The organism is Deltaproteobacteria bacterium, from assembly GCA_026129095.1.
In the GTDB taxonomy this organism is placed as follows: domain Bacteria; phylum JAGRBM01; class JAGRBM01; order JAGRBM01; family JAHCIT01; genus JAHCIT01.
On record JAHCIT010000007.1, the window covers coordinates 173,015 to 219,939 of the forward strand.

A 46,925-nucleotide genomic window follows, 5' to 3' on the forward strand; every position below is an offset into this window, starting at 1 on the left:
TATGCACTCCCGAACCAAACCAAATCAAGGGGGAATTGAGATACCCCTTTACAAGGCAAGCAGGCCGGAGAAAGGCCGTTCACCAGCAAACCGGCTACTCCTCGTCGCCCACATCCTGACCCGCACCTTCCCGCCTGATGCCAAGCAGAAAGGCGGTGATAAACTCGTCCAGATCCCCATCAAGGACTGCCTGCGGGTTTCCGGCCGTGACGCCAGTACGCAGGTCCTTCACCATCCGGTAGGGCTGAAGAACATAACTCCGGATCTGCGACCCCCAGGCATTTTCCTTCTTCTGCGCTGCCGCCTTGTCCCTTTCGGCATTACGTTTCTGCATCTCAAGGTCATACAGCTTCGCCTTCAGGATCTTCAGGCCGACAGCCCGGTTCTGGATCTGGGACCGCTCACTGCGGCAGACGACGCTGGTCCCCGTCGGAATATGTGTGTACCGGACAGCAGAATCGGTCTTGTTCTGGTGCTGGCCGCCTGCCCCGCCCGCCCGGAATGTATCCACACGCAAATCCTTGTCCTGAATCTCGATCTCGATGGAGTCGTCGAGTTCGGGGATCACGTTTACGGCGGCAAACGACGTGTGCCGCCGCTTGTTGGCATCAAACGGCGATATCCGGACGAGCCGATGGACTCCAGCCTCGGCCTTCAAATAGCCGTATGCGTATTCACCGATCACATTGACCGTGGCGCTCTTGATGCCTGCCTCTTCACCAGGGGTTTCCTCGACCAGTTCCACTTTCCAGCCCCGTCGCTCGCAATACCGGAGGTACATCCGGTACAGCATCTCCGCCCAGTCCTGCGCCTCGGTCCCGCCCGATCCGGCATTGATCGACAGGATCGCATTGTTCGGGTCGGCCTCACCTGACAGCATGCGCCGGAACTCCAGCGCGCCGAGCGTTTTCTCCATTGCATCGAGCTTGCTGCGAAGTTCAGCGGCCAGATCCGGATCGGACTCGGACTTCAGAAGCTCCAGGAAGTCGCCGATCTCGGCCATGTCTCTCTCGGCTGCCTGGAACGGTTCAATAACCTCGAGCGCCCGCGTCCGGACTTTCATTACCGACTGGGCGGCCTTGGCGTCATCCCAGAATCCGGCTTCGAGGGATTTCCGGTCAACGTCCGCGACTTCCTTCAACCGGAGAGCGATGTCAAAGCCCCCTCCGGAGCTTCTCGAGGCGATCACGGGCCTCCTCCGCCCGGGTACGGCTCTGGCTAATGATTTCCCTGGTTTCGGCAGCGTCCATATCGTGTTTCTTTCCGGGTGCCTTTCGATCAGGGCCGCGCATCAAACTTGACGTGATGCTCCGGCTCGTAGCCGATCTCTTCCTTGGCGCGGACGCCCGAGAGCAGCATGTGGTGGGTGAGCGGGCGGGCGGCCCGGAACGGGAATGGATGACGGTTAAACCGGAGACGGCGCACCGCCTGCCATGCCGGCTCGATCACACGCTCAGGGACCGAAAGCGTCGGCAGCTTGGTCAACGCGATGAAATCCTTGAGGTGCAGGGTCTCCCGCCCCACGATGTTGAGCACCCCGCTGGTCTCCGACGCAACCGACATGCGGATCGCGCGTATCACATCGCCCGAGTGGACGAGATTGACCATGGGATTGTGGTTCATCACCCGCAACAGGAGCGGTGAATCGAAATAGTAGCTGAAGAAGCTATGCACATTCCGTCCGATGACATACGACGGCCTGAGGATCAGCATCTGGAGCTTGCGACGCGAGATTTCATGCTGACAGAGGATATCCGCCTCGATCAGATCCTTTACATACGGCTCGTCGCGGATGCTGAGATCCAGTTCACTCGATTCGGTCAGTACGACCGGCTCGTTCTCATGCAGGCGGAACACCTTGGCCGATGACAGGAAAATGAACTTCCGGATGCTCGGCTGCTCAAGTGCCAGATTGAGAAGGTTCTGCGTTCCCTTGATATTGTAGTCACGCACGGTGTCGAGATCGCCCGAATAGCCGACCTGGAAGCCCAGATGGACGATCGTGTCAATGTTGGCTGCCTGGAACTCCGGTGATGTGCATATTTCCTGCAAACGCCTGACGTTGAGCGGAGCAACCCGGTGAAACGTAAACCGGTCAGACGGCAGATCGCTGAAATAGTACGGCCGCTCTCGGCGCGAAAAGGCCCAAACCTTATCCACGTTAGGGTCATGGATGAGTTTGACGACAAGCTGGCGGCCGATCGTCGAGGTTGCGCCGGTTACCAGGACATTGTGCTTGAGGGTCTTGCGGCTGCCTTTGGACACCAATCTGGTTTTCCCCTTGGTGGTGGAACCTGAAGGAGCCGATGCTTTTGGGTCGGGCATGGACGGATTTCCCCTGCGGGCACCGGCTCCAATCGCACAATTCAGGGTGTCGGGCCGGCCCCGGCATCCGCTGTTCTAGTGACGGGAAGAGTGCCGGGCAAGCCCGGCAGTTCAGTTGGGGGATGAGGCGACCTGCGACAGGCCGGAAGGCATGTGATCGTAGCGATAGGTATATTCGACCCGTTCAATGCGGCGAACCCGTATGACTTCACCCTCATCAACCGACAGCGGAAAAAGAATCGTCTTTTTGTGCAGTTCGCCATAGATCATCAGCGTACGGGGGTCGATAGTCCGCTCCATGTATCCTTCGATCTGGCCGCCAACCACATCGCCATGCTTCAGGAACTCCATCGCGTGCCGGATGGATGCCTTGCGGGCCTTTTCGACCAGTTCCGGCTCCGTTCCGAGGTCATAGCGGATACGAATGCAACTCTGTTCCGAGTCTCCGCCATGACAGCTCACGCCGGGCACGACCTTGGCCGCAATTCCGTACCGGATAAACAGGCCCGGCTCCAGTGTGTAGGTTCCGATCTGGTAATAGACCTTGCCCGGCACGAAATACTGGTTGTGCCAGGAACCATAACGGGCATTCCAGTCAGTCATCTCCCGTTTTTCCATTATCTCGCTCTGAAGCGCTTCCTCTTCCACCGGAGGCGGCTTCCCCTTGGGGAGCCCCGCCCGAAGGTTTTCCGCCACCTTATCGATACCACTGATACCGTGCGCCATGACATGCCCGCCCGGTGCATCACCAATCCGGTAAACGAGCTTCACGCCCTTCATTGCTTCCAGAAAGGGATTCTGGAGCGGCTTGCCATTGAGGCTTGCCCCGAGCCGCTGGATTGTCATCAGCACCTCATAGGCCCCATCCATCTTACGGACTTTCTGGTGATTAACGGCTGAAAAGGTGTCGATCCGCATGCCCCGCTCACCGTAATCGCTGCCAACGACACGGTTCACGCGTTCTTCAAACTGGAGTCCGTCGGGAGGATTGTAGCGGATCTCGATCAGCCCACCGGCGTCTCGGGCACTGCTTTCATTCTCGCCACGAACGATTGGAAGGCTTTCGCTCTCGTCGAATGAGAATTCGTCCGCCCAGGCAGCCGGGGTGAAGAGGAGCAGGCAAACCGCCTGCAATGTCCAGGTGAGTCTTGGTTTCATGCGTTCCGGAGCAAGGCGCATTTTAGGGGACAATCCCTTCAGGCCGCAACCATACCGCTGTTCTCGTTAAAATAGGTTTACAGCCCGGGTGAAAATTTATTAACCGTGGGTCATCTGGGATCATGTCTCTGCAGCCACTCAGTAACGATGGGAAGGACTTCCTCAAGGGCCCTTTTCCCCATCACCAGGTCCACATGCCCATAGTCGGCACTGTAACCTTCACGGCGGCCCAGGTTCACATATCGCTTGTCTGCGGAAGCCGAACGGTCATAGGCGGCGTAAACGTCCCGGGGCGGTGCGAGCACATCATGAGCGGCAGCGACGACAAGCAGTGGACGGCGCACACGGTCGAAACTCGCGGCGTAGTTCAGTTTCAGGCTGGGTGACCTGAAACCCTTGCGACGGATAAAGGTCGCCCCAACACGAAACTCCTCGTTCGACACGTCATCGAGGACGTTCTGAAACAGGCGGGCTGCATCACGAGCACGCATGTTTCCGCTCGTATAGAACGGATTTGGAATAAACGGGTGCAGGGCCAGAATAAACGGCGCTGCCGCCCAGGCAATGAACCGTACCGGGTAATTCGGAATAAACCGTGTAAACGGCTGAATGGCGGCGGCAACCTGCCAGAACCAGAACCGGTTGTCGATGAAAGTCGGCGAACCCAGCGCCACAACCGTGCCTACATCCTCGCCAGGATGGGTCATGAGATAAGCGTACATCACCATCCCGCCCATCGAGTGGCCGATCCAGTCCACACGGTCTGCGCCAGTCCGCTCCTGCACGGTACGGATCGCCGCCGGCAGATCGCCCATTACGTAATCATCAAATTGCCATTGATGGCGAAGAATGGTTTCCACGCGGCTTGCGCGTCGGGAGTGGCCATGACCGCGCATTTCAAGAATCCAGACGTCCCGCCCTTCCCTCGCCAATGACCGGGCAAAAGAGCGCTCCGGGTGGTGATCGAAGAAATAGCGGTTGCAGGCGATCCCGTGGCAGAGAATGACCGGCCGGCCTTTTGTTTCACCTTCGGGCCGGATCCTGTGCAATGCAACCGGATGACCATCATCGGCCAGGGCGATAACGCGCTCATCGGCCCGGTGCCTTGCCCCTACAAGCCGCTCGCTCAGGGCGTGGCCCACGACGGGGATACTGGCCGCGGCATGGGTGAGGCGCCTCTGAAGGGTCATAGATGGAGGGCATATAGCACAGAACGCAGGATGTGACATGAGAGTCAGTGCTTAACTGACCGCTTCCCTCAATGCCGAGGAGACGTCGGGAAACCGGAAGGTATAGCCGGCAGAAAGCGCAGCCTTCGGTTCCGCCCGGGTGCTGGAGAGCACGATGGTGGACTGCTCGCCCAGCGCTGTCTTGAGGACAAAACCAGGAACCGGAAACCAGGAAGGCCGGTTCATGACGCGGCCCAGTTCCCGGCAGAAGGTCTTGAGCTGTACTGGCTCTGGCGCACAGACATTCATCACAGAAGGTGCACCTGCGTTGTTCAAGGCAAACATGACGAGACCGGCCACGTCCTCCACATGAACCCACGGAACCCACTGGTTCCCGGACCCGATGTGTCCACCTGCAAACATCCTGAACGGGAGCGCCATCTTCTCCAGCGCTCCGCCGCCACGACCCACCGCCATGCCAATCCTCAAGCTAACGACTCGGACGCCCAGTTTTTCTGCTTGCCGGGCGGCCGCCTCCCAGGCGATACAGAGGTCCGTCAGGAACCCCGCACCCGGCGCGCTGGACTCATCCAGGAGTTCATCACCACGGTCGCCATAAAAACCGACCGCTGAGGCCGCTACAAAAGTCCTGGGTTTTTCGTTCATCCTCGATATCGCCTGGACCAGTGTCTGCGTGCCAATAGTGCGGCTTTCAACCAGCGCCCGTTTGCGGCTTTCGGTCCAGCGGCCCGCACCTACGTTTTCACCGGCAAGATGAACGATGGCGGCGCAGCCTTCTATAGCCTCGGCCAGTTCTTCCGGGCTCATGGACGCTGACCACGGCGCACACCGGACGCGGCGGTCCATCTGGAATGCGGCTTTCACTGGATCACGGGAAAGGACCACCGTTTCAAGTCCCGCATCGAGGAGCCGTTTGACCACCACTTTCCCGATAAACCCGGTCCCGCCGGTTACAGCTATACGCATGGTGGATATTCCTACCTTTCCTCCCTGGCACGGGCAACGCCGGACGTCCTGAGCAACGTCATACCCATTGGCCGTGTGCCCGGCTAATAAAGCCGGTCAGAAGGAGTCCCGCATGAGCAAGGGCATACCACCCGTACACAAATACATGACCACCAGTCCCATCACGATCGGCCATGACCAGAAGATCGTCAAAGCCGAGGAGATCATGCACGCCAACCGCATCCGGCACCTGCCAGTGCTGAAGGGCGGGAAATTTACCGGGATCCTCACCGACCGTGATATCAAGTTTGTTCAGGGTCTGCGGGATCTGGATGCAAGTACACTCGTTGTGGATGACGTAGTACGCGAGCAGGCGTTCACCGTCGATGCAGAGTCGCCGCTGGATCAGGTGGCATCGGAGATGGCCGAACTGAAGGTGGGATCCGCCATCGTTACGCAGAATGGCAAGCTGGTCGGCATATTCACAACGGTAGATGCCATGCAGGCGCTCGCCGAATTGCTCCGTACGCGGCTTGGACACTGATACCGGCCTTTGCGGTAGACACCATCCGCGCAGTCCGGCACAATACACACACGGCCCCGGAATGAAGGCCGTACGTGTATTATGGGCAAAAGCGGCGCAGCTTCCTTTCAGGACCAGAATATCATTGTCACAGGCGGTGCAAGCGGCATCGGACTGGCCGCCGCTGTGGCACTGGAAGCCCGCGGTGCACGGATGGCACTGCTGGATGTGAATGCTGCCGCACTGGAACAGTCCCGGGAACGGTTCCGGCAACCTGAACGCGTTGTGACGCGCACTTTGGATGTGGCCCAGGCAGAATCAGTCGAGGCTGCGGTAAAAAGCGTAGACGGCGAAATGGGGCCCGTGGATATCCTGCTTGCGTCAGCCGGTGTTATGGAGGCCGGTCCGTTTTTGGAGTTGACGCCGGACGAGATCGACCGCCTCGTATCGATCAATGTAACCGGTACGGCAAACGCGATCCGGGCCGTGCTCCCCTCCATGCGCGAACGGCGGCAGGGACGCATTATTACGGTGGCAAGCGTGCTCGGCCTGCATGCTTTCCGCGAGTTCGCCGTCTATGCAGCGACGAAGTTCGCCGTAATCAATCTTACCGAGTCGCTCGCCAGCGAAAACCTTGATTACGGCATCAAGTTCCAGGTTCTCTGTCCGCCTGGCACCGACACCACACTCGTCGCCGGCTTGAAGCACAGGCCAAAATCAATGGAAAAATTTGGTCTCGCTCCCGTAGACGCCGTGGTCACTGGGCTTTTGGAGGGCATCGGCAAGGAAGAGTTCCTTATCTTGGTCACCCCGGAAACCCGTGCCCTTCATCAGCTTCAGCGTTTTGCTCCGCCCCTTTTCGACCAGTTCGTGAAGTGGGTTTCCTGAAGCCGCTTCTCCACACGATTGCCACCTTATCCCCAATAATTCCCCTACAGATGTGGATAAACTGTGTTTGGGATGCCCTGATTTAGGCATTTTAACATACTGAAATCCCTAGTGGTTTCAAGTGTGCGTGAAACTTTACAATCCCCAATCCAAAAAAACCGTTGACTTACTGATTGGTCAAACAGTTAACTGCGGGCCTTGTGCTGATTATCAGCCAATCAGGGCTGGTTTTTTTGAGGAGACAACGACAGTAACACCATGAGTGCTGCCACAAGTACCGACGAACGCTACGAACTGCTCGACGCCATCAACTCGCCGACCGATCTGCGCCGGTTGCCGGAATCCGAGCTTCCCAAACTGGCCGAAGAGTGCCGCCGGTTCCTCATTCATGCGGTCGCCAAGACGGGCGGACACCTCGCCTCGTCGCTAGGCGCCTGCGAACTCACCATCGCCCTCCACTACGTCTATGAGACTCCCGAAGACCGGCTCGTCTGGGACGTGGGTCACCAGGCCTATGTCCACAAGCTGCTTACCGGACGCCGGGAGATGTTCCCCACACTCCGTCAGAAGGGCGGCATGTCCGGTTTCCCCTCCCGGTTCGAAAGCTCCTACGACACGTTCGGTGTCGGTCATGGCGGAACCTCGATTTCGGCCGCTGCCGGCATGAACGAAGGGCTGCATCACCAGAAGAAGCGGCGCCACACGGTCGCAGTGATCGGCGATGGTTCGATCACCTCCGGCATGGCATTCGAGGCGCTCAATCATGCCGGTGAAGTGGGGCGCCCATTCACCGTTGTCCTGAACGACAACGAGTGGGCGATCTCGCGCAACGTGGGGGCGCTCTCCCGTACCCTGAGCCGACGAATCGTGACCGAGGATTTTATCCAGACAAAGGATCTGGTTCGCCGCTGGGTTCACGAGAAGCTCGGCGCGAAGATGGAAGACCGAATCCGCCATATCGAGGATGCCGTCAAAAGCGTCGTGCTCCCGGTCTCGCCGCTGTTCGAGGCGTTCGGCTTCGAATATCTGGGCCCCGTGGATGGGCATAACGTTCATGCCCTGGTGAAGGCGCTGCGGGCCGCCAAGGAAAACCACAAGCCTGTGCTGCTCCATATCCTCACCCGCAAGGGCAAGGGGTGGGAGGTTTCCGAAGCCGATCCGCTCGTTTACCACGGCCTAGGCAAGTACGACCCCAAGTCGGGAGAGCGTGCCCCGGCTGCTCCGGCCCCCGACCCGTGGCAAAAGCACTTCGCCCGTGCGGCGATTGATCTGGCGAAGCAGGATTCCCGTATCGTCGCCATCACCGGTGCGATGGCGACGGGAACCAGTTGTGACGTATTCCAGAAGGAGTTTCCCGACCGCTGCTACGACGTCGGCATGTGCGAGCAGCATGCCGTGACGCTGGCGGCGGGGCTCGCCTGCGAAGGCATGCGCCCCATTGCAGCGATCTACTCGACGTTCCTCCAGCGCGCCTATGACCAGGTGGTTCACGACGTCTGTATCCAGAACCTGCCCGTACTGTTCTGCATGGACCGCGCTGGCCTGGCTGGTGATGACGGCGTGACGCACCAGGGGATGTTCGACATCGCCTACCTGCGCTGCCTGCCGAACATGGTCTGCATGGCCCCCAAGGACGAGAACGAACTCAGGAACATGATGTACACGGCGACCAAGCTCGACTGCCCCTCGTCCGTCCGGTATCCGCGTGGACCCGCCATGGGGATCCCCTACGACAAGGAGTTCTCCCAGATCCCGGTTGGCAAGGCCGAAATCCTTCGCGAGGGTAAGGATGTGACGCTTCTGGCACTGGGCCACCAGGTGCCGGAAGCAGTGAAGGCCGCTGAACTTCTCGCTGCCGAAGGGGTCCAGACAACCGTGGTGAATGCCCGGTTTATCAAGCCGCTGGACCGCGAGACGATAATCGAAACCGCTACCGCTACCGGGCGGCTTGTGACTATCGAGGAGGCGGCCCTGATGGGTGGCTTCGGATCGGCAGTTTGTGAACTTTTGATGGACGAAGGCGTCCACAGGGATATCGACATCAGACGGCTCGGGGTCTCTGACCGGTTTGTCGAGCATGGCACCCAGGCCGCCTGGCGTGAGGAGTTCAAGCTCACGGCCCCAAGGATTGCCGAAACAGTCCGGCAGATGATCCGCAAGACACGGCTCCGGAGCGTCAAGGACGCGGGCTAAGCCCCCCGGACTTTACCAGTCCAGCCCAGCCGCCAAAGAGGATGCGGCTGATGGATTCAAGCCCGGGCAGGTAACTGGCGCGGCCATCGAGCAGCCGTTCCCGCGGTATCCGCTCGGCCTGAAGTTCATCGTCGAAGGCGCGGGTCATCCCTGCTATCAGGTCACTATCCACCTCCAGATGAAACTGGATTCCCCATACATTCCTTCCGTACCGGAACGCCTGGTTGGGCGTCATCTCTGACGAAGCGAGATGGACCGCTCCATCTGGCAGTTCCAGCCGGTCACCGTGCCAGTGGAAGGCTACGAAATTCCGTTCGGGTACACGGCTCCAGAGAGGATCATCTGAAGCGTCACCAGTAAGCTTCACCGGGTACCACCCGATCTCCTTGGCCGGCCCGGGAGCGACATTGCCGCCAAAGGCTGCGGCTATGAGCTGAGCCCCCAAGCATACACCCAGAACAGGCAGGTTTTCCTTTTCCATCTGGCGGATCAGGTTCATCTCGTCCGCAAGAAACGGATACTTGTCCGTTTCATAGACTCCCATCGGACCGCCCATAACGATCAGCCCCGCAGCGCCGCCGCCCAGGTCCGGCACGGGCTCTCCCGCCCAGGTCCGCACATAGCGGATTCCGACGCCCTTCCGTTCCAGTTCCAGTGCGATCAGTCCCGGGTTTTCACACCTCGCGTGAAGCAGGCACCAGACAAAAGGGCGGCTGGAAGAAGGACTCATGGGACAAAGTCTAGCCGTAGCCGCCAAGCGCCACAAAAGGCCATATTCGCCATAATAGATACGATAGGTATACTCATCATATTTATAATAAATGTAATAAATACAGCTAGTTACAATTTTTATATTGACTGATATCTATAATGTAATACAACATAAACAGACCGATGCCGCAACCCGTCAAGGTCGCGGAGAAGCAAGTCCAGAAGGAAAACAAATCATGACTACCGCCACCACCGAAATCATCGAAACTCCTGCTACCCACCCGCCGGTGCCCATTCCCCGCTCGGCCAAACGAAATGCCGCCACGCAGGCTGCCAAGCCTCCAGTCCGTTCGGAAGAACCGGCCGCCCGGCTCACGGACGAGGAACGGTTTCGCCGGTTCGGCGAGGCGGTGGACAAAATCCGGCGCCGCGTCGAGGAACAGATCGGCAAGGATGACGTCGACTATATCACCAAGGTGGACAACTTCTCCCGTGCCATGACAATCACCGGACGCGCCCTGCTCCACTTCAGCGTTGGGCCCGTTTCATGGACGGCGGGAGTCATTGCACTGTGGATCGGTCGACAGCTTCAGGCGACCGAAATCGGCCACACCGCCTTGCACGGAGCATTCGACGGCCTGCCCGGCGCAGACAAGTTCCAGTCGGAAACCTTCGACTGGGACGTTCCGATCGACGAAGAGTCCTGGCGCTATGGGCACAACATCCGACACCACCAGTTCACCAATATCGCTGGCAAGGATCCGGACATCCATTTCGGACCGGTTCGTCTCAATGCCCAGACGCCTCACCGCACGGTGAATTACTTTCAGGTGCCGATCGCGCTGGCCGTGGCGAGCAACTTCGGTTTTGCCATGAACCCGCATTTCACCGGACTGCTGGATGTATACAGCAGCAACGGGCGGGGTGGCATGGACACGCTGAAGGACAGGTCATGGAAGACCATCGCGCTCGCCCACTGGAAGACTTTCCGCAAGTGGGGCCCCTACTACTTCAGAAACTATGTGTTTTTCCCGGCACTGGCTGGCCCAGGATTCCTGAAAGTGCTCGCCGGCAACGTGGCTGCTGAAATCCTCCGCGATCTCTACACGGCGGCGACCATCTGGTGCGGACATGTGGGCGAGGACGTCAAGGACTACCCAGAAGGTACCAAGGCGCGAAACCGCGGCGAGTGGTATGCCATGCAGGTGGAAGGTGCCAACAATTTTGAGGTTCCGCTTCCCCTCTCCATGCTGTGCGGCGCCCTGGACCGGCAGATCGAACACCATCTGTTCCCGAAATTCCCCACGAACCGGCTTCGGGAAGTCGCCCCGGAAATCCGCCAGATCTGCGAAGAATACGGCATCAGCTACAGGACCGGCACATGGCCAAACACGCTTGGCAAGGTCTTCCAGCGCGTCTGGCAGCTCAGCTTCCCTGACAAGCCGGAAACGGTAGAAGCCGAAGCGGTGCGGGTCTGAGGAAAATCTTGCCCTATTCCGGAACCTTTTTCAGGCAATCCGGATGAATCCAGACTGCCAGGGCTGAAGCGTTGTCGCTTTGGCCCCGGAGTCCTTCGGTCCCGCGCTCCATCTCCCCCCCGCAGACAGCACAAGTTTCGGTGCGATTCATGATCAGCTTCTGCCAGCCATAAACGCCGGCAAGCAGCGAAGCTGCTGCCGGAGCAGGCGCCGGAGGCGGCCGGAGGACATCCTGGCCGGAGGCGCTGGCGGCCACCCGCTGGGCGTCCCGGGCCACATTCCGCGCAAGCAACTGCGACTGGTTGACGATATGATCGACATTCGCCACGACGTTATCGACCAGCTCAAAACTGTCATGCAGGACATTCCGGATGAGCTGCGAGACCGTCACCCGGCGGCGACGGGCCTCTTCCTTGAGCACGTTGTCGAGCCCTTCGGGCACACGGGTCTGGATTAGGAAATCCTTGCGCTCGTCCACAGGTTTCCGCCCGCGTTTTCGTGAGGCTGTTCTGGGCCGTCTCGGTGTCACGTAAATACCCGCCTTTTCGAGGACGGACTTAACCCGTCATACATATGATGACAATCAAAATGGCGTTTGAAAAGCACCTCGTGCTATTCCCTGCTGCAGGATGCGGAAGCGGGCACTGACATTCGTACTGGCCGCCATCACCCTCGCTGGCTGCGGGGAGTGGTTTGATACTTGGATAATGGGACGGCCTGCTCCCCTTACCGGTGTATGGACCGGTTTTGTGCAGGTAAGCGGCGATACCGGCGATGCCATTGCCGACCTGGTGATGTCACCGGACGGTGAACTGAGCGGTACACTCGAAACCGTACCCACCGATGGTTACCGGCACCGGATTACAGGCAAGGTGAGCCGCCACAGCATCGGGGCGGAAATCCACGTCCGCAACGACCTTTGTGAGGGAGTGTTCCGTGTTAATGGCGGCATCCGTGACGGCGTGATGGAACTTTCCGGTGATGGTGCTCCCTGCTGGCCGGAAGAAGGCGTTTCGTTCCGGGCGAAATTCGGGAGAATGACGGCAAACGCTGCCACGGGGAGCGGCCCCACTCGCCTGCACCGGTGGTCCGGCCCGCTCATCGAGCACCCCCGGCTGGAGCAACCAGTCGAACAGTTCCCAAACAGATGGGACGGGAGCCCTATCGTCGAAGCGCAGATAGATAATGCTACCGGGAATCCCGCCAGTTTCAGTTTCCGTATTCCGCCCATAAATACAGCAGCAGATACAAACGATAGTTCCCGCTGGCCAACCGGCACCCCCGCCTACTTAGACTGGATCGTGCTCGACCTGGATCACCTGGCTGCTACCGGACCGTACGGCGAGCGTCTTTTTACCCGTCGGGACGGCTGGCTGTTCCGGGGCGACGGCCACTGGAGCCTGCATCGCCTGATCAGCCATCCGAACGAACCCATCATGGAACTGGATGCGGAGGTATTCGATCCCGGTGAGAACGAACTGCTAGCCGGGCTCACCCTCTCGGGCCGGTGGTATCCCGGCCATGTGCAGGCCGACTTCAGGCCCCGCCCCTTCAGCTACCGGATTCATCTTTCCAGGACACCGGTGGCGGCCAGCGGCAGCGTGGAGCTCAAGGGTTTTGATCCAGGCAAGAGACAGTCCGGCTCGGTGGACCTGAAAGCCCACAGTCGCGCACTCGACACCAGCATCCGTCCGCACCAGCTTCTCGCCCTCCGGCTCCGGACGGATGGGGCATTTTCATCGGTGGGACTTCTTCCACTGACGCGTGGCGATCTCCGGGTGGACTATCCCCGGGTCACGGTCCGCGAACTGGCTGATGGTACCGGCCTCAAGATGACCGTACGGACCGACCTCGCCCTGATCGTCAACGAGCGGCAGATCATCGCCCCGCTCTTCCCGGCCGAAGGCATCGGCACCGTCCAGATCATTGGTGGAACGTGCGCTGGGGCCGACCCTGAAGCTCCCGATACAGTCCGGAATCAGTGTCCTGGTACTCTTATCCATCTGCTCCCGTTCACGCTAACGGTTCCTCCGCCGGTCATTGCTGCCCAGTTTCCACACCCTCCCCGCGAGGGGTCCGTCATACTGCCGCCGCCGGACGGGAGGTATAGTGATGAAGACTGGCTGAGTATTCACCTTTCATTCGAGGGCCTTACCGATGAACGGGCAGAGCAGTGGCTTCTGCTCCCGCTGAAAGATACCAGACCCGGTCCGCTGAATATGGAACGGTTTGTGGTCACACCTACGCAAATGAACCTGAAGGCCGGTGAACTGGCCAGTTTCACCTTCGACGGCATTCTCAACACCGGCGACCGGATGCCGCTACTTCACGATCCCGACACCCGGATCAGCGTATCAGAAATCTCGCATCCAATGCCGGGCATCAGTGTCTCGCCCGGTACGGTCCGGGCTGCCCGGCCCGGAGAAGGGTCTGTACATATCCGGAACCGCAAATTTCCCCTGTGGCCGGTGAGCATTACGATTCTCGTTGAGTGAAGGCTTGCCGAAAGAAACTATTTAGTCTCTTAAAAATTGGCGCTATACAGGAAAGTCGCCGCTCCGAATGTGGAGAGCGATGGAGGACACCCAATCATGCGTTCCTGGCTGCAACTTCAGAAGGGACAGACGCCCCGGCAGGCCCATGTGGGCCTGGATGGTCTTAAGGATGACGAACTCGGCCGCCAGGGGTTTTCCGGGAAGGTGGCAGAACTCTACCGCCGTAACGATCCGACAGCCTGGAGCCGGATAGAGGGTCCGCATCGTCCCCGCGATTTCAGCCTGAACCGGCTGGTTCCACCTGACCAGAATGACCCGAACGGCCGTCCGCTCAAGCTGATGTTCAATGCCGACCTGTCAATACATCTGAGCCGCCGGGCAGCACCGATGCCCTATTTTTTCCGGAATGCCGATGGCGATGAGCTTCATTTCGTCCACCGCGGCGAAGGAACAGTTGAAACCGAATTCGGCCCCCTCACCTACGGACCGGGGGACTATGTGCTGATTCCAAAAGGCGTCACCTACCGGGTAGTTCCGGCAAATGCGGACAACTACTTCGTCATTCTGGAAACCGTGGGCGAGATCGACTTCCCCGACTTTGGGGCCCTTGGCCGCCACGCTCCGTTCGATCCCACAGTAATCCGCATTCCGGAACCACAGGCATTCGACCAGCCGGGCGAGCACGAGGTACGCATCAAGCTTGATGGCCGGTATACATCTTGCACCTACCCGTTCCATCCGTTCGACGTCGTGGGATGGAAGGGCGATCTTTTCCCTTTCGCCATGAACATCCGTGACTTCTGCCCGATCCTGAGCGACCGGGTGCATCTGCCGCCATCGGTCCACTGCAATTTCCAGGCGGCAGGTGTCTACGTCATCAACTTCCTGCCCCGGCCTGCCGAAGGCATTCGTGACGCCGAGAGGGTTCCCTGGTATCACCGGAACGTCGACTTCGACGAGGTGATTTTCAACCACGGCGGAGAATTCATGGGAGTTCCGATTCCCAAGGGACGCATGTCCCTCTCGCCCCAGGGAGTCCACCACGGCATTCCCGAAATGGTACGGGAGTTCACCCGCAAGAACTGGAAAAAAGACCAGATGCTCAACTGGGAAATCATTAGTTTCGACTGCTCCCGCCCTCTACACGTAACTCCAGAGGCTGACGCCGCTGTCCGGCTTCCCAAGGCATCGCTCGGGACCTGACCCAGAGCCACACACTCCGGAAGGAACCATCATCATGAAGTTCAAGCCGTTTCACGTTCACGCCCACTACGTTGACATCGATCCGTCAGTCCGTATTGAACCGGTCCGGTTTCATGCGCCGGACGGATTTCCGCTCAACGGCCTGCTGCATTTGCCCGCCAAAAACACACCGGAAGTGGCCGTACTGGCCATGCACCCCAGAGGCGACTTCTCCCGGCACTATCTTGCGCCGGGCCTTGTGAATGGCGGATACGCGTTCCTTGGTGCGAATTCGCGTCATCTCAACAATGATGCTGACGCCCTGCACGAACGGCTGCTGATCGACGTGGCAGGCTCGATCCGGTTCCTGAAAGACCGGGGCTTCAAGAAGATCATCCTGGCGGGAAACTCTGGTGGCGGATCGCTCTTTGCCTTTTACATCCAGCAGTCGGGGCTTCCACCCGATCAGCGGTTCGATAGCGGCCCGTCGGGTGACAAGGTGCCGCTCCGGGAAGTGGAGCTCCCCCCCGTGGACGGGTTCATCATCCTTGCCGCCCATCCCGGCGAAGGCCGCTTCCTCATGGACCGGCTGGACCCCTCCGTAGTGGACGAAACCAGTCCCACCGCCTGCAACCCGCGGCTTGACATGTACAATCCAAAGAATGGCTACCGGCCCATGCACGAAGGTCCCTCGAAATACTCACCCGACTTTCTGGCCGAGTATCGCGCAGCCCAGCGCCAGCGATGCGAACGAATCGACCGGCTCTGCAAGGAATGGAGCGCCGAGTCACTTTACTACCGGGCAAGATTGAAAGATCCGGCACGGCTCACGCCCGCCGAAATGCTGATGGCCAGCCGTCACGGGCTCCAGCGTCGCTATCTTGTCATCTACCGGACCCTGGCCGACCCGCGGTATCTGGACCCGGCCATAGATCCGAATCGCCGTCCCATCGGTTCCCTTTTCGCCCAGGGAGGACGGGATCCCATCGCCGGAAACTATGGCGAGGGGCTCTCACGCGTAATGAGCGCACGCGGATGGCTTTCTACGTGGTCTGGACTCGAATCACGCGCGGCGCTGGAACTCACCGCACCATCGATCCGGATTCCAACCCACATGGTCTATGCCGATGCTGACACGGAGATATATGAGCGAGAATGCCGCGCCGCATACGGTCTCATTCCTGCCACTGACAAGACTTTCACGACGATGGAGTGGGCGGACCATTACCTGTTCCCGGTTGGGTCGGAAGGACAAAGCCGCGGGAATGCGCGCCAGAAACTGTGCGAAGATGCCCTGCTCCCGTGGCTGAAGCAGCGGTGGCCGGTTTGATGACACCGGGAACCGCTGCTCCCAAAAGCTGAAACCGGTCCCTGAGGCTATCTCCGGCGCAGGAATTCAACAATCACACCAGCCAGTTCTTCTCCGTTGTCTTCCTGGAGGAAATGGCCGGCACCCCGGATTGTGGTGTGCGGCTGGCCCTTCGCGCCGGGGATGAGGGCCGGGATAATGCCTGCCATCTCGCGCATGATCGGATCCTTGTCGCTGAACGCGCATAAAAAGGGTTTCTCCCATCGCATCAGCTGCTCCCATGTCTTGCGGTTTGCCAGCCGGTCTTTCGGGACGAGCCTTGGAAACACCCGTGCTCCGGCCATGTAGGCGCTGGAAGGAAATGGCGCATCATATGCGGCGCGAATCTCGGGCAGCATCTTCCGGGCTACACCAAGTCCGACCACAGTACCTGCCTTCCAGGAAGGATTGAGTTGTGAAAAGGCGTACCACGCTCCAAACGCGGCAATGGTTTTGATGAACCTTCCCATGCCGAACACGCCTTTCAGTTCCGGCGCATTCATGGGAAAACCCGGCAGGATCGTATTGGCGGCAACCACGCGCCCGAATCTCGCGCCTTCCTCCGTAATCAGCCGGAGGCCGATCAGGCCGCCCCAGTCCTGGCAAACAAGCGTGATATTCCGGAGATCCAGCTGCCGGACGAGTTTGCCTGTCCATTCCACATGCCGGGCATGGGTGTAATCCCCTTGCTTCGTGGGCTTGTCCGACCGGCCGAAGCCGATCAGGTCCGGTGCAATGGCCCGGTATCCCGCTTCCACGAACACCGGGAGCATCTTCCGGTAAAGATAGGACCAGGACGGCTCACCATGCAGCATCAGAACGGGCGCGGCATCCCGCGGGCCTTCATCCACGTAGTGCATGCGAAGCGGGCCATTATCAGTATCATCCACGAATACGTAGTTGGGCTTGAACGGATATCCGGGGAGGTCCGTGAAACGTTCGTCGGGCGTCCGGAGTGCTTTCATGCCACCAACAGTAGCCGCACAAGGCACGAATTCCGAGAAGGAACAAGCCCTGCACTTGAAGCCCTCCGGCAAGGCCAGTCAGTCTGAACCGACATTCCTGATGGATGACGAACCCAAACCACTTTCCCGGCGGACCCCACCCTGGATGCCGTGGGCGGCCGCCATAGCCGCCCTTAACGTTATCCTTTTCGCGGGTATTTATGCCGGCCATGAGGCCACCTACTTCCGCGACATACTCACCCAGTACGTTCCGACCCGGGCGTGGATGTTCGGCCGCATCCTTGCCGGAGAGATACCGCTGTGGAATGACCGGATGTTTGGCGGCATTCCGTTCTGGGGTGATCCGGTACAGAGTGTCTGGTTTCCCGGCCAGTGGCTGTACCTCTTCTTTGCACGCCTGCACCCGGTCCATGCGCTCGGATGCCTGATTGGCGTTCACTACCTGATCGCCCATGCCGGCTTCTTTCGCCTGCTGAGAGCGCTCCATATCCGGCCATGGATCGCTTTTGTTTTTTCGGCAGTCATCTCCTGTGGTGGCCCCGGCCTGTCGCTTCATTGGGGCTTGCAGTTTTTGTATGGGTTTTCCGTACTTGGGTGGGCCGCCGCCTCGCTGGTCCATTTCCGGAAGAAGCCGTCCAGCCGGAGCGTCATCTGGATCGTTGTGTGGACAGTCCTGATGGTGACGAGCGGCGACGTGCAGCTCGCCTCGCTCTTCGGACTGTTGTCAGTGGCCGTCTTCATAAAAAGCCACGGAATCCGCAGTTCCCATTCCCGCAGGTTTGTGCTGGCGATGTTGCTCGCCGGCCTTGCCAGCGCAGCAGTGATACTTCCGGCTCTTGAGATTTCCGGCCAGTCGGACCGGGTCGACCATCTCAAGGGCTTCTATGCCTATACCTGGTCATGGCGGCCATTACGGTTTGCCGAGTGGTTCCTCCCCGGCCTGTTTGATCCCAGATTTGATGGGGGAACTCCCATTGCATTCACACACGCCGTTACTGGACCAGTCCCCTTCGCCGGAGCTGCCACCTACTTCCAGCGGCTCAATCCAGGGCTCTGCGCGCTGCTGCTCCTTCCAATGGCTGCGTTGCTCACACGGGAACGCCGCCAGCTATGGTGGTTATGGGGAGGGGCTGGAGTTTCCCTGCTGATGTCGCTGGGCGAGCCGGGCGGACTCTTTCCGCTGGCCCGTCTCATGATTCCTGGTTGGAACCAGTTCCGCTATCCGGAAAGGTTCATGCTGCCAGCCATCATATCCCTTGTCACGCTGGCCGCGATTGCAGCAGACGCCTGGATGACCCGCTCAGATGTCCCGCGAAAAACAGTCATGGCAACAGCTGGCGCGATTGTCTCCACCGCGCTCGCAACCGCCTTCATGCCTGGAGCAGCCGGCCTCCTGCTGCAGAGCGGTGAGCATGCGATATACACGAATCATATGCGCTCAACCGGATGGTGGGTGCTAATGATCACTGGCATTGCCACCGGAGCGCTGCTCGCGACCAAAATCAGCATGCGTCTCAGGGCAGGACTTCTTGCGACAGCCATCGCTGCTGAAATAGTTGTCTTGTCGGTCCCGGCGCTCAAAACGGTACCTCTTGAAGCATTTGATGCGCCACCGCTGGCAATTGCGCCACTTGACCACGCTTTCAAAGACGAGCTTCCGCTGCCCCGTGCGATATTCGCCTTTCAACGTCCGAAAATCATCCTGCCTCCGGCGGAGCTGGCTCGCCACCAGTGGGAAACATCGTTTCTGAATCTAGCCCTGCTGACACCCCATGCGACACTTGGCGGCTACGGTTCGTTCTGGCCAACCCGCTACCTGGAAGCGGAAAAAGTCATGGACCCGGCCGCCTTCCAGCTGATTATGGGGGTGGGAGCGGCCGTAGGCCATGCGGAGCAGCGGTTTTCAGGGCACTGGACGTGCGAGCAGCCGGCAGCCGAGTCCGTTCGGCTCTGCCATCCTTCCAGCATGATGCGGCGGGTACGGGTACCCTCAAACTGGGAAACCATTTCCGATGCAGATATCCTGCGAGAGCGCCTGCACTCGCTGGGCTCTGATACCCCACAGACAGAGTATCTGGGAGTCCTGATTGATGGCCGGGCAGCCTCTCCAGTTTCGGCGGCAGCACCAGCCGGGAATGCATCAGTAACCGTTCGCCACTGGTCCCCCGAGCGCCGCACATTCGTGGTTCATCGTGAAACCGAGGGCCCGGTCATCCTCGCTGAAAACTGGTACCCGGGATGGACCGTAACCGTAGGCGGCCACGAGTCAGGCCTGATTGCAGCCAACGGCTTCCAGATGGCAGCCTGGGTTCCAGCAGGGGAACATTCGGTGGAATTCGTCTACCAGCCCGCATCGGTCAGGGTTGGGATCCTGATTTCACTGGCGGGAATTGCCGGACTTCTGGTGATGTACTGGCGGACAAGGGAAATGCCCGGCTGATAGTGGCGCCCCCAACCGGAATCGAACCGGTGTTTTCGCCGTGAGAGGGCGACGTCCTGGGCCGCTAGACGATGGGGGCAAATGGCCGCTTGCTGCTGCGTCAGCCCCCGAAGGAGATGGCGCGGGACTCCATGCGTAGCCGGAGAGACCACCGGGGGCAAGGGGCTCCTTTTCCGGCAGCATAGGGAATCCGGTGCCAGCCCGGTAGCCGCCCTGCCCTACCCCACTGCCTGTTCCAGTTCATTGAGAGCCTCGCCAGTATAGACGGCCACCCTCTGCATGCGCGGGAGCGTGTCCCGGCAGCCGGTAAAACCGAAATTGAGTGTGCCGGCATAGCTCTGGCAGGTGATATTGATCGCCTGCCCATGAGTGGGAATCGACACGGGATAACAGGCGTCCAGCCTCGCGCCCCGGAAATAGAGCGTCTCCTTTGGCCCCGCCACGTTGGAGATTACCACGTTGAAAGGCGGACGCATCCGCCCGCTCATCCCGGTCACATGCTGAAACGCAAAGGGGAGCATCTGCAGTGCACTGAACTGGATAATCGCCTCGCGGCTCATGCCGTGAAGCTGTTCCTTTGCCTGGCAGGCTGATTCACGAATCACCTTCAGCCGTTCCACCGGATCGGCGATGTGGGTCGCCAGCGAGGCGAGGATGGATCCAACTGCATTGCCCCCGCCGGGATCGTCCTTGGGGCGGACATTGACAGGGATCATGGCGATGAGCGGATCGGCGGGAAGCGCTCCGAGTTCCATGAGAAAGCGCCTCAGGCTTGCCGACGAGAGCGCCAGAACAAGATCGTTCAGCGTGCAGCCGGCACGCCGCGCCAGCGTTTTTACCCGTTCGAGCTGGTACTGCTGGGTGGCAAACCGGCGGTTGCGCGAAACCCGTCCGTTCAGGATCGACATGGGCGCCTCGTATGGCGTCACGCCGTGCGGCTTGTGGCCTGTGACGATATCCCTCAACTCCCGTCCCACCTGACGGGCCGATTCGAGCTGCTTCTGGAAACCCGCCCGGAAGGCGGCGATCGCATCGTCGCCGGAGTCCGCTGGCGAGCCCGCTCCCTCCGGCGGCGGGATGGAGAAGAACATCGGGCGCGTCCGGTCGTCCGGATCGTTCGAGAGACTGCGGGCCAGTATCCGGGAGCCGGTGAACCCGTCCACCAGCGAATGATGGACCTTGAAATACATGGCGAACCGGCCGCCTTCGAGCCCTTCGATCAGGTGCACCTCCCACAGAGGGTGGTGGAAATCCATCGCGTGACTGTGGAGCCGCGAAACGAGTGTACCCAGTTCGCGCTCGTCGCCCGGCGCGGGAAGCGCCGACCGCCGGACGTGATAGTCGATGTCTATATCAGGCTCTTCCACCCAGGAATGAAGTGGATTGGCAAGAAACTCCGGCGTCCTGAGCCGGAGATTCCAGGGCGGGTATATTTCGCGGCTTCCCCGCAACTCATCCAGCAGGGAGCGGAGAAAATCGGGCCGTGCGTCTTTCGGCGGAGTAAAGATAAGCAGCGAGGCGACGTGCATCATCACCTCCCGTGTCTCGCCATAAAGGAATATGGCGTCCATCGGGGTCAGCCACCTGTCGGACATGATGAGATCCCCCTCCCCGGCTATCCGCGCCAGCCAAGCACGCTAAAGCAGTCGCCTCAGCGGGAGTATGACCGGGGACAGGACACGACTGGAACCAGCATCCCTATGAGCAATCTAACTATCCGGATTTACTCGTATTTTATGGTTCCCGATGATGGATTCGAACCACCACAAGCAGAGTCAGAGGCTCGGAAACAGCCTCCACGACTGTCCGGCGGAATCCGTCGAATCAGCAATTTCAGACGGTTACAAATATGTCAATCCACCGACATCCAGCGATATTCAGGCTGGAGGTGGTCTGGATAGTGGTCAAAATACCGAGATCGAAGCCGCCGTCACCACTCTGCTTGTGGTGCTGACCGAGGCCACGAAAGTCTTCTGGAATGCTTTGGAACGGGGGGAGTCCTTCGAAGCAGCGAAGGGGGAGTTTCAAGCGGTGATGGCGAAAAGGGGGTGGTGAACCTCTGGCGGAAAGGCTGGGGGATACGGCATACTCCAGCCGAATGGGAGACCCGCTCAAAACCGTCCTGGATCAGGCCGACGCGCTTCTGAAGCGGTGGCAGGCCTTGCTCCCCCTTGCCCCGGATGCGCTGGCGAAACTCCGGCAGCATTGGGATGTCATTCACACCTACAATTCGAACGCGATCGAAGGAAATACCCTCACCCTCGGCGAGACGAAAGCCGTACTTCTCGACGGAATCACGATCAGCGGTAAACCGCTTCGTGAAATTCTTGAAGCTACGAACCACCGGGAGGCGATGGGGCTATTGTACCGTCTCGCCGGGTCGCGCTCCCCGGTCACGGAACGGGAGATACTGGATCTTCACCGGATCATCCTGACTGGCATCCAGTCGGACGACGCCGGTCGATACAGGACGGTCGGAGTCAGAGTCGCCGGTTCAAAACATGTTTTCCCGAATGCAGCCAAAGTCCCGGCGCTGATGTCTGATTACGTTACCGGCATCAGTTCCGAAGGCGATCACCCGATAAGAATCGCCGCCAGAGCCCATTACCGGTTTGTCGCCATCCATCCCTTTGCAGATGGCAACGGGCGAACAGCCCGGCTACTCATGAATCTGTTTCTGATGCGGAGTGGATATCCGCCTGCCTGCCTGCCCATCGAACGGCGCGGTGAATATTACGATCTGCTGGAAGCGGCTCACAACGCCGGAACGGAACGGTTCGAACTGTTCATCGCCGAGTGCGTACGCGATTCATTGGAAGATGCCCTGCAAGGGCTTGAATGAGCGACCTGCCAGCCGCCTGGCGTACGGGTTCCATCCGATTCATTGCGAACGATCTGTCCAGGGAAAGCGGGATCGGTCCTGCAAACCGGATTTCAGGACCATCCGGAGGGCGCGAATTGTTCTTGCCGCGCGTTTCATGAGAACAAGATGCGGCAACTACCCAGGGAAATAAAATAGCCATTTTTCCGGAATTTTGTGGGTGACGCCACTGGGACATTCCAGAATGTATCGTTGACGCCTCACTATACCGCCCTCAAAGCGCTAGCAGCTCGTTTCAGTGATTTCCGTAGAAAGAATTCTTCACGTATACTTGCCTAACTAATGGTTTGATGCGCTCATTTGTATTGAGCAGAAATATTTATCGAATTGCTTAAATCGGACACTCGGAACGCATGATCGCACGGGAACTTGATTTTCAAACAGTTGACGACCTAGGCCACGCGTTTTCTAACGGGCGAATTGCGGATGGCGAAAAACTTGAAATAATAGTAAATGAAATCGGGCCGTGGATTGAGTACCAATCGATGATTCGCTCATGCGCTGGCTACGAAAAGATTGCTGATGATCGGATACAGTTTAGCGGCCTGACCGTATTTCGCGCCAATCTTTTATCCAATGATCGATACTGGAATTGTGGCGACACAAAGGACATAGGCTTCATCATTTCGAATAAAAATGGTGCGGTGGATGAGAGCGACGTTTACCGGACATCGTTTCTTCTGGATGCTGAGCATTGCGCCGTTCGAGCGGGATTTTCGCGTCAGACGGCTAAAGAACTAATCGGTGCAATTAGAGAACTAGAAGATAATATCTATGCCCATTCAGGAAAGTCGGCGTCAGGTCTGATTGCGTATCAACGCATAGAACGGCATTTTTCATTTGTAGTTCGAGATCTTGGCATCGGAATCCTTGCAAGCCTTAGGACATGCCCGGTCTATCAAGATCTTGTAGATCATGGCGAAGCGTTGAGACTCGCATTGGAAACAGGAACGTCCCGGTATGGACCTGAGACGGGCCATGGATTTGGATTTCGACAACTCTGGCTTGGTTTAGCAAACCACCAGGGAAATCTAAGATTTCGGACTGGTAACTATTCGCTTCAGATCAATGACGCCGGACCATCTCTTAAGAGTGCCAGATTAGCGCAAAAACCTCCAATATCTGGATTCCTAGCGTCAATTGATTGTTCGCCGACTTGATGTTCGCAGTTGGTTCAACGGCCTTGAATGGCTGCTCCCAAATGACGCTCCATTGCTGAAAAATTATGGCGGAACATGCCATCTAGCGGAGAGCCCTTTTCGGTTGGAACGCTTTTCCACCGAAGTGCGCCGGACTGTTCGATTGTGGCTTGTTGTCGCTTGATCGTTTTTACGAATGCAGACGTATCTATCACACAGATTTGGTGAAAGGATCGTTTGAGTTCGCTTAACGCATCCGTGCCGCCACGAACGATTAGCGTCAACGGACGCTTCACGGTGTCGCCCATTCGTCGCAAGTGGTCTATGTGCCATTGTATGCGAGTCGGGAAGCCGCCACCAGTACCGAATTCGAAGCATAGATGATCGACTTCGTCACGATCGGATATAAAAGAAGTCCATCGTGACCAATCATGGTCAGTGCGCGCGTTAACATGAAGCGCTGCTGGTATACCGACGTTCAAGAATTCCTGCCATACAAGTGCGATACGCTTCATGCTGTGCATGTCGTCCCACCGTGGACGATCAGTAAAGAGGCTGAAGTTTGGTGTTGTAACTATATCGACCTTGAGCGCTTTCAGTTCTTTTAGAATCGACTGGCGATTATCTCCAAATCCCCACCACCGTTCGAGTGGCGCGTCTTTGTGGGTCCCAGTTAAAAGGATCTTCGCGTCGTGTTGTATTCCAAAATAGTCGCAAAGATCGGCCCGATCATTAATTCGTGATTTTCCCGAAATCCTGGCCACTACTTGATATAGCGATAACGCGATAAAGTCCTTATCGAATTTCTCCCTACGCCCGCTATTGTGATAGATAAGTGGAACCACTGGCGGGAGGTTAGGATAGGCTAGGCGGCGTGATCGTGGCACGTTGTCAAATTCGAAACCTCCCACTTCACGAACTCTATCCACAAAATGAGGATTCTTTAGACATACCGAGTCGCATTTTTCAGGCTTACCACAACATAGTTCGAGACAGTCGAGCATAGCTCGTTCTAGGTTCAAACCGCCGCACACCGAACGCTCGGAACATTTCACGCATCCCAAGTACATTGGATTTTTTTCGGAGTCATGCCAGAGATCTGCCGTGGAATTTATAAGACGCCGTTGCTTAGCCATTATAAGTTCTCATCGTATCGCTATTTCAACCGTTCGGCTGAGGGGGTTTATTTGTTCAACGTGACCTTGCGCGATTCCGCATCCCGCGCGTATCGCCTCTAAAATTTCTTGAGATGGTTCGACGAGTTGGCCAATTTCTTCATTGCCAACGTAGATACCAATATGATCTGGATTCGCTCGTACAAGCACGTTGTCGAGTTTCGACGGGATATTCTTCACCGTTAGATCGGCGACGACTGTCGTCGGCTGATGTTCGGGCTGAATGGAAAACAGATCGGGAGTTCCGAGTCGAAGCCGCGCGCGGTCCCAGGATTTCGCAAACGATCTAGTCTTGTTTCGGAGAAAATCGACGCCCACGATTATGCGCCCTCCGACAGAAGCGGCCGATACCGTTTTGACCGTCCATTTGAGATTTCCATTATGAGCGCCTTGGATACCAATGAAGATAGGCGATTGTTCCACGCGGTCTGTTTGATGTCTTCTCTCTGTTCACCGTTGCGCGGATCGTTCATTAGAGTACTGGCATCAGTTTCGCCGTATTGACTGACCAACTTAAAAGTAAGCTCCTGTTTGGGGTCGAGCTTCCCGAGTAACTTTACATTTGAGACTTCACCGCTGGTCGTTCGATTGCAGGACAATATGACGTCGCCCTTCGCCGTCAGAAGATCTTCAAGTTCTTCAACAATTCGTTGCGAAGCATTCGCGACCACCGGATAAAGCTGAGACCTTCGATTCCGAACAAAATCTCTGAAACCAACAACGGACTCCCGGAGGTAGCTTGCGGTTGCGACTTGGATTCCCGCGAAGTCGAGAAAGCACACTTCGGGCTTCGCGGGCTCTTCGACCCGTTCTAACAATTTTCCGAGCGACTGCCGTCCAAAACCCGCGCCAGCCAGAATTGGATCCTCGACGATGTCTAATATTCTAAAATTCACACATCACCATCCTCACGTTACAGAAGTGAGGATAATGACGATAGGCGTCTAGGTCAAGTATTTATTTTGGGGTGAGCGTCCATCGAAGTGCGATGAGTTACGTAACATATGGTAATTACTATTGAAATATATCTCGGCCGACGTGGCCAAAGAGCGAGCATTACTCCTTCAACCCGAACCGCCGGAGTTTGGTTGACAGTGTGCTCTGGGGGATACCGAGCAGTTTTGCCGCGTCACCCTTACTTCGGGCGCTATTCAGCGCCATCCGAATGACCTCCCGCTCGATTTCCTCCATGTGCGACACCAGCGTCCCCTTCCCATTGAGGATCCGGATGACGGCCAGAATGAGCTGGCCCTTCAGTTCGCCCAGTTCGGCTCCCGCTTTGAGCAGCCCGGTCCTGGTCTCCAGCGGCCCGAGGATGACCGACCTCGTGAGCGCGACAGCAACGTCCGGAACGGTCATTGCGTCCGGAAGTAATTTGGAAAGGGTGCCAAACGCATCGCGCAACGCCGCGTTGATTTTCTCCGGGTGGTCCTGCTCCTTGATAAATAGCTCAAGTTCCGCCCGCGAATCCTTTAGGCCGTTTTTATGGTTCATGGTTTAACCTTTCGTGGTATCCGTCAGAAAACATTTGCTGCCTGGAGAAGATCGCCGGTTATTCATTTCGGTCTGATGGGCTCTACGCACTCTGGCTTATCATTCTTCGGGTCGTTGACGATACGGCTAACCGGTAATGCTTGCATCATGTCCGCCGATAGCGGCACCAGTATCGGTTTCAGATCATCCGCCTTGGTTTTCGGATCAATCCACTTCCTGGCTTCGGACGGCGGCAGTATCACCGGCATCCGGTTGTGGATCGGGGCCATGAGGTCATTCGGCTCGGTTGTGAGGATCGTGCAGGTTTCGAGTTCGCTGCCGTCCGGGGCCTGCCAGTGTTCCCAGAGGCCGGCCATCGAGAACAGCCCGCCCGCTTTCATCGTGATGTGATAGGGCTGTTTCGGTCCCTTGCCTCTCGCCTGCCATTCGTAGAAGCCGGTCGCGGGGATCAGGCAACGCCGGTGTTTGAACGCCGACCGGAACGACGGCTTCTCGTGCGCCGTCTCCGCTCGGGCGTTAATCATCCGGTTCCCGATGGCCGGATCTTTCGCCCACGACGGAACGAGCCCCCACTTCACCGGGACCAGCTCAGTCTTGCCACTCGACGGCGACACCCGGACGATCTCGACCGGCTGCGACGGCGCGATGTTGTAGCGGGGCGCGACCTTGTGGCTCAGGTCAAAACCGAGGAGATCAGAGTATTCCTCCCAGGTCAGATCGTCTGCATTGCTGGTAAAACGGCCGCACATAGGTTCTCAAAACCTTAGCAGTTTCAGCCACTTCCGGGAACTGTGCCGCTACCTGACACACCCCCGTTCTAAGATGGGGCGGGTGCGGGATTGACCTGTCCGATGCTTTCGGTTTATTTACGGTATCGGTAAGTGAGGTGGTATATGGGTCTTTCCGCCCAGGAACTGCTGGCCGTTCTGCCGCCCGGTGTGGTTACACGCGGCGGCCTGATTAAAACAACCGGAGGGGTCTGGGACCGGGCCGAAACGGCCGGGCGGCTTGTGGAACTCTCCGGGGTCGCGGCCCTCACGATGGCCTTCCGGCTGATTCGGGATTCCCAGAAGGCGGGCGATCCGGCCGCCTGGGTTGGAACCGCCAGTTCGATCTTCTTCGCCCCTGACGCGGTAGCTGGCGGCATTGACCTGAACTCGCTCGCCGTCGTCCGGCTTCGGAATTCACGCGATATTCCGCGGGCGGCGGAACGGCTGCTCCAGTCCGGGGCGTTCGGCGTGGTCGTGATTGATCTGCCCAAAGAGGCCGATGTCCCCATGCCGCTCCAGTCCCGGCTCGTTGGGCTTGCCCAGACGCACGACACGGCAGTGGTGTTCGTGACGGCGCGGCCAAGGCCGCTTGGATCGCTCGTGAGCCTTCGGGCGGAGACGCGGCGGATTGCCGCCGGGCGCCGGCGATACCGGTGCGAGCTTGAGGCGGTGAAGGACAAGCGGCGCGGGCCGGGATGGGTTCGGGAGACAGACTGCCGTGGACCAGCCGGACTCTGAAACCCGCTGGGCGTGCGTGAACCTGCCGGAGCTTCCGCTCCAGATCCTCGTACGCGCCCATCCTGACTGGCACAAACTGCCGGTGGCGGTGGTTGAGTCGGACAAGCCGCAGGCGTTCATTCTTGCCGTGAATGAAAGCGCACGGCGCAACCGGATCATTCCGGGGATGCGGTATGCGGCGGGGTTGTCGCAGTCGAGGGAGCTTCGCGCCGGGCCGGTCGGCAGGCCGGAGATCGAGACGGCTGTGAAACTGGTCGGCGGCGAGCTGCGCCGGTTCAGTCCGGAAGTGGAGCCCTCAGATGACGAACCGGGAATCCTCTGGCTGAACGCCACCGGTCTTGAGCCGGTCACGCCGTCGCTTCCCAAATGGGCATGGTCCATTCTGGATACGCTGAGGGCCAAGGGGTTTCGGTCGAACGTCGCCGTCGGTTTCAGCCGGTTCGGGAGTTATGCAGCCGCCAAGACGCGCCCCGGTGTCACGGTGTTTCCGTCACTCAAAGACGAAACGGCAGTCGCGGGTTCGGCGCAGCTCGACCGGCTTGGTCTCGCCCCAAAGCTTCTCTCGCACCTGGCAAAGCTGGGTGTTGTGACCGTCAGGGACTTTCTAGGGCTCCCGCCGACGGGCTTACTCGAACGATTTGGTCCCGAAGCACAGCGGTTTCACCGCATGGCGACCGGCGAAGCCTGGAAGCCGCTCGCGCCGGAATCGCCCGTGGAAGCTCCCCGGTCGTTGCTCCTTCTCGATCACCCGGAGACCGACTCAACCCGGCTTCTGTTCTTTATCCGCCGCCAGCTTCATCCGCTGCTCTCGGAACTTGCGGCCCGGTATCAGGCCCTTAGTGAACTGAGGGTCCGGTTCGCCCTTGAGCGAAAGCTGACTTGGCGTGAAGCAGTCCGTCCGGCATTCCCGACGCTGGACAGCGTAGCGATCCTCGATCTCGTGCGCCTGACACTGGAACGGACGCCGCTCCAGGCGCCGGTCCGGGAACTGGAACTGACCGCCATTGGTACACCAGCCGAGCAGGAACAGCTCCGGCTGTTCAATGAGAACCCACGCCGCGACCTCCGGGCGGCGGCGCGGGCCTTTGCGAGGCTCCGGGCCGAATACGGAGAAAATGCCGTCTCTCGCGTGGTGCTCCGCGACGGCCATTTGCCGGACGGCCGATACTCGCTGGAACCGCTCCAGGCCTTACCCCTGCCGAAGGATTTGCCCGAAGCTGATCCGGCCCTGATTCGCCGGATTTACGACAAGCCGGTCGCGCTCCCGGTCCTGCCCGGACGGGAACTTTCCCGGAATCTTCTCAGGGCCTTTATCGATGGTGCGATTGCCAGAACAGCCGGCCCGTTTCTGTTCGAGGGCGGCTGGTGGCACCGGGATACGGACCGTGAATACCACCTGGTCGAGACCGTCAACGGCGAGATCGTCTGGGTTTTCTACGACCGCAAGCAGTCCCGCTGGTTCCTGCACGGCGAGGTCCGCTGACCATGTATGTGCCGCTCTGGTGCAAGACGAACTATTCGTTCCTGGAAGGGGCGAGCCACCCAGAGGAACTGATAGAGACGGCTCACCGGCTGGGCCTGCCCGCCATCGCGGTTACCGACCGGGACGGTTTGTACGGGATCGTCCGGGCGCATGTCCGGGCGAAAGAGTTGGGTATCAAGCTGATCGCTGGTTCCGAAGTCACTGTGCCCGGTATTTCGCCGGTCGTCCTGCTGGCGAAAGACCGGCCGGGATACGCAAACCTCTGCCGCCTGATCTCAAAGGGGCGGCTCCGCAAGCCCAAGGGCGAATCGGAAGTGACCTTGGCGGAACTCTGCGAACACGCGGAGGGTCTGTTCTGCCTGTGCCGGAGACCGGTTGAAGCCGCCGATAATCTAAAGGCCGCCTTCGGGCTTCGCCTTTATGCACTCCTCGCTCGTCACCGTGTGGCTGAAGAAAACGACGACGAGGTTTCGCTGAGAGAATGGGCCGTCCGCCATGGCGTCCAGACGGTTGCTGCCGCTGAAGTTCTCTATCACCAGCGTTCACGGAAACATCTTCAAGATGTACTCTCCTGCATCCGGCACGGTGTTACGCTTGCGACCGCCGGAACCCGCATCCGCCCGAACGCGCAGAACGGTCTCATTCCGCCGGAAAGTTTCAGCCGCCTGTTCGCAGACGACCCTGGCGCAGTTCGCCGGACCGTTGAGATTGCTGACCTGTGTTCTTTCTCGCTTTCCGAGATCCGCTACCGCTATCCGGACGAAAGGCTCCCCTCCGGGCTCACGACTTCCGGGTGGCTGCGGGTGCTGGCGGCGCAGGGAGCCGCCAAGCGGTACCCGGATGGTGTGCCCGCCGACGTGACGGCCCAACTCCACAAGGAAATCTCGCTCGTCGAGGAGCTGGACTACGCCGGTTACTTCCTGACCATGTGGGAGATCGTCGAATACTGCCGGGCGAACGAAATCCTCTGCCAGGGGCGGGGATCGGCCGCGAACTCCGCTCTCTGTTACTGCCTTGGCATTACGGCGATTGATCCGGTTCGCATGGGGCTGCTGTTCGAACGGTTTCTCTCGAAAGAACGGGCGGAACCGCCTGACATCGATCTCGACATCTCCCATGCCCGTCGTGAAGAAGTAATCCAGCATGTCTATGAAAAGTACGGCCGCGACCGGGCCGCGATGGTCGCCAACATCATCCGCTACCGGGGCCGCTCGGCCGTCCGGGACATAGGCAAGGCGCTTGGTTTCCCAGAAACCGCCCTCGACCGGGTAGCGAAACTCATGGACTACTACAGCCCGCCGTCGCCGGAACTGCTCCACCAGGCTGGTTTCGATCCCGATGCACCGGCCTGCGGGCACCTCATTCGCCTGTGCGAGGAGATTATCGATTTCCCCCGGCACCTCTCCATCCATCCCGGCGGTTTCCTGCTCGGCCATGAGCCGGTCCACGACCTCGTGCCGATCGAAAACGCGACCATGCCGGGCCGGACCGTCATCCAATGGGACAAGGAGGACGTGGAGAGCCTTGGGTTGTTCAAGGTGGATCTGCTGGGTCTTGGCGCACTGACGATGCTCGACATCTGCTTCCGGCTGCTGAAGGAGCACCGGGGGATTGAGCTTTCGATGGCCACGATCCCGGCGGAAGACCCCGCTACGTATGACCTCATGTGCCGGGCCGATACCGTCGGTGTTTTTCAGATCGAGAGCCGGGCGCAGATGGCGATGCTACCCAGGCTGAAGCCCCGGACCTTCTACGACCTCGTGATCGAGGTGAGCATCGTCCGGCCCGGACCCATCACTGGCGGCATGGTGCATCCCTACCTTCGCCGCAAGCACGGCAAGGAACCTGTCACGTACCCCCATGAACTGCTTCGCCCGGTTCTGGAGAAAACGCTCGGCGTGCCGCTCTTTCAGGAACAGGTGATGCGGCTGGCCGTTGTCGCCGCCGACTACACCCCCGGCGAAGCGGACCAGCTCCGGCGGGACATGGCCGCGTGGCGAAAGACCGGCCGGATCGAGAAACACCACGAACGGCTCGTCCAGCGGATGACTGCCAAAGGGATCGCCCCGGAGTTTGCCGAACGGGTCTTCGAGCAGATCAGGGGTTTTGGCGAATACGGCTTCCCCGAGAGCCACGCCGCCAGTTTCGCGCTGATCAGCTACGCAACGGCGTATCTCAGGACTCATTACCCCGTGGAGTTCACCTGTGCGCTCCTTAATGCCCAGCCGATGGGCTTCTACAGTCCCTCCACGATCATCGACGATGCCAAACGGCATGGCGTGAGAGTGCTCCCTGCCGATGTCACCCTGAGTGATTGGGACTGTGCCCTCGAAAGCGGTTCTATCCGGATGGGGCTTCGCTTTGTGAATGGTCTGGGTGCGGCCGATTGGGAGAAAATGCTTGCCGGTAAACCGTTCGCGTCGTTGGCCGATTTTGTCCGCCGTACGAAGCTGGATGAAAATGCCTTGAACACCCTGGCTGAAGCCGGTGCGCTGGATGCCTTCGGGGGTGACCGGCGAGCGATGCTCTGGGAGGTGCGCGGACTCCTGAGCAGCCGGCAGTTTTCGCTACCGCTGGATACCGTCGCCGCGAATCCCGGTTTTCGGCCGCTCAACGCTTTCGAGACAATCGCCTGGGACTACCGGACAAAAGGCCACAGCACGGAGGCGCACCCCCTGTCGGAACTCCGGCCCGAACTCATCCGGCAGAGGCTCCCCGACGCCAAGACTCTGTCAGGAATGAAGCACGGCGACCGGGTCCGCTACGCCGGTATCGTCATCTGCCGCCAGCATCCGGGGACCGCCAACGGGGTGACCTTCTACACGCTTGAAGACGAGACCGGCTTCGTGAACCTCATCGTCTGGAGGAAGGTGTTCGAACACTATTCCGTTATCGCCAAGTCGGCTTCGCTGATGGGAGTCACCGGGAAGCTCCAGTCCGAAGACGGCGTGGTCCACCTGGTCGCCGAACGGCTTTGGGAGCCGAAGCTCAAGATCAGGCCGGAGCGGGTGGGGAGCCGGGATTTTCGATGAAACGGCTATCTAAATCTCTAGAATTCTTTCCCAAGTTTACGGCCTTCGATCTTTACGGCCTCCATACGTTTCGCAAGGTCAACTTGAAGCGGTTCGAGTCTACGTGTCATGTCCTCAACAAGACGTGTCACCAGTTGGGATAAAGCGTCCAAAGCCTTGAATCTGGCTTCGCTAATACGAGCCCGTCCCTCGTCGATGAGTTGCCGAAGTTCTGACTCGCGTCTGATCCGTTCGGTGTGGTGCTCTTTCACTGACAATAAATATTGATCGCGCCACACCCCGAAAGACGCAAAGAGAGAAACTATGTCAGAACGAAACACCTGCCGTTTTGCGCGCAATAGATCGGTTAACGACATAAGTTTTTTCAATCGTTCGCGGCAAAGCGATATCGCTTTCCAGAATACTAGGATCCGTCGATCTGGCCAAAAGATTCTCCGCAGAATCGAGGTCCGCGTCAATTGCGCCGCGATCTCCTTTTGATGCTGAATAATTTCGTTTCGTCCGGCCGCAAGTAAACCGATTATCACTGAGTCATCAGGACATTCGCAGGTGTGCAGCCATCTCTGCAGATCCAATACGACTTGCCCAATTGCACTATTGTGTTGGTTTACTAATTTTGTAAGGTCCGACTGATATCTCGCTTTTTCTGCATCAAACGTAGACTGCATTTCGTTGTTTAAACGCTTCGCCGTCTCGCCAAAACCAGCTCGTGCCTTCTCGTACTCTTCTAGTGACGCCCGTAACGGTCGTTCTTTCAGATTTTCAGACAAAAGTCGGCCACCGATTGCGCCAAAGATTCCACCAAGAACTCCGCCAATTGCCGTCCCCACACCAGGAGCGATAAATGTTCCTATAGCAGCCCCAATTTTCCCACCTGCGGTGCCCCCAATCGCAACTCCACCAATATCAAATCCCGCATTCCCAACTGCCGTAACTAAGTCTGTGTGGCCTTTATCTAATAGATTAAATTCCCGCCACCCGGAAAATACGGCCGTTATCCACGGAAAGTGTAAGTCGACTATGTCTGGTGAGCCCAATGCGGCGTGAGTTGCATTTGCCGCATGCTCCGTAACAGCCGCACCGGTTAGGCTATGATCAACGATAACAAGATGATCTTTACCCGAGCTTAAATAGTGAAGCAGATCATTAGCTGAAGCATGTGCATCTAGATGGAACGCACTGGCCGGCACATGCACCGCGTCTGATGGAATGACAACAGGAATATCCGGAAAACGGGCAAAATGTCCGGCGAGCTGGTGGGCATCGGCCACAAGTTTTACGTTTACCTCATGACCGTGGAGTATCAGGTCCCAACCTGTCTGGTTAGAGGATTCGGGCCATCCAACATTTAGCCCCGCATGAACCAAATGATTAGCGACCACGACCTCGGCGAGATGGCCCTTCAGTTTATTCAGTCCTGCGTCACTTAATCCTGTCCATAATGAATGTTCATACCCCTGAATCTGTTGGCTCAAATCACCGAAAGTTCTCAGCTGAGTTCCCGACAATCTTTGCATAGCTTCGTAATATGCACCATCAACTGTCGAAAGTTCGTGAAGCACATCTGCCGTCCGGATGACAGCTGCTTCGATACCGGCGGTGATAAGTCCGGCCCTTAATTGATCGCCAGCATCGCGGGTATTCGAGGACATTTGGCCGATTTGCACTTCGAGTTCTGGGACTTCTTCGCAACAATCCTGAGTTGATACCCGCATCCGGAGATCGAGCGCTACTGGATCGTATGGGTCTGGCAACAATTCATCGGCTAGTTTTTTAATCTCTGCCCCATGGCGTTTCGCTAGCCATTTATGACGACTGAATGATGCCGCAACGGCCATGAAACCTAATACAATCGCGATTTGTACGGCGATACTCATCTAAGGATTACACCCGTATTCTTGATAAGCGATCGAATAAGTATTCGACTGATAAGCAATACATTGCCCATTATTACGATGGCGATGATTGAAATTCTAATCGAGCCGACCAACGCGTGTTCATTTGAGTCATCTCACATCCTGGGCGCAGCGGAAACCATTGCCATTGCTTCGGGACAAAGGAAGATAATGGCCTCGGTGAGTTCCTCTGAAGCTTCTCGGATCGTCAATCATCCACGCGCCCTCACGCCGCCCACTTCTCGGCGAACAATTCCGCCTGGCTGAGGACCGTCTGGATCGCCTTTTCCTGTTTGTCGGGTGGATAGCCGTAGCGTTTCAGGATCACCTTCACGAGGCTGCGTAGTTTCGCGCGGACGCTTTCCTTGACGGTCCAGTCGATAGTGGCGTTTTTGCGGACCTTTTCGACCAGCTCGCGGGCAATATTCCGTAACGTGTCGTCGCCCAGCACCTTTACGGCGCTGTCGTTCACTTCCAGAGCGTCGTAGAAGGCCAGTTCGTCATCGGAGAGACCAAGTTTGTCACCCCGGTCCTGCGCCTTCCGCATCTCCTTGGCGAGTTCAATCAACTCCTCGATCACCTTGGCGGTCTCGATGGCCCGGTTCTGGTAGCTTTTGACCGACTTCTCCAGCATCTCGGAGAAACTCTTGGACTGGACGAGATTGCGTTTCGACCGCTGCCTGATCTCGTCGTTCAGGAGCTTCTTGAGCGTCTCTAGTGCCAGATTCCGGTGCGGCATCCCCCGGATTTCCGCCAGGAACTCGTCGGAGAGAATCGAGATATCCGGTTTCTTGAGGCCGGCTGCCGCGAAAATATCGATCACGCCGGTCGGCGCCACGGCACTGGATACCAATTGACGGATGGCGTGTTCGATATCCTCCGGGTCGCGGGTGGAGGCGGTCCCGGTCTTCGCCAGTGCGCCCTGAACCATCTGGAGGAACGCCACCTCGTCCCGGATAGCGAGCGCGTCCTCATGGGGGGCGGCCAGCGCGAACGCCTTCGAAAGGTCCGCCACCGCTTTCAGGAACCGGGAGCGGCCGTCCTCAAGACCGATCACGAAATCGAGCACCATCGGGAGCAGCGCAAGCTGTTCCCTCGGTTTCCCGATCACCTGCCGGTATTCAAACCCATGAAGCAGGTGCTGGCAGATCTCGAACTTCTCCTTGAGGACGGCGACCGCCTCCGCCTGATCGACTGCCGTGCTGCCCTGTCCGCCGCTCTCCGTATAGGTGGCGAGCGCATATTTCAGCTGGTCGGCGAGCCCGAGGTAGTCCACCACGAGACCGCCCGGCTTGTCCTTGAACACCCGGTTCACCCGCGCGATCGCCTGCATCAGACCGTGACCGCGCATCGGCTTGTCCACGTACATCGTGTGCAGGCAGGGTGCGTCGAAACCGGTGAGCCACATATCCCGCACGATCACGATCTGGAACGGGTCGGCCGGGTTCTTGAACCGCTTGGCCAGATCCTCGCGCCGGGGCTTGTTGCGGATATGGACCTGCCAGTCGGGATTGTCGTCGGCGGAGCCGGTCATCACGACCTTGATCCGCCCCTTGTCGTCCGAGTCGTCGTGCCAGCCGGGGCGAAGCGCCGTGATCGCCTTGTAGAGGTCCACGCAGATCCGGCGGCTCATGCAGACGACCATCGCCTTGCCGGACATGGCCGAAGTGCGGTTCTCGAAATGCTTCACCAGGTCTTCCGCGATCAGTTTGATCCGCTTCTCGGAACCGACCAGTGCTTCGAGCGCCGCCCACTTGCTCTTGAGCTTTTCCTTGCGGGAGGTCTCTTCGTCCTCGGTAATTTCGTCGAACTCGGCGTCCACCCGAGGCTTCTCGCTGTCTTTAAGTTCGAGCTTGGCGAGTCGGCTCTCGTAGTAGATCGGCACCGTCGCGCCGTCCAAAACTGCCCGCTGGATGTCGTAAACGCTGATGTAGTCGCCGAACACGCTGCGCGTGTTCTTGTCCGACAGCTCGATCGGCGTCCCGGTGAAGCCGATGAACGAGGCGTTCGGGAGCGCGTCCCGCATATGCCGGGCGAACCCGTCGATGAAGTCATACTGCGTCCGGTGCGCTTCGTCGGCGATCACCACGATATTGCGCCGGTCGGAGAGCATCGGGAACTTCTCGCCCTTCGCTTCGGGCATGAACTTCTGGATCGTCGTGAAGATCACCCCGCCGGACGCCCGCGTGAGCAGTTCCCTCAGGTCGCCACGGTCCTTCGCCTGCTGCGGTTTCTGGCGCAACAGCTCGCTGCACCGGCTGAAGACGCCGAAAAGCTGGTCGTCCAGGTCGTTGCGGTCGGTAATCACCACAAGCGTTGGGTTCTCCATCGCCGGATGCTGGATGACCCGTCCGGCATAGAACGTCATCGTGAGGCTCTTGCCCGACCCCTGGGTGTGCCAGACGACCCCGGCGCGGCGGTCCTTCTTCGTCGCCGTAACCGTGGCCTCCACCGCCGTCCGGACCGCATGGAACTGGTGGTAGCCGGCGATCTTCTTGATCGTGGCTGCGTCCTCCTGCTCGAAGACGATGAAATAGTGCAGATAGTCGAGAAATCTCTCCTTCTCGAACAGCCCGCGAACAAGGACCTCCAGTTCGAGGAGCCCCTGCGGCATGTCGGTCTCGCCCCGGATCGTCCGCCAGGGGTTGAACCGCTCCTTGTCGGCCGTGAGCGATCCGACCCGCGCGTTCACGCCGTCCGACACCACCAGAAGCTCGTTCGGGCCGAAGAGCGACGTGATCTGCTGCTTGTAGGTCTGGAGCTGGTTGAAGGCGGTCCAGATATTGGCCTCTTCGTCGCCGGGATTCTTCAGCTCCAGCACGGCGAGCGGCAGGCCGTTCACGAACACGACGATATCTGGCCGCCGGTTCATCCGGTTCTCGATCACCGTGAACTGGTTCACGGCGAGCCAGTCGTTCCGGTCCGGCCGGTCGAAATCGATCAGCGCGACCTTGTCGTGCCTGGTGCCGCCCCCGGACAGCAGGTATTCGACATCCACGCCTTCCACGAGCAGCTGGTGGAACGCCCGGTTTGTGCCGACGAGCGACGGTGCGCCGATCCGCTGGATCTTCCGGAATGCCTCGTCCAGCGCGTCAGCGGGGATCTTGGGGTTCAGCCGCGCCAGCGCGTCCCGCACCCGGCCTTCAAGCAGGACTTCGGAAAACTCTTTACGCTCCGGTCTCGGCCCTTCCGGTTCGATGTTCGGACCGTATTCGACCGAATACCCCAGCCCTCGGAACCACTCCAGGCATGCTTCTTCGAGGTGGGATTCGGTAACCATTACTTAGATTTGGGTGTGCTGGCTGCGTCCGCGCGAGTTTTTGCTGGAGTCTTCTTCACTCGAACCTTCCTCCCGCCGCCACCAGTTACGACTATTGCTCTCCAGTCGTTAATCCCGCTTCGGTCTAATTCACTTTGAAATATATCTCGAGTGGTAAATGCTTCCGTCTGATATATAAGCGAAATGAATCTCTTCCATTGACCAGGCTTATACCCATTTGCGTCCTCCAGAATTCCTGAAAACGCGACCTTCAGCTCCTCTTCTTTATCTACGAATTTGAGCTCGACGGCAACGTGTGAATCGAGCAATCCGAAATCCGGTTCAAATCCCTTGATTGGCCTCGATATCTTGGGACGATCAACATAATCGACGTATTCCGTCGATAACCATGCTCTCGCGAGTTTATGTAATTCAGGCTCACTTTTAGGCTCAGCACCAAGTTTTTTTGTATAATGTCCTAAACTTTCAAGCCTTCTTGATAGTCCTCTAAAGGCTTCCTCCTCAACTGCATCCTCTTGTGTTTTGCCCTTCAATGCCGAAGCTCCACCAACTAACGCTACTACAGCATAATAGTAAGTTACTAAAAGGTTGAGTTGATGACTGTGCAAACAGTCATAGTCGGGTACCGGCTCTATATCCTCAGGATTTCTGCCACCATTACTTTCTTCCCATTTCGCTTTATTATCAGTTAATAGTGTATTAAATCCATATGCTTCCATCATCGCACATAATGATAAAAATACCTGTTGTAGATCACCGTAATATCTTTCGTAATCGAGGTCTTTCTCACTATCACCTAAATCATCGTCCCCATAATGAAAGAAATACGGGTCTAGCCGATTTAGCGATTTCTGAGCTTCATCTATAGTTTCTTTGACGCCAGCCAATGCGATTATTAACGCTTTACGGATATCTCCGTTCATACAGCACCCTAATTTTTCATATATTACAATGTCACTAGGTCACGATCCTTGAATATGGATTTTTATCTATAATTGCGGATCTGATTTTTTCTCTCAGCACATTTTTGAAATCAGAACCCTTATTTAAGGCCAATACAATTTCTTCAAGAGTACAAAGCACGATCACTTTTTGTTGAAGGGCATCCCGGCAAGTGCTGATTGCTGGTTCAGTAAAATCACTCGCAGATATAATTAACGCTCTTCCTTCCGCACGATGATACACCCTTACCAAATGTTCGGATATTTGCGGCACGCCTAGTGGTGTATTCCACCACTTCATCTCGACAAAATAAACGTGTCCATCAAGATCAATTACGCCATCAATCTGCTCAACGACGCCTTCGCCCGATCCACCGACTACAGTGAAGGCGTCCCTTATGCCTATATCGAACGCTTTGAATAACGCATTTAGAGCTGGCTCAAGAGCTTTGCCCCGTTCTTGCGGATTACTTATCGCGAAGATTCGGAAGAGGTCGTTTTTTGAGGTCTCAATTGCTAGCGCTCGTCGGCGGATAGCTTCCTTCTTCACCTGTTCTTGATCGAGACGCAGTTTTCTCTCGCGTTCTCGTTCAATATCTATCCTCGTGAAGCTATCTTTGACGTTAACTAATTCACGTACCTCCGTGACCAGCCCACGAGCCTTGAGCCGATCTTCGTCCCAGCAGACCGAGAAGTTTTCGAACTCCACTACGCGCTTAAGAACCTCCCTACGCTCTCTTAGGCAAACTTCCCCCTTTTGGTTGAGGGCGGTCAGAATCTGACGGACAATATCGAATTTATTTATGCTTTTGGGCTCGCGCTCCCACTGTTGGAACGGACCAACAACGAGTGCGTCCGAAACACCAGCACCCTTGAAGAAGAGGAAAACGTCCTTTTTGGCTTTGTTTAAAAGCGGGATCGTGCTGATAAGCAGATTCATCAGCTCTGGTGGATAGTGGAACGTTATGTCGACGCTCACACCCGCTCCCTATTTAGTCTCGCTATCTCATTCGGCCTATCCCGGAACCACTCCAGGCACAGCTCTTCGAGATCGGATTCGGCGACCACTATTCAAATGCCTCTTAGCTCATTTACCTTGCTTCAATCGCTGGAGAAGATTTGGCAGCCGATTCCTAACACTATAGGCAGTTTCAACGTTAGGGTTGTTTTTCGGAGCCGACTCCAAGCGAGATATCTGCTCCGAAGACAGCGTCTCTAATAACTCCAGAAAATCCATCGACGAATTTGCTTGGGTATAGGATGGAGACTTTTCAAAGCAATTGATCATGGAATCAATTAGCGCCTCACCAATCGCCTTTTGTTTAAGCATTACCGAAACAATTTTTCTCGATATATCAGCTGGCTTTTGGCCTTTCCCAGCCAATGCCTGATATTTGCTAACAAACCCAACAGGGTCTGCACCAGTTCTCACTGGTATGATCAGCACTCCACGGCCCAGAGCGAATCCAATTTCCTGATTCGTCCAGAAGCTACTTCCAAAACTTTCCGTGACCAGGAGAATCATCACATGCATTGTTTTCAATGCACGCTCAATTTCATCCTGCCAAGGCTTGGTGACTTCTATATCCTCATGCGCGACGAAACTCGAAATTCCGCATGGCAATAACGCATCTTTAAACTGAGTGGCCTTCTCTTTGTGCTTCGCTTCGTGGCTGATAAATGCCCGTAGGTGCCCTGAAATCCATATTTTATTTATGTCTTCGTCGGACACCGGAAGAGCGGAGGTTTCTTCAACAAGAACTCCCGAACGCTCTTTCCAGTTTTTAAATTCCGGCCCCGCCCGAAGCTCTAATTGCACTTTTGCAACATGCTCATGCGGCGTGTTGTCAATTTTATTGAAGCCCTTTTCTAGCTCTTCTTCAATCGAAGCTTTTGAATCGAGAGTTTCGAAATATATTTCTGAGGGAATAGCCATGCGCACAAGATGCCCGGATTGTCCCCCATCCCAGCCATCATAGTCGTATTCCTCTTCAACCGAGTGAGTGGAGTTTACCAGAATCTTTTGGAGCAGCATACGTCCCTTACGCCCATAATAGTCCGATAAGATCGCCTTGAGCGTTTCCAGCTTTCCTGGGAGCTGGAATTTCGGTCGTTCCTGCTCCTGTCCCCTCACACCCGCTCCTCTGCCAGATTCACTACATATCCCAACAGCTCACGGCACCACTCCACGCAAGTTTCTTCGTGGTGGGATTTGGTGACACTTCTCGTCATTGAGTGACCCTTAGCGGATGAAGCGCTGCCCAAATGCTCTCGGCACTCTCATTTTTAAGTGCGTCTTTAATTTTTTCTACGGCCTTAATCGAATACCGTTTAAATCCAGCGTTGCCAATTCTGATTTCCTTGTAGCAATCAGGCTGCTGGCGGATTCCTAAATGATCCACAACCGCAACAGCCTTCGGCACAGTCAACGACACCTTTTCGGCCAGCTGTTTTGCACCAAGACTGTAAAAATCGAGTTCATTGATGCGCTTCACGCCCACGACAGCCGCGTCGGGTGTCCCCTCTGGAACAAGCTGAATCGGAATGCCTTCCTTCTTAGACAACCGCAGGGATATCGCTGGACCTGTCGCATCCGAGCGAATTTCGACCGCCGCAACACCTGGGAATAATTCTGCCCAACTTTTTCCCCTGAGCAATTCCTCTCCGATATGCCGCAATTCAGAGGAACTTGGCTGTCCCTTTTGTCCACGGATTGTCGCGTCAAGGATAACGAGGGGACGGAGGCGGGCTTCCGCTTCGATCTGGCGCCGCCGCTTGGGTCCGAGAAGTTTCTGGATTTCCTTCGCCTCTGTGTCGAACATCGAAGCTAGAGTAGTTGGTGGAGTCGTCGATATCGGAAGAACTCTGTTTGGCAGGTAATCCGTTAAGTTTTGATCAAATACATTTTTTAATAGATCTCTAAATAGCGTCACCCCAGATTGTTCATGAAGGTATAGTTGGCCTTCTGAGATCTCCAAAAGGTGATGCTGCGCGGCGTCACGAAGACCATTGATAGTTTGCAGTGTTAGGGCTTGCTCATCTGTCAGAAACTTAATCCGTCCATCACTCAATCCTCGCCGCACACAAGCGTCAAAACCGATCGTTTCCTTGGCCCGTTTCTCGCGAATTCGCCCCCCTCGGTAGACGATCGCGGCCTTCAGCAGCATTTCGAACGCATGGTCAATCTGAATCAGCGTCGAACTTACCCGTCCGCGATCGTGTGGTCGATTAAAGAGTTCGATGCTCAGCAAAAGAGAGTCGCAAGCCTTTTCAAGGAGTAGCTTGGCTTCTCGTTTCATCACACCTTCTCCCCCGCCAGCTTCTCCGCGTCCTTCACCCGCAACTCCCCGCTCATCAGCTTCGGCAGCAGCGTGTCGCGAAGTTGCATAAGCGTCTTGGTTTCCTGGAGATTTGCCACCATTCTCCGATAGGCGGAACCAACAGAACTCATAAAAGAGTCCAAAACTGCTTTTACAGGAACTATCGCGGGAATCGGGCGGAAATTCCCTTTGCTAATCTCTTGAAATGTAGTTCCGTTGGCACGACCGATAATCACATCCAGGTTTGATCGCGCCCAATTCAACACGTAGAGGTTCGGCAGTAAGCCGTCACATACCATCGCGATATATCCCTGATTGATTGCGACCGGAACTTCCGAGACGGCGAGGTATCCAATCGGAGCGCGCGACGAGAGCAGCACCGTTCCAGCGGGCAATAGGCCCGAACTGATTCCACGCAGCCCCGCCTCTGTGATCATCCGCTCCGTGTCCAGCAGAACCGGGCTATTCAGATTCGACAGGTCTTTTGGAGTCGTCCAGTGGTACGTCCCACCGACCCAATATTCAGGTTTTTCCGTGCTCGGCGTGCTCCCGCCAGCTATCCGCACGCAATCATTGATGGGTTGAACCCTCCACCCCTTCGGGATCTTCCCTAGCGGCGAATCCTCAAACGAGTCGGGGAACAGGGCGGCCGTGGCGTCGTCCATACCGAACGGGCGGCGGCCTTCGGCCTTCGCCCGGACCGGGTCGAAATCCACGAACCAGCTCTGGAAGATCGCCCTGGCGGTCTGCTCCAGCGTCTCGTTCATCTTCCGGTTCAGCTCGATCTTGTCGTCGAGGGCGCCGAGGATCGAGGCGATGGCAGACCTCATCCTTCTCGAAGGCCAAGGAACCTGAAATTCGGCAATATCAGACCTCGAAAGATTGGGAAATACTGAACCAGCGCAGAGTGACAACAGCCGATCTAGATCATTCACAATTGCGAAATACAAAAAACGCGTATCGGTGGTATCGGATTTTGCCCTGAAAGCACCAAGTCCTCGCCCAATGCAGTACTCTTTATCAGCCCAGTTCATCCGACCGGTGGTCGAACCGCGAACACAAAACAAGATATCGCCCACCCTGCAAAGTCTGGTTGGAGCGGTGGTCCAAAGTTGCGGATCAGGATGAATCGAACCAAATTCTGTCGGGCCATTTAGAAGCGGCACCCCACTACCCGAATTATTATATGTATCGCCGGGCGGGGATTGACCCATTTCGATATTTGCGACATCACCAATTTCCTGGATCGAGATCTCTTGGTTCATACAAGACCTCGTAAAATCTCCCGAATCTGCCTCTCCAGCCGGGCACTTTCGGCAAACTGTTCTTCAAGCTTCGCCGACAGCCGCTTGATCTTCTCCTCGAACGGTTCGCCGTCGTCCTCGATATCCTCAGCCCCCACATACCGGCCCGGCGTCAGCACATGGCCGTGGGATTTGATCTCCCCCAGCTTCGCGCTCTTGCAGAAACCGGGGATGTCTTCGTATTTACCGGCGTCCTTCTCGCCCCGCCAGGCGTGATAGGTAGTCGCGATCCGGGCGACGTCGTCGTCGGTCAACTCCCGGTGAGTGCGGTCCACCATCTGGCCCAGCTTGCGGGCGTCGATGAACAGCGTCTCGCCCCGGCGGTCGCGGAACTTCCCGTTCGACTTGCTGCGTGTGAGGAACCAGAGGCAGGCGGGGATCGGGGTCGAGTAGAAGAGCTGTCCCGGCAGCGCGATCATGCAGTCCACCAGATCGGCCTCGACGATACTTTTACGGATCTCGCCTTCGCCCGACTGGCCGGACGACATGCTACCGTTCGCCAGCACGAATCCGGCGATCCCGTTCGGCGCGAGGTGGTGCAGGAAGTGCTGCACCCAGGCGAAGTTGGCGTTGCCCGCGGGCGGCGTGCCGTATTTCCACCGGACGTCGTCCTTGAGGCGTTCGCCTCCCCAGTCGCTCACGTTGAACGGCGGATTGGCCAGGATGAAGTCGGCTTTCAGGTCCTTGTGCTGGTCGCGGTGGAAGCTGTCGGCGTTCTCCGCGCCGATGTTCCCCTCGATCCCCCGGATCGCGAGGTTCATCTTGCAGAGCTTCCAGGTGGTGGGGTTCGACTCCTGCCCGTAAATCGACAAGTCGCCCACCTTGCCGCCGTGGGCCTCCACGAACTTCTCCGACTGCACGAACATGCCGCCCGAGCCGCAGCACGGGTCGAACACACGCCCCTTGTAGGGCTCGATCATCTCCGTCAGCACGCGGACCACCGACCGGGGCGTGTAGAACTGGCCGCCCAGCTTGCCTTCGGCGCTCGCGAACTTGCCGAGGAAATATTCATAGACGCGGCCGAGGATGTCCTTGGACCGGCTCTCCCGGTCGCCGAGGCCGATGGTGCCGATCAGGTCGATCAGTTCGCCCAGTCGTGTCTTGTCCAGCGCCGGCCGGGCGTAGTCCTTGTTCAGCACGCCTTTCAGGACCGGGTTTTCCTTCTCGATCGCCTCCATGGCGTCGTCGATGATCCGCCCGATGGCGGTGTCTTTCGCCTTCGCCTGGATGTGTTCCCACCGCGCCTTGCCGGGCACCCAGAAGATGTTTTCGGAGGTGTACTGGTCGCGGTCCTCGGCGAGGTCGCGCCGGTCCTTGTCCTTGGGCAGATACAGGTCGCTCTTGGGGTCGGCAGTCTCCCGCAGGATTCCCGAGCGGCGCTCCTCGAAGGCGTCGGAAATGTATTTCAGGAAGATCAGCCCCAGGACGACGTGCTTGTATTCCGCCGCGTCCATGTTGTTGCGGAGCTTGTCGGCCGCCTGCCAGAGCTTTTCCTCGAACCCGAGGTTCGCCCCGCCGTTACTCTTGTCTTTGCCGCCGCTTTTCTTCGTCACCGCACCTTCATGCTTGGGCGGCGATTTCTCGTAAGCGGCCTTCTTCCCCTTGGGCATTTGCGCTCCCTGAACCCCTCTATGGGCGGATTAAGATTACCCGGCCGGGCTATTTCGCCCATCCGAAGAATCCCCGTCCAATCCGAACCCCGCCAATCTAGCCGCTCCCCGTGACCGGGTGAAGCGGGGGCGGGCCGGGTATCGGCATAAAGCCTAACCCATGGATGTGACAGGTAGTGTCACAGTTTTCGCAGGGCCATCTGACGCGGGTTTTGGGGCGAAGGCAGGGTTCAATGTTCCGCGGAACCGGGAAATCCGTCCTCTGCAATGGGTAGCAGAATCGTCTTCGCCATCGCATCAATAATTCCGCGAACTGCCGCGACGTCATCGGGGAGACTCATCCGTTCGCAGATCTCACTTTCGGTCTGGCCTAGAACGTGATGCCGGACGAGTATCTCACAGTCCCGGTCCAGGCCTGCGTGATCCGGCGACAGCTTCCAGAGCCCGCGCTCCCCAAGGACGCTGTAGATAGCTCCGGCGTAGTCGCGGCCGTACCGATAGGCCTCCGGCCTGATACGGCTGGTACAATCAGGGACCTGCTTTTCTTCGAAATCCAGGGTGGGAGGGAAGGCGAATGGATAGCTTCCGCAAACGAGTGTCTCGGCGATCTCGTTTTCACGCTCGAACCGGAGAGTCATTGTTCCGCTCTCCGCCCACCGGTGGAGCTGCCAAGCCACTTCGGACGAGAACCATCCGCCCAGGCGGTAGCTCTCCTCCAGATCGACTACCCGGCTAGCGAGTTCGTCAGCCACCGATGCCGCCTCCGAACGTATACGAATGTCCATAAACGTCCGCCACAGCGGGAAAACCTCGTCCCGGAGCGGGACCATGAATTCAGGCAAAAGCTGCTGGATCTTGTTCAGGTAGCGGAGCTGCGCCCGCACGACAGGCGAATAGCCTGTGATGAGGTACCGGGGACGGCCCCAAGCGGCAACGTCGGGTGTCAAAGCGGATTTGCCTCTCTTTTTCACCGTCACCTGACCCATCACCTTACCGTCCATGGTTACTCACTCCAAGCTGGGAGGGATTTCTGTGCTCCGCTCACGACACTGACCAGCGGATGCCCAGAGCGGAATCTGTATCGGTCCAGCAAAATCTCGCAGAGGACCAGGCTTCTTTCGGAGTGGACCGGACCATTTCCAGAGTGGACCGAACCAGAATCCAGAGGCACCAGACTTTTTTCGGAGTGGACCGAACCAAAGTCCAATCGAACCAGACCGATTGGCAGCCACTCCAGACGAATTTTGGCTGCGAAATGTACATTCATCACAGTTTCCCGCTCACGGACAGGTCGCCGCGAGCTTTACGCCCAGCTCTTCGGCCTTGGCAGGGAGCTGATCTTCCGGTCCCTGTACCTTCGCGGACGCGATCACCCGCCCGGTGCCGCCCTCGACGATCATCGCCGATACTATATAACTGGGCCCGAACTTCACGATCTCGCCCTGTACGGCAAGATCGGCTCCCTTTTGAGGGTCGGTGGCGAGGATCAGGCAGTTCGACCTGGCGATTTCGCTGGCAACCACCGACTGAACGGCTTCCGAGTAGGTCGGATCGGCTCCGGCCTTCGCGGTAAAAGGAGCGACGGTAATTCGCTTGGGACCGGCAACGGGAATGGCCGCTGGCGCTACGACGGGTACCACCGAGGCGGTTTCAACTGGCTTCGGAACGACTGGTGGTTCTTTTGCCCTGGCGAGGTCGGCAATTCGGGGAGAAGATCGGACCAGATTAACGATCTTGTCGGCGGCTTTGTCCGCCGCCGAATCCGCTCCCACCGAACCCAGGCTGATCCCGCCGCCGTAGTAGTCGCTGATCGAATCATCGACGGTTACAACCGTTTCGCCTTTTGTGGAAAGCGTGAACTTCACCCGGTCGGGACCTTTCCAGACCGAGGTTTCGATTTCTACAGTCCCGGCCAGGTCCGCCTGGCCGTCGCCAATTATCCGGTATCCGGCGTTTGTGAGCTTCCCGGCCAGCCGGTCCCTGAAACTCTCCGGCTTCCACGCGCCGGGGCTGCCAAGCGCT

Annotated in this window: 38 protein-coding genes and 1 tRNA gene; 14 read left to right on the forward strand and 25 right to left on the reverse strand. The window is 57.8% G+C overall.

Features of this window, described 5'->3' with window-relative positions; all coding sequences use genetic code 11:
* Positions 1-94 precede the first annotated feature (94 nt).
* The 5 genes from prfB to KIT79_11625 all read right to left on the reverse strand — a co-directional run bounded on the left by prfB (position 95) and on the right by KIT79_11625 (position 5,639).
* A protein-coding gene (gene prfB, locus KIT79_11605; GenBank protein ID MCW5829947.1) for a peptide chain release factor 2 occupies positions 95-1,250 on the reverse strand; the annotation gives its coding sequence in 2 pieces (ribosomal slippage) (positions 95-1,156 and positions 1,158-1,250; 1,155 coding nt in all).
* A gap of 28 nt (positions 1,251-1,278) precedes the next feature.
* Complete coding sequence (locus KIT79_11610; protein MCW5829948.1) at positions 1,279-2,325, reverse strand: NAD-dependent epimerase/dehydratase family protein; 1,047 nt, start codon at positions 2,323-2,325, stop codon at positions 1,279-1,281.
* A gap of 111 nt (positions 2,326-2,436) precedes the next feature.
* Positions 2,437-3,483 (reverse strand): hypothetical protein, encoded by a 1,047-nt coding sequence (locus KIT79_11615; protein ID MCW5829949.1) that lies wholly within the window; start codon positions 3,481-3,483, stop codon positions 2,437-2,439.
* A gap of 110 nt (positions 3,484-3,593) precedes the next feature.
* Entirely contained in the window at positions 3,594-4,673 is a 1,080-nt protein-coding gene (locus KIT79_11620; protein MCW5829950.1) for an alpha/beta fold hydrolase, read from the reverse strand.
* A gap of 51 nt (positions 4,674-4,724) precedes the next feature.
* Positions 4,725-5,639 carry a TIGR01777 family oxidoreductase gene (locus KIT79_11625; protein MCW5829951.1) on the reverse strand — a complete coding sequence of 305 codons (915 nt, stop codon included), beginning with the start codon at positions 5,637-5,639 and terminating at the stop codon, positions 4,725-4,727.
* A 112-nt stretch (positions 5,640-5,751) separates the two neighbouring features.
* Here KIT79_11625 and KIT79_11630 point away from each other — a divergent pair, with 112 nt between their 5' ends.
* The 3 genes from KIT79_11630 (at position 5,752) to dxs (ending at position 9,222) form a co-directional block, all read left to right on the forward strand.
* Positions 5,752-6,162: a CBS domain-containing protein gene (locus KIT79_11630; protein ID MCW5829952.1), complete on the forward strand. Its 411-nt coding sequence runs from the start codon at positions 5,752-5,754 to the stop codon at positions 6,160-6,162.
* 81 nt (positions 6,163-6,243) lie between these two features.
* Entirely contained in the window at positions 6,244-7,029 is a 786-nt protein-coding gene (locus KIT79_11635; protein ID MCW5829953.1) for an SDR family oxidoreductase, read from the forward strand.
* A 258-nt stretch (positions 7,030-7,287) separates the two neighbouring features.
* Positions 7,288-9,222, forward strand: coding sequence for a 1-deoxy-D-xylulose-5-phosphate synthase (gene dxs / locus KIT79_11640; protein ID MCW5829954.1), 1,935 nt, complete (start codon positions 7,288-7,290; stop codon positions 9,220-9,222).
* Here dxs and KIT79_11645 read toward each other — a convergent pair.
* Positions 9,206-9,952, reverse strand: a complete 747-nt coding sequence (locus KIT79_11645; GenBank protein ID MCW5829955.1) for a type 1 glutamine amidotransferase — start codon at positions 9,950-9,952, stop codon at positions 9,206-9,208. The two genes, dxs and KIT79_11645, sit on opposite strands and share 17 nt — an antisense overlap.
* A 217-nt stretch (positions 9,953-10,169) precedes the next feature.
* On the opposite strand from KIT79_11645, the gene KIT79_11650 reads away from it, so the two are divergent.
* The gene (locus KIT79_11650) at positions 10,170-11,411 is read left to right on the forward strand and encodes an acyl-CoA desaturase (protein MCW5829956.1); all 1,242 of its coding nucleotides are present in this window, start codon (positions 10,170-10,172) and stop codon (positions 11,409-11,411) included.
* A gap of 13 nt (positions 11,412-11,424) precedes the next feature.
* Here the strand turns inward: KIT79_11650 and KIT79_11655 are convergent, their stop codons facing one another.
* Positions 11,425-11,889 (reverse strand): hypothetical protein, encoded by a 465-nt coding sequence (locus tag KIT79_11655; protein MCW5829957.1) that lies wholly within the window; start codon positions 11,887-11,889, stop codon positions 11,425-11,427.
* Between the two features lie 151 nt (positions 11,890-12,040).
* Between KIT79_11655 and KIT79_11660 the strand changes: the two genes are divergently transcribed.
* The 3 genes from KIT79_11660 to KIT79_11670 all read left to right on the forward strand — a co-directional run bounded on the left by KIT79_11660 (position 12,041) and on the right by KIT79_11670 (position 16,418).
* Positions 12,041-13,906 (forward strand): hypothetical protein, encoded by a 1,866-nt coding sequence (locus KIT79_11660; GenBank protein MCW5829958.1) that lies wholly within the window; start codon positions 12,041-12,043, stop codon positions 13,904-13,906.
* A 96-nt stretch (positions 13,907-14,002) separates the two neighbouring features.
* The gene (locus KIT79_11665; GenBank protein ID MCW5829959.1) at positions 14,003-15,109 is read left to right on the forward strand and encodes a homogentisate 1,2-dioxygenase; all 1,107 of its coding nucleotides are present in this window, start codon (positions 14,003-14,005) and stop codon (positions 15,107-15,109) included.
* Between the two features lie 34 nt (positions 15,110-15,143).
* The gene (locus KIT79_11670; GenBank protein MCW5829960.1) at positions 15,144-16,418 is read left to right on the forward strand and encodes a hypothetical protein; all 1,275 of its coding nucleotides are present in this window, start codon (positions 15,144-15,146) and stop codon (positions 16,416-16,418) included.
* A 47-nt stretch (positions 16,419-16,465) separates the two neighbouring features.
* Here KIT79_11670 and KIT79_11675 read toward each other — a convergent pair whose 3' ends face one another.
* A complete protein-coding gene (locus KIT79_11675) occupies positions 16,466-17,401 on the reverse strand; it encodes a haloalkane dehalogenase (protein MCW5829961.1) in 936 nt (311 codons plus the stop codon).
* Between KIT79_11675 and KIT79_11680 the strand changes: the two genes are divergently transcribed.
* On the forward strand, positions 17,400-19,841 hold the full coding sequence (locus KIT79_11680) for a hypothetical protein (GenBank protein MCW5829962.1): 2,442 nt from the start codon (positions 17,400-17,402) through the stop codon (positions 19,839-19,841). The two genes, KIT79_11675 and KIT79_11680, sit on opposite strands and share 2 nt — an antisense overlap.
* Before the next feature lie 3 nt (positions 19,842-19,844).
* Here KIT79_11680 and KIT79_11685 read toward each other — a convergent pair.
* Together KIT79_11685 and KIT79_11690 are read right to left on the reverse strand one after the other, a co-directional pair.
* A tRNA-Glu gene (locus tag KIT79_11685) sits at positions 19,845-19,920 on the reverse strand.
* Positions 19,921-20,059: 139 nt separating this feature from the next.
* Positions 20,060-21,436 (reverse strand): wax ester/triacylglycerol synthase family O-acyltransferase, encoded by a 1,377-nt coding sequence (locus tag KIT79_11690; protein ID MCW5829963.1) that lies wholly within the window; start codon positions 21,434-21,436, stop codon positions 20,060-20,062.
* Positions 21,437-21,587: 151 nt separating this feature from the next.
* Here KIT79_11690 and KIT79_11695 point away from each other — a divergent pair, with 151 nt between their 5' ends.
* The 3 genes from KIT79_11695 (at position 21,588) to KIT79_11705 (ending at position 23,882) form a co-directional block, all read left to right on the forward strand.
* Positions 21,588-21,896, forward strand: a complete 309-nt coding sequence (locus KIT79_11695; GenBank protein ID MCW5829964.1) for a hypothetical protein — start codon at positions 21,588-21,590, stop codon at positions 21,894-21,896.
* 43 nt (positions 21,897-21,939) lie between these two features.
* Positions 21,940-22,683 (forward strand): Fic family protein, encoded by a 744-nt coding sequence (locus KIT79_11700; protein ID MCW5829965.1) that lies wholly within the window; start codon positions 21,940-21,942, stop codon positions 22,681-22,683.
* 392 nt (positions 22,684-23,075) lie between these two features.
* Complete coding sequence (locus KIT79_11705; protein MCW5829966.1) at positions 23,076-23,882, forward strand: hypothetical protein; 807 nt, start codon at positions 23,076-23,078, stop codon at positions 23,880-23,882.
* 14 nt (positions 23,883-23,896) lie between these two features.
* Here the strand turns inward: KIT79_11705 and KIT79_11710 are convergent, their stop codons facing one another.
* From KIT79_11710 to KIT79_11730, 5 genes are all read right to left on the reverse strand, one after another.
* Positions 23,897-24,865, reverse strand: coding sequence for a DUF4417 domain-containing protein (locus tag KIT79_11710; GenBank protein ID MCW5829967.1), 969 nt, complete (start codon positions 24,863-24,865; stop codon positions 23,897-23,899).
* A gap of 141 nt (positions 24,866-25,006) precedes the next feature.
* On the reverse strand, positions 25,007-25,354 hold the full coding sequence (locus tag KIT79_11715) for a hypothetical protein (GenBank protein MCW5829968.1): 348 nt from the start codon (positions 25,352-25,354) through the stop codon (positions 25,007-25,009).
* Between the two features lie 2 nt (positions 25,355-25,356).
* Positions 25,357-25,932 carry a hypothetical protein gene (locus tag KIT79_11720; protein ID MCW5829969.1) on the reverse strand — a complete coding sequence of 192 codons (576 nt, stop codon included), beginning with the start codon at positions 25,930-25,932 and terminating at the stop codon, positions 25,357-25,359.
* A gap of 160 nt (positions 25,933-26,092) precedes the next feature.
* Entirely contained in the window at positions 26,093-26,530 is a 438-nt protein-coding gene (locus tag KIT79_11725) for a helix-turn-helix domain-containing protein (GenBank protein MCW5829970.1), read from the reverse strand.
* Positions 26,531-26,592: 62 nt separating this feature from the next.
* Complete coding sequence (locus KIT79_11730; GenBank protein ID MCW5829971.1) at positions 26,593-27,279, reverse strand: SOS response-associated peptidase; 687 nt, start codon at positions 27,277-27,279, stop codon at positions 26,593-26,595.
* A gap of 144 nt (positions 27,280-27,423) precedes the next feature.
* Here KIT79_11730 and KIT79_11735 point away from each other — a divergent pair, with 144 nt between their 5' ends.
* From KIT79_11735 to KIT79_11745, 3 genes are read left to right on the forward strand one after another with little or no spacing between them, the layout of a single operon-like run.
* On the forward strand, positions 27,424-28,038 hold the full coding sequence (locus KIT79_11735; GenBank protein MCW5829972.1) for a recombinase A: 615 nt from the start codon (positions 27,424-27,426) through the stop codon (positions 28,036-28,038).
* Complete coding sequence (locus tag KIT79_11740; GenBank protein MCW5829973.1) at positions 28,019-29,521, forward strand: DNA polymerase Y family protein; 1,503 nt, start codon at positions 28,019-28,021, stop codon at positions 29,519-29,521. The genes KIT79_11735 and KIT79_11740 overlap by 20 nt, the downstream gene beginning before the upstream one ends.
* A 2-nt stretch (positions 29,522-29,523) precedes the next feature.
* Positions 29,524-32,553: an error-prone DNA polymerase gene (locus KIT79_11745; GenBank protein MCW5829974.1), complete on the forward strand. Its 3,030-nt coding sequence runs from the start codon at positions 29,524-29,526 to the stop codon at positions 32,551-32,553.
* A 17-nt stretch (positions 32,554-32,570) separates the two neighbouring features.
* On the opposite strand, the gene KIT79_11750 is transcribed toward KIT79_11745, so the two are convergent.
* From KIT79_11750 to KIT79_11795, 10 genes are all read right to left on the reverse strand, one after another.
* Positions 32,571-34,430, reverse strand: coding sequence for a hypothetical protein (locus KIT79_11750; protein ID MCW5829975.1), 1,860 nt, complete (start codon positions 34,428-34,430; stop codon positions 32,571-32,573).
* Positions 34,431-34,674: 244 nt separating this feature from the next.
* Positions 34,675-37,728, reverse strand: a complete 3,054-nt coding sequence (locus tag KIT79_11755) for a type I restriction endonuclease subunit R (protein ID MCW5829976.1) — start codon at positions 37,726-37,728, stop codon at positions 34,675-34,677.
* Positions 37,728-38,651 carry a hypothetical protein gene (locus KIT79_11760; GenBank protein MCW5829977.1) on the reverse strand — a complete coding sequence of 308 codons (924 nt, stop codon included), beginning with the start codon at positions 38,649-38,651 and terminating at the stop codon, positions 37,728-37,730. Before KIT79_11760 ends, KIT79_11755 begins: the two co-directional genes overlap by 1 nt.
* A gap of 34 nt (positions 38,652-38,685) precedes the next feature.
* Positions 38,686-39,609, reverse strand: a complete 924-nt coding sequence (locus KIT79_11765) for a restriction endonuclease (GenBank protein MCW5829978.1) — start codon at positions 39,607-39,609, stop codon at positions 38,686-38,688.
* Positions 39,610-39,756: 147 nt separating this feature from the next.
* Positions 39,757-40,803: a toll/interleukin-1 receptor domain-containing protein gene (locus KIT79_11770; GenBank protein ID MCW5829979.1), complete on the reverse strand. Its 1,047-nt coding sequence runs from the start codon at positions 40,801-40,803 to the stop codon at positions 39,757-39,759.
* Positions 40,804-40,897: 94 nt separating this feature from the next.
* Positions 40,898-41,968, reverse strand: a complete 1,071-nt coding sequence (locus KIT79_11775) for a hypothetical protein (GenBank protein MCW5829980.1) — start codon at positions 41,966-41,968, stop codon at positions 40,898-40,900.
* Positions 41,968-43,254 carry a restriction endonuclease subunit S gene (locus KIT79_11780; protein ID MCW5829981.1) on the reverse strand — a complete coding sequence of 429 codons (1,287 nt, stop codon included), beginning with the start codon at positions 43,252-43,254 and terminating at the stop codon, positions 41,968-41,970. Before KIT79_11780 ends, KIT79_11775 begins: the two co-directional genes overlap by 1 nt.
* Positions 43,251-44,903: an SAM-dependent DNA methyltransferase gene (locus KIT79_11785; GenBank protein ID MCW5829982.1), complete on the reverse strand. Its 1,653-nt coding sequence runs from the start codon at positions 44,901-44,903 to the stop codon at positions 43,251-43,253. Before KIT79_11785 ends, KIT79_11780 begins: the two co-directional genes overlap by 4 nt.
* Positions 44,904-45,133: 230 nt before the next feature.
* Positions 45,134-45,904 (reverse strand): hypothetical protein, encoded by a 771-nt coding sequence (locus tag KIT79_11790; GenBank protein MCW5829983.1) that lies wholly within the window; start codon positions 45,902-45,904, stop codon positions 45,134-45,136.
* A gap of 279 nt (positions 45,905-46,183) precedes the next feature.
* Positions 46,184-46,925, reverse strand: a 742-nt coding sequence (locus tag KIT79_11795; protein MCW5829984.1) for a hypothetical protein, incomplete at its 5' end; no start/stop codon positions are given.

Coding starts and splice junctions, on each gene's coding strand:
- KIT79_11785 (MCW5829982.1), bottom strand. CDS start 44,903: ATGCCCAAGGGGAAGAAGGCCGCTTACGAGAAATCGCCGCCCAAGCAT.
- KIT79_11690 (MCW5829963.1), bottom strand. CDS start 21,436: ATGTCCGACAGGTGGCTGACCCCGATGGACGCCATATTCCTTTATGGC.
- KIT79_11620 (MCW5829950.1), bottom strand. CDS start 4,673: ATGACCCTTCAGAGGCGCCTCACCCATGCCGCGGCCAGTATCCCCGTC.
- dxs (MCW5829954.1), top strand. CDS start 7,288: ATGAGTGCTGCCACAAGTACCGACGAACGCTACGAACTGCTCGACGCC.
- KIT79_11750 (MCW5829975.1), bottom strand. CDS start 34,430: ATGAGTATCGCCGTACAAATCGCGATTGTATTAGGTTTCATGGCCGTT.
- KIT79_11665 (MCW5829959.1), top strand. CDS start 14,003: ATGCGTTCCTGGCTGCAACTTCAGAAGGGACAGACGCCCCGGCAGGCC.
- KIT79_11765 (MCW5829978.1), bottom strand. CDS start 39,609: ATGAATCTGCTTATCAGCACGATCCCGCTTTTAAACAAAGCCAAAAAG.
- KIT79_11790 (MCW5829983.1), bottom strand. CDS start 45,904: ATGGACGGTAAGGTGATGGGTCAGGTGACGGTGAAAAAGAGAGGCAAA.
- KIT79_11670 (MCW5829960.1), top strand. CDS start 15,144: ATGAAGTTCAAGCCGTTTCACGTTCACGCCCACTACGTTGACATCGAT.
- KIT79_11755 (MCW5829976.1), bottom strand. CDS start 37,728: ATGGTTACCGAATCCCACCTCGAAGAAGCATGCCTGGAGTGGTTCCGA.
- KIT79_11730 (MCW5829971.1), bottom strand. CDS start 27,279: ATGTGCGGCCGTTTTACCAGCAATGCAGACGATCTGACCTGGGAGGAA.
- KIT79_11775 (MCW5829980.1), bottom strand. CDS start 41,968: ATGAAACGAGAAGCCAAGCTACTCCTTGAAAAGGCTTGCGACTCTCTT.
- KIT79_11760 (MCW5829977.1), bottom strand. CDS start 38,651: ATGAACGGAGATATCCGTAAAGCGTTAATAATCGCATTGGCTGGCGTC.
- KIT79_11780 (MCW5829981.1), bottom strand. CDS start 43,254: ATGAACCAAGAGATCTCGATCCAGGAAATTGGTGATGTCGCAAATATC.
- KIT79_11660 (MCW5829958.1), top strand. CDS start 12,041: ATGCGGAAGCGGGCACTGACATTCGTACTGGCCGCCATCACCCTCGCT.
- KIT79_11710 (MCW5829967.1), bottom strand. CDS start 24,865: ATGCTCGACTGTCTCGAACTATGTTGTGGTAAGCCTGAAAAATGCGAC.
- KIT79_11610 (MCW5829948.1), bottom strand. CDS start 2,325: ATGCCCGACCCAAAAGCATCGGCTCCTTCAGGTTCCACCACCAAGGGG.
- KIT79_11735 (MCW5829972.1), top strand. CDS start 27,424: ATGGGTCTTTCCGCCCAGGAACTGCTGGCCGTTCTGCCGCCCGGTGTG.
- KIT79_11675 (MCW5829961.1), bottom strand. CDS start 17,401: ATGAAAGCACTCCGGACGCCCGACGAACGTTTCACGGACCTCCCCGGA.
- KIT79_11695 (MCW5829964.1), top strand. CDS start 21,588: ATGATGGATTCGAACCACCACAAGCAGAGTCAGAGGCTCGGAAACAGC.
- KIT79_11650 (MCW5829956.1), top strand. CDS start 10,170: ATGACTACCGCCACCACCGAAATCATCGAAACTCCTGCTACCCACCCG.
- KIT79_11635 (MCW5829953.1), top strand. CDS start 6,244: ATGGGCAAAAGCGGCGCAGCTTCCTTTCAGGACCAGAATATCATTGTC.
- KIT79_11645 (MCW5829955.1), bottom strand. CDS start 9,952: ATGAGTCCTTCTTCCAGCCGCCCTTTTGTCTGGTGCCTGCTTCACGCG.
- KIT79_11725 (MCW5829970.1), bottom strand. CDS start 26,530: ATGAACCATAAAAACGGCCTAAAGGATTCGCGGGCGGAACTTGAGCTA.
- KIT79_11680 (MCW5829962.1), top strand. CDS start 17,400: ATGCCACCAACAGTAGCCGCACAAGGCACGAATTCCGAGAAGGAACAA.
- KIT79_11630 (MCW5829952.1), top strand. CDS start 5,752: ATGAGCAAGGGCATACCACCCGTACACAAATACATGACCACCAGTCCC.
- KIT79_11705 (MCW5829966.1), top strand. CDS start 23,076: ATGATCGCACGGGAACTTGATTTTCAAACAGTTGACGACCTAGGCCAC.
- KIT79_11700 (MCW5829965.1), top strand. CDS start 21,940: ATGGGAGACCCGCTCAAAACCGTCCTGGATCAGGCCGACGCGCTTCTG.
- KIT79_11615 (MCW5829949.1), bottom strand. CDS start 3,483: ATGAAACCAAGACTCACCTGGACATTGCAGGCGGTTTGCCTGCTCCTC.
- KIT79_11745 (MCW5829974.1), top strand. CDS start 29,524: ATGTATGTGCCGCTCTGGTGCAAGACGAACTATTCGTTCCTGGAAGGG.
- KIT79_11625 (MCW5829951.1), bottom strand. CDS start 5,639: ATGCGTATAGCTGTAACCGGCGGGACCGGGTTTATCGGGAAAGTGGTG.